The sequence below is a fragment of the Paraburkholderia sp. MM5384-R2 genome, assembly GCF_014201025.1.
GTDB classification, from domain to species: domain Bacteria; phylum Pseudomonadota; class Gammaproteobacteria; order Burkholderiales; family Burkholderiaceae; genus Paraburkholderia; species Paraburkholderia tuberum.
On record NZ_JACHDI010000040.1, the window covers coordinates 1 to 50859 of the forward strand.

Annotated in this window: 44 protein-coding genes and 4 pseudogenes; 28 read left to right on the plus strand and 20 right to left on the minus strand. The window is 61.9% G+C overall.

The genetic code is table 11. The annotated features are described in order from the left end of the window. Nucleotides 1–213: 213 nt before the first annotated feature. Together HDG37_RS35355 and HDG37_RS35360 are read left to right on the plus strand one after the other, a co-directional pair. Entirely contained in the window at nucleotides 214–1914 is a 1701-nt protein-coding gene (locus HDG37_RS35355) for a Na/Pi cotransporter family protein (protein ID WP_184055772.1), read from the plus strand. A gap of 328 nt (nucleotides 1915–2242) precedes the next feature. After that, nucleotides 2243–2515 (plus strand): hypothetical protein, encoded by a 273-nt coding sequence (locus HDG37_RS35360; RefSeq protein WP_084754487.1) that lies wholly within the window; start codon nucleotides 2243–2245, stop codon nucleotides 2513–2515. A gap of 250 nt (nucleotides 2516–2765) precedes the next feature. Here HDG37_RS35360 and HDG37_RS35365 read toward each other — a convergent pair whose 3' ends face one another. The 3 genes from HDG37_RS35365 to HDG37_RS35375 form a co-directional block, all read right to left on the minus strand. Then, nucleotides 2766–3167 (minus strand): DUF3597 domain-containing protein, encoded by a 402-nt coding sequence (locus tag HDG37_RS35365; RefSeq protein WP_090809158.1) that lies wholly within the window; start codon nucleotides 3165–3167, stop codon nucleotides 2766–2768. A 218-nt stretch (nucleotides 3168–3385) separates the two neighbouring features. Beyond that, nucleotides 3386–4180 carry a molybdopterin-dependent oxidoreductase gene (locus HDG37_RS35370; RefSeq protein WP_184055774.1) on the minus strand — a complete coding sequence of 265 codons (795 nt, stop codon included), beginning with the start codon at nucleotides 4178–4180 and terminating at the stop codon, nucleotides 3386–3388. A 3-nt stretch (nucleotides 4181–4183) separates the two neighbouring features. Then, nucleotides 4184–4765 carry a cytochrome b/b6 domain-containing protein gene (locus HDG37_RS35375; RefSeq protein WP_184055776.1) on the minus strand — a complete coding sequence of 194 codons (582 nt, stop codon included), beginning with the start codon at nucleotides 4763–4765 and terminating at the stop codon, nucleotides 4184–4186. Between the two features lie 219 nt (nucleotides 4766–4984). Here HDG37_RS35375 and HDG37_RS35380 point away from each other — a divergent pair, with 219 nt between their 5' ends. From HDG37_RS35380 to HDG37_RS35400, 5 genes are all read left to right on the plus strand, one after another. Then, on the plus strand, nucleotides 4985–5245 hold the full coding sequence (locus HDG37_RS35380; protein WP_184055778.1) for a hypothetical protein: 261 nt from the start codon (nucleotides 4985–4987) through the stop codon (nucleotides 5243–5245). A gap of 206 nt (nucleotides 5246–5451) precedes the next feature. Beyond that, on the plus strand, nucleotides 5452–6810 hold the full coding sequence (locus HDG37_RS35385; RefSeq protein ID WP_184055780.1) for an aromatic acid/H+ symport family MFS transporter: 1359 nt from the start codon (nucleotides 5452–5454) through the stop codon (nucleotides 6808–6810). Between the two features lie 71 nt (nucleotides 6811–6881). Beyond that, complete coding sequence (locus tag HDG37_RS35390) at nucleotides 6882–7907, plus strand: amidohydrolase family protein (RefSeq protein ID WP_184055782.1); 1026 nt, start codon at nucleotides 6882–6884, stop codon at nucleotides 7905–7907. Between the two features lie 2 nt (nucleotides 7908–7909). Further along, on the plus strand, nucleotides 7910–8593 hold the full coding sequence (gene ligK / locus HDG37_RS35395; RefSeq protein WP_184055784.1) for a 4-carboxy-4-hydroxy-2-oxoadipate aldolase/oxaloacetate decarboxylase: 684 nt from the start codon (nucleotides 7910–7912) through the stop codon (nucleotides 8591–8593). A gap of 14 nt (nucleotides 8594–8607) precedes the next feature. Continuing rightward, nucleotides 8608–9315, plus strand: coding sequence for a substrate-binding domain-containing protein (locus tag HDG37_RS35400; RefSeq protein ID WP_184055786.1), 708 nt, complete (start codon nucleotides 8608–8610; stop codon nucleotides 9313–9315). Nucleotides 9316–9467: 152 nt separating this feature from the next. Here HDG37_RS35400 and HDG37_RS35405 read toward each other — a convergent pair whose 3' ends face one another. Continuing rightward, the gene (locus HDG37_RS35405) at nucleotides 9468–10484 is read right to left on the minus strand and encodes an ATP-grasp fold amidoligase family protein (protein WP_184055788.1); all 1017 of its coding nucleotides are present in this window, start codon (nucleotides 10482–10484) and stop codon (nucleotides 9468–9470) included. A 58-nt stretch (nucleotides 10485–10542) separates the two neighbouring features. After that, a complete protein-coding gene (locus HDG37_RS35410) occupies nucleotides 10543–11475 on the minus strand; it encodes a GlxA family transcriptional regulator (protein ID WP_184055789.1) in 933 nt (310 codons plus the stop codon). Nucleotides 11476–12284: 809 nt separating this feature from the next. Between HDG37_RS35410 and HDG37_RS35415 the strand changes: the two genes are divergently transcribed. The 6 genes from HDG37_RS35415 to HDG37_RS35440 all read left to right on the plus strand — a co-directional run bounded on the left by HDG37_RS35415 (nucleotide 12285) and on the right by HDG37_RS35440 (nucleotide 20911). Next, on the plus strand, nucleotides 12285–14606 hold the full coding sequence (locus tag HDG37_RS35415; RefSeq protein ID WP_184055791.1) for a polysaccharide biosynthesis tyrosine autokinase: 2322 nt from the start codon (nucleotides 12285–12287) through the stop codon (nucleotides 14604–14606). Nucleotides 14607–14664: 58 nt separating this feature from the next. Beyond that, on the plus strand, nucleotides 14665–15780 hold the full coding sequence (locus HDG37_RS35420) for a glycosyltransferase family 1 protein (protein WP_184055793.1): 1116 nt from the start codon (nucleotides 14665–14667) through the stop codon (nucleotides 15778–15780). 18 nt (nucleotides 15781–15798) lie between these two features. Then, on the plus strand, nucleotides 15799–17256 hold the full coding sequence (locus HDG37_RS35425; protein ID WP_184055795.1) for a hypothetical protein: 1458 nt from the start codon (nucleotides 15799–15801) through the stop codon (nucleotides 17254–17256). 69 nt (nucleotides 17257–17325) lie between these two features. Then, nucleotides 17326–18336: a glycosyltransferase family A protein gene (locus HDG37_RS35430; RefSeq protein WP_184055797.1), complete on the plus strand. Its 1011-nt coding sequence runs from the start codon at nucleotides 17326–17328 to the stop codon at nucleotides 18334–18336. Between the two features lie 16 nt (nucleotides 18337–18352). Then, nucleotides 18353–19669: a lipopolysaccharide biosynthesis protein gene (locus HDG37_RS35435; RefSeq protein WP_184055799.1), complete on the plus strand. Its 1317-nt coding sequence runs from the start codon at nucleotides 18353–18355 to the stop codon at nucleotides 19667–19669. A gap of 51 nt (nucleotides 19670–19720) precedes the next feature. After that, a complete protein-coding gene (locus HDG37_RS35440) occupies nucleotides 19721–20911 on the plus strand; it encodes a glycosyltransferase family 4 protein (protein WP_184055801.1) in 1191 nt (396 codons plus the stop codon). On the opposite strand, the gene HDG37_RS35445 is transcribed toward HDG37_RS35440, so the two are convergent. Then, nucleotides 20887–22194: an O-antigen ligase gene (locus HDG37_RS35445; RefSeq protein ID WP_184055803.1), complete on the minus strand. Its 1308-nt coding sequence runs from the start codon at nucleotides 22192–22194 to the stop codon at nucleotides 20887–20889. The two genes, HDG37_RS35440 and HDG37_RS35445, sit on opposite strands and share 25 nt — an antisense overlap. A gap of 634 nt (nucleotides 22195–22828) precedes the next feature. On the opposite strand from HDG37_RS35445, the gene HDG37_RS35450 reads away from it, so the two are divergent. Genes HDG37_RS35450 through HDG37_RS35465 form a run of 4 tightly spaced genes read left to right on the plus strand, consistent with a single transcriptional unit; the run spans nucleotide 22829 to nucleotide 27234 of the window. Next, nucleotides 22829–24349 (plus strand): mannose-1-phosphate guanylyltransferase/mannose-6-phosphate isomerase, encoded by a 1521-nt coding sequence (locus HDG37_RS35450; RefSeq protein WP_184055805.1) that lies wholly within the window; start codon nucleotides 22829–22831, stop codon nucleotides 24347–24349. A 42-nt stretch (nucleotides 24350–24391) separates the two neighbouring features. After that, the gene (locus HDG37_RS35455; protein WP_184055808.1) at nucleotides 24392–25774 is read left to right on the plus strand and encodes an undecaprenyl-phosphate glucose phosphotransferase; all 1383 of its coding nucleotides are present in this window, start codon (nucleotides 24392–24394) and stop codon (nucleotides 25772–25774) included. Nucleotides 25775–25776: 2 nt separating this feature from the next. After that, nucleotides 25777–26862: a sugar-transfer associated ATP-grasp domain-containing protein gene (locus HDG37_RS35460; protein ID WP_184055810.1), complete on the plus strand. Its 1086-nt coding sequence runs from the start codon at nucleotides 25777–25779 to the stop codon at nucleotides 26860–26862. A gap of 36 nt (nucleotides 26863–26898) precedes the next feature. Continuing rightward, the gene (locus HDG37_RS35465) at nucleotides 26899–27234 is read left to right on the plus strand and encodes a hypothetical protein (RefSeq protein WP_184055812.1); all 336 of its coding nucleotides are present in this window, start codon (nucleotides 26899–26901) and stop codon (nucleotides 27232–27234) included. A gap of 22 nt (nucleotides 27235–27256) precedes the next feature. On the opposite strand, the pseudogene HDG37_RS35470 reads toward HDG37_RS35465, so the two are convergent. Both HDG37_RS35470 and HDG37_RS35475 read right to left on the minus strand, forming a co-directional pair. Then, nucleotides 27257–27574 (minus strand): annotated as a pseudogene (locus HDG37_RS35470) (hypothetical protein). A 19-nt stretch (nucleotides 27575–27593) separates the two neighbouring features. Next, nucleotides 27594–27744: pseudogene (locus tag HDG37_RS35475) on the minus strand (RraA family protein); the annotation flags it as partial. 209 nt (nucleotides 27745–27953) lie between these two features. Between HDG37_RS35475 and HDG37_RS35480 the strand changes: the two are divergent. Continuing rightward, a complete protein-coding gene (locus tag HDG37_RS35480) occupies nucleotides 27954–28484 on the plus strand; it encodes a hypothetical protein (protein WP_184055816.1) in 531 nt (176 codons plus the stop codon). Nucleotides 28485–28690: 206 nt separating this feature from the next. Here HDG37_RS35480 and HDG37_RS38910 read toward each other — a convergent pair. From HDG37_RS38910 to HDG37_RS35495, 3 genes and pseudogenes are all read right to left on the minus strand, one after another. Next, nucleotides 28691–28855 (minus strand): annotated as a pseudogene (locus HDG37_RS38910) (LysR family transcriptional regulator); the annotation flags it as partial. A gap of 94 nt (nucleotides 28856–28949) precedes the next feature. Continuing rightward, on the minus strand, nucleotides 28950–29276 hold the full coding sequence (locus tag HDG37_RS35490; protein ID WP_184055818.1) for a hypothetical protein: 327 nt from the start codon (nucleotides 29274–29276) through the stop codon (nucleotides 28950–28952). 28 nt (nucleotides 29277–29304) lie between these two features. Further along, complete coding sequence (locus HDG37_RS35495) at nucleotides 29305–29790, minus strand: glycoside hydrolase family 73 protein (RefSeq protein ID WP_184055820.1); 486 nt, start codon at nucleotides 29788–29790, stop codon at nucleotides 29305–29307. Nucleotides 29791–30012: 222 nt separating this feature from the next. Here HDG37_RS35495 and HDG37_RS35500 point away from each other — a divergent pair, with 222 nt between their 5' ends. Further along, entirely contained in the window at nucleotides 30013–31350 is a 1338-nt protein-coding gene (locus tag HDG37_RS35500) for an MFS transporter (RefSeq protein WP_184055822.1), read from the plus strand. On the opposite strand, the gene HDG37_RS35505 is transcribed toward HDG37_RS35500, so the two are convergent. After that, nucleotides 31325–32260, minus strand: a complete 936-nt coding sequence (locus HDG37_RS35505) for a LysR family transcriptional regulator (protein WP_184055824.1) — start codon at nucleotides 32258–32260, stop codon at nucleotides 31325–31327. The genes HDG37_RS35500 and HDG37_RS35505 overlap by 26 nt on opposite strands. 137 nt (nucleotides 32261–32397) lie before the next feature. Here HDG37_RS35505 and HDG37_RS35510 point away from each other — a divergent pair, with 137 nt between their 5' ends. From HDG37_RS35510 to HDG37_RS35520, 3 genes are read left to right on the plus strand one after another with little or no spacing between them, the layout of a single operon-like run. Next, entirely contained in the window at nucleotides 32398–33738 is a 1341-nt protein-coding gene (locus HDG37_RS35510; protein ID WP_184055826.1) for an MFS transporter, read from the plus strand. A gap of 31 nt (nucleotides 33739–33769) precedes the next feature. Further along, on the plus strand, nucleotides 33770–34945 hold the full coding sequence (locus tag HDG37_RS35515; RefSeq protein WP_184055828.1) for an L-rhamnonate dehydratase: 1176 nt from the start codon (nucleotides 33770–33772) through the stop codon (nucleotides 34943–34945). 23 nt (nucleotides 34946–34968) lie between these two features. Next, the gene (locus HDG37_RS35520) at nucleotides 34969–35970 is read left to right on the plus strand and encodes a 4-hydroxythreonine-4-phosphate dehydrogenase PdxA (RefSeq protein WP_184055830.1); all 1002 of its coding nucleotides are present in this window, start codon (nucleotides 34969–34971) and stop codon (nucleotides 35968–35970) included. 4 nt (nucleotides 35971–35974) lie between these two features. Here the strand turns inward: HDG37_RS35520 and HDG37_RS35525 are convergent, their stop codons facing one another. Continuing rightward, entirely contained in the window at nucleotides 35975–36991 is a 1017-nt protein-coding gene (locus HDG37_RS35525) for a LacI family DNA-binding transcriptional regulator (protein WP_090809209.1), read from the minus strand. 204 nt (nucleotides 36992–37195) lie between these two features. Here HDG37_RS35525 and HDG37_RS35530 point away from each other — a divergent pair, with 204 nt between their 5' ends. From HDG37_RS35530 to HDG37_RS35555, 6 genes are all read left to right on the plus strand, one after another. After that, nucleotides 37196–38335 carry an ABC transporter ATP-binding protein gene (locus tag HDG37_RS35530; RefSeq protein WP_184055832.1) on the plus strand — a complete coding sequence of 380 codons (1140 nt, stop codon included), beginning with the start codon at nucleotides 37196–37198 and terminating at the stop codon, nucleotides 38333–38335. A 171-nt stretch (nucleotides 38336–38506) separates the two neighbouring features. Next, a complete protein-coding gene (locus tag HDG37_RS35535) occupies nucleotides 38507–39706 on the plus strand; it encodes an ABC transporter substrate-binding protein (RefSeq protein WP_260335222.1) in 1200 nt (399 codons plus the stop codon). A 78-nt stretch (nucleotides 39707–39784) separates the two neighbouring features. Further along, entirely contained in the window at nucleotides 39785–40690 is a 906-nt protein-coding gene (locus HDG37_RS35540) for a carbohydrate ABC transporter permease (protein WP_090809213.1), read from the plus strand. A gap of 27 nt (nucleotides 40691–40717) precedes the next feature. Next, nucleotides 40718–41569 (plus strand): carbohydrate ABC transporter permease, encoded by an 852-nt coding sequence (locus tag HDG37_RS35545; RefSeq protein ID WP_184055836.1) that lies wholly within the window; start codon nucleotides 40718–40720, stop codon nucleotides 41567–41569. Nucleotides 41570–41629: 60 nt separating this feature from the next. Beyond that, nucleotides 41630–43594, plus strand: a complete 1965-nt coding sequence (locus HDG37_RS35550) for a beta-galactosidase (RefSeq protein WP_184055838.1) — start codon at nucleotides 41630–41632, stop codon at nucleotides 43592–43594. Between the two features lie 163 nt (nucleotides 43595–43757). Further along, a complete protein-coding gene (locus tag HDG37_RS35555) occupies nucleotides 43758–44948 on the plus strand; it encodes an arabinogalactan endo-1,4-beta-galactosidase (protein ID WP_184055840.1) in 1191 nt (396 codons plus the stop codon). A gap of 24 nt (nucleotides 44949–44972) precedes the next feature. Here HDG37_RS35555 and HDG37_RS35560 read toward each other — a convergent pair whose 3' ends face one another. The 7 genes and pseudogenes from HDG37_RS35560 to HDG37_RS35590 all read right to left on the minus strand — a co-directional run bounded on the left by HDG37_RS35560 (nucleotide 44973) and on the right by HDG37_RS35590 (nucleotide 50754). Beyond that, nucleotides 44973–45305: a hypothetical protein gene (locus HDG37_RS35560; RefSeq protein ID WP_184055842.1), complete on the minus strand. Its 333-nt coding sequence runs from the start codon at nucleotides 45303–45305 to the stop codon at nucleotides 44973–44975. Nucleotides 45306–45691: 386 nt separating this feature from the next. Next, nucleotides 45692–47050: an MFS transporter gene (locus HDG37_RS35570; protein ID WP_184055844.1), complete on the minus strand. Its 1359-nt coding sequence runs from the start codon at nucleotides 47048–47050 to the stop codon at nucleotides 45692–45694. Nucleotides 47051–47434: 384 nt separating this feature from the next. Beyond that, entirely contained in the window at nucleotides 47435–48421 is a 987-nt protein-coding gene (locus HDG37_RS35575; RefSeq protein ID WP_184055846.1) for a M14 family metallopeptidase, read from the minus strand. Between the two features lie 168 nt (nucleotides 48422–48589). Then, nucleotides 48590–48997: a GtrA family protein gene (locus HDG37_RS35580; RefSeq protein ID WP_184055848.1), complete on the minus strand. Its 408-nt coding sequence runs from the start codon at nucleotides 48995–48997 to the stop codon at nucleotides 48590–48592. 13 nt (nucleotides 48998–49010) lie between these two features. After that, nucleotides 49011–49550 carry a class I SAM-dependent methyltransferase gene (locus HDG37_RS35585; RefSeq protein ID WP_221312255.1) on the minus strand — a complete coding sequence of 180 codons (540 nt, stop codon included), beginning with the start codon at nucleotides 49548–49550 and terminating at the stop codon, nucleotides 49011–49013. Continuing rightward, entirely contained in the window at nucleotides 49526–49702 is a 177-nt protein-coding gene (locus HDG37_RS38915) for a hypothetical protein (RefSeq protein ID WP_221312256.1), read from the minus strand. Before HDG37_RS38915 ends, HDG37_RS35585 begins: the two co-directional genes overlap by 25 nt. 246 nt (nucleotides 49703–49948) lie before the next feature. Beyond that, a pseudogene (locus tag HDG37_RS35590) lies at nucleotides 49949–50754 on the minus strand (IS5 family transposase). Nucleotides 50755–50859: the final 105 nt, after the last annotated feature.

A 50859-nucleotide genomic window follows, 5' to 3' on the forward strand; every position in this document is an offset into this window, starting at 1 on the left:
AGTCCTTCACCTTCTCACACGACGTCGGCAAGGCAACATTGCGACAACAGAAAACCACATTTGTGCTTGCGCTCAATGGGGAAGCCCTTGTAGTTAGCCTTAAGTACCTGCCCCGGACACCGTGCGGCAGGCTGCCTGCACGGTCGTCGATGCGGGGCGCGAAGCCGTCCCTCGCTGCCGCTCTATTCGTGTGATCATCAGAGGCACATCAGGATGGCTGATTATCTTGCTGACATCGATCCCGACAGGTTGAACTTCCTTGGGATCTTCGGGCTGTTGATTGGCGGCCTCGCGCTGTTTCTTCTCGGTCTGGAGTTCTTGACCGGCGGCCTGAAGGCGATCGCGGGATCGAAACTGCAGTCGCTGATCGGCGTGCTGACCGCAAGCCGGTTTCGCGGCGTGGTGGCGGGCGCCGTCGTGACCGCGCTGCTGAATTCGTCGACCATCACGACGGTGCTGCTGGTCGGTTTCGTGTCCGCCGGCCTGATGACGTTGACCCAGGCGGTGCCGATGATCATGGGCGCGAACATCGGCTCGACCGTCACCGCGCAGATCATCGCCTTCGACGTTTCGCGTCTGACGCCGTACATGCTGTCGATCGGCTTCGTGCTGCACGCGTTTGCCCCGCGCGAGCTGCTGCGGCAGATCGGACGCGTCGTAATGGGGCTAGGGCTGCTGTTCATGGGCATCCAGCTGATGGGCGAGTCCACGCATCCGCTGCGCACCTATCAGCCGTTCATCGACGCGATGCAGGACATGCGCAATCCGCTCGTCGGCGTCATCGTGGGGGCGGTCTTCACCGCGGTTGTGCAAAGCTCGGCGGCGACGCTCGCGGTCGTGATTGCGTTGAGCGGCCAGGGCTTGATGCCGCTCGAAGCCGCCATCACGCTGATTCTCGGCGCGAATGTCGGCACCTGCGGCACGGCACTGCTCGCCTCGATCGGCAAGCCACCGGAAGCGTTGCAGGTCGGCGTCGTGCATCTGATCTTCAATGTGCTCGGCGTCGTGATTGCGCTCTTCCTGATTCCGCAGATGGCGGAGGTCGTGCGCTGGATATCGCCGTCGCATCCGGAACTGCAAGGGCTTGCACGCCTCGCGGCCGAGGCGCCGCGTCAGGTAGCCAATGTGCATACGCTGTTCAGCGTGGCGAACACGCTGCTGCTGATCTGGTTTGCCCGTCCGATCGCGCGGCTCGCGCAACTGGTCGTGCCGAAGCGCGCGAAGGCCGCCAAACCCGCGGGCGATCCGCAGTATCTCGACGAGACGTCGCTGGCGGTGCCGGCGCTTGCACTGCAACGCGTGCGTATCGAGCTGACCCGGCTCGGCGCGCAGGTGCTCGACGTTGTGCAACGCGGCTCGCAGATGGTGTCGACCGGCACGATGGAAGAGATCAATCAGATGCTCGATCAGGACAAGGAAAGCGACCGGCTGGCCTTCGAGATTCTTCAATATATCGGCCGCCTGTCGCAGCGGCAGCACTCGGAGGAAGAAGGTCAGCAGGTGGTCGGCTACACGCAGGTCACGAGTCATCTGGAGAGCATCAGCGGCATTGTCGGCATGACGCTGATGACGGTCGGACAACAACGAATGACGCAGCAGATCGATCTGCTGCGTCTGCGCGATGCGGCGACCACGCAGTTTTCCGAGGCGGTGATCCGCAATCTCGAGCAGGCGATCCGCACCATCGAGACGCGCGATCCGGAAGAGGTCGCGAAGGTCGTCGACGCGAAGGCCGGCATCGACAAGCTCGCCGCGACCGCGCGTCAGGTCGTGCTCGCGAAGCTTCAACTGGCGGACAAGGCGGACGTGGTCACGTTCCGGATCGCCATGGATCTGATCGAGCAGGGCCGGCAGATCGCGCAGTTCGCGCGGGCCATTGCGAAAAATGTGGCAGCGCTTCAAGAGCTGCAATAACGCGCGACGCATGATTGGAGATCGATATATTCGCGCAAAGTGATCGGCAGCACACGGACGTTGGGGTTGCGCGAGCTCTAAACTTGTGGCGTGTCATCCTCGTGACACGCTTTCAAAGAGAGTGGGATTGCCCGCCTTTGCTGTGCGGGTTTTTTCGCCTCGCGCGTGTTGTGGTATCAATAGTCAAGGCGTGGCGGTGAAGTCGATCGTGCGACGACCCGCGGTAGCTCGCACAATAAGCAACGCCTGAAGCGATTTAACACACGCCGCATCCATAATTTGATAGCCTTTGTCGCAGCAGAGCATTGAACTCAAGGAGGGCTTCACCATGATAAGGTGGCTTGCTAACTGGGCTTCACAACATGCTCCTACTCCCGAGAAACAGGCCGAACGCGCGCTGAACAACTTGCGCATGGAACTGTTTCAGGCCGAACAGCTCGTGCTCGACGCACAGCTGCGTGCCGATTACTATCGGGCTCGCCTGACCTTCCTCGAAGAAGTCACGAGAAAGGGCATCGAACAGGTATCGGACGAACGCAAGGCTCCTCTGGAGTCTCCCCAGCCGTTGCGGCCGGGACTCAAGCTCACCGCGGCGCAATAGCCGCGTCTATTCCATCGCAATGTGTTCCGTCACCCGCGTTTCGATACGTGGGCTGATGGCAATCGTGCTGTCGCGGGCGCGTGCAGTGCGCGCTCTCGATAGTCGATTGTGCGAGCATTGATTGCCGAGCGGAGAAGTTTCCGGTTGCCCGGTTTCGTGCTTCGACCGGGCAACCTTGACTGAGTGTTTGATTTTTACTGCGCGACTTTCACTGCGCTTCGCTTACTGCGAAACGCCTGCTTCGTCCTGCTTAACTTGCCAGATCGGGCGGCAGCTTGCCGCCGTTTGCCGCGAGCGCCTGCATCACCTGCTTGTGCAGCCAGATGTTCATGCTCGCGGAGTCGTTCATGTCCCCGCTGTACTTCAATTCTTGCGCAAGTTGCTTGCGGTGTTCGAGACTGCTGTCGACGCCGAGTGCCTTCATCGTGTCGACAATCGACGTACGCCAGTTCAACGTCTGTCCGCTTTCGCTGACGAGTTGATCCATCACGGCGGCCACGTCGACGTCGGTCAGCGGCGCGGGCGCGGCGGGAGCGCTGGGCGTCGCGGCTTGCGCGGCGGCCGGGTCGGGGGTGGGTTCCGTCGCGGGGGGAGGTTGGTCCGGCTTCGCTTTGCCGAACAGCTTGTGCACGATGTCACCAAAAATACTCATTTCCGAAATCTCCGCGGTTGAATGACGAATGCGAGTGGGGGCGCTCGCAGGACATACCCCGCTATGCTACGCGATCTGCCACGGTGAAAAACGTAATATTTTGTCAACCCGTCGACTGCTCGTATTGGTCCGCGCGCAATGATCCTGACACGACTTAGCCCGCGTCACGTCAACATGACGCTGTGCGTGGTTGATGGAAGGAGAAAAACATCATTGCGTCACGAGCCGCTGAACCAGTTGTAGCCCTGGTTCTCCCAATAGCCGCCCGGATACAGGTTCGTGATTTCGATAGCGACGACATGCTTGGGATTCTTGAAGCCGAGCTTGGTCGGCACACGCAGCCTCATCGGGAAACCATACTTCGGCGGCAGCACGTCGCCGTCGTAAGTCAGCGTGAGCAGCGTCTGCGGGTGGAGCGCCGTCGGCATGTCGATGCTCGTCCAGTAGTTGTAGTCCGCGCAATGAAGCGACACGTACTTTGCACTCGTGTCCGCGCCCGCGCGGCGCAGGAATTCGGAAAAGCGCACGCCGCCCCAGCGACCGATCGCGCTCCATCCTTCGACACAGATAAGACGCGTGATCTGGCTTTCCTGCGGCAGCGCGCGCAGTTCGTCGAGCGTCCACGTACGCTTGCCGTGCGCGAGGCCGCTGACCTGCAGACGGTAGGTCGCGGCATCGATCTCGGGCACCTCGTCGACGCCATAGAACGCATTGAACGGAAACGGCCGTGTGATCATCGATGCCGGGTACGTGGGCGCCAGCTTGTTCGGATCGAACAGCAGTGCCTGCACGTCGTCGTTGAAGAACGAGATGCGGCGCAGCACGGTATTCACCGCCTTGTCGTCGGTCAGATCGCAACCGGACAGCAGCGCGATGCCGCCTAACGTCAGCAGCCGCCGGCCGAACAGCCGGCGCGCAGGCGATTTGAGTTCGCGCTGAGCATCGCGAATGATCGATTCGCCATGCGTCGCGAGGAAGGTGCCTTGTTGCGCGGTTCGTTTTCGGATCGTCATGATTTACCGTCCGCGTAGCATCAACAGCAGCGAGCGGGGCACGAGCGCAACCATCGCGACGTGAATGACGAAAAACGCCACGAGGACGCTCATACACATGAAGTGCACCACGCGCGCGTTGTCATATCCGCCCATCAGCGTGCGCAGCAGCGGGAACTGCACCGACTTCCAAATGGCGAGCCCGGACAACACGATCAGCAGGATGTCGGCGATCACGACGAGATAGGCGAGCTTTTGCACCGAGTTGTAGTGCGCGAGGTCGTCGTGTTTCAGGTGCCCGCTCAGCGCAGCGAGCAGATCGGCGACCAACTGTTTCGGCCGGACAGGCAGCAGCTTGCGTCGAAAGCGTCCGGTCGCCAGATTCAGCGCCAGATAGACGATGAAATTGGCGACCAGCAGCCACATCACTGCGAAATGCCATTGCAGCGCTCCGGCGAGCCAGCCGCCAAGCGTGATCGAAGGTGGAAATTCAATTGCGGGAAAGATCGGCGACGCGTCGTAGATCTGCCAGCCGCTCATTACCATCAGCACGACCGCGACAGCATTGATCCAGTGCGTAATTCGCACCCATCCGGGTTGGACCATGTTGTGCCTCAAGACCACTCCATGCTCGTTGAGAATCATTCCGGTGCCGCGGAAGCCGTCAACGGGATGCCGTCGGCGCCGGTATGGGGGCGCAGGCAGGATCGGGCGACGAGGCACGCTGCGAGCGTCAGACTGGCATTGCGCCCGAAGCGGTAACGCGATCGATCGACGGTTATTCCGTCGTGTCTGAAATCTTTTCGTTCTTGCTATCGACTCTCAATGACGATGCATACCGCGCAGGAAGGCCGTCCCGCCGCATGGGAAATGCAGCATACGACATTCCTGACTACGGACGGACGCTGGCTCGAAGGTTGCAGCGCGGAAGGTTCGGTGGTTTCACGGGCGATGGGGCGCGTCGTCCCGCCGCAAAAAGGGGGCGTCTCACTGCCGTTCTATGCGAGTTCATTCCCGCTTCATCTGTTCTGTTTATCAGGGTGTGTACAAGCAGGCCTTCGAAAAGCCCGCTTCGAAGGGCCGTGACTCTGGTTTGAACGCTTGTCCAGCGGGGGCTTTGCGCGAATCTGACCGGCCTCGCCGATGCTGTGCGGAACCCTGAGAATGCGGATACTCGCATCGACCCCATGGTTAACCCGCGCTTTGGCCCGCGAAGGACGAAACGTACCTTCACGCCAGTTATTTCAGTAAGCCGTGTAGATGAGACCAATGAAGGAGACAGGAGAGTTTTGATGACGAGTACTACCAGCGGTAACAGAATTGATATCAAGAAGTTCATCGACGAACGGTCGATCTCGCCCTACCAGTGGCTATTGGTCGTGCTGTGTTTTCTGATCGTGACCGCCGACGGCATGGACGTCGCGATCATGGGTTTCGTCGCGCCTTCCATCATTCATGACTGGGCGATTTCGCGCCCCGAATTCGGTCTCGTGATGAGCGCGGCGCCGATCGGTCTCGTGATTGGCGCATTGTTCGCTGGTCCGGCATCGGACCGCATCGGCCGCAAGTGGGTGCTGATTACGTCAGTGTTTCTGTTCGGCGTGTTCACGATCGCGACTGCGTTCGCGCAATCGCCGTTTTCGATGGCAGCATTGCGTCTGCTCAGCGGTGTCGGCCTCGGTGCAGCGATGCCGAACTCGACGACGCTGCTGTCCGAGTACGCACCGCAACGCAAGCGCGCGCTGCTGATCACCGTGATGTTCACGGGCTTCAATCTTGGCTCGGCATTGATCGGCTTCGCGGCCGGCTGGCTGATTCCGGTTCACGGCTGGCGCGCGGTGCTGATTTTCGGCGGCGCACTGCCGCTCGTGCTGATCCCGTTCCAGATCTGGCTGCTGCCTGAGTCGGCCCGTCTGCTCGCGGTGCGCGGCGCGCCCGCGCAGCGTATCGGCAAGGTGCTTGGCCGGGTGTGCGGCGCGCACTTCGCGGGCAATGAAGTGTTCGTGTCGAACGAACCGCCGCTGCCCACGCGCAAGCCGATCGGCGTGCTGTTCTCGCAAGGCTATGGCTCGATGACGATCGCGCTGTGGGTCACGTATTTCCTGGGTCTGCTCGTCATCTATCTGCTGACCGGATGGCTGCCGACGCTGATGAAGGATGCGGGTCTGTCGGTCACGACCGCGGCCAACGTCACGGCGATGTTCCAGATCGGCGGCACGATCGGCGCGATCCTCGTCGGCTGGCTCATGGACAAGGCGCGTCCGGCGCCGGTCATCAGCGCCGCCTATCTCGGCGGCGCACTGTGCGTGCTCGGGCTCGGCTACATCGGCGCGCTGTCTTCGTCGCTTGCATTGCTGGTGTTTGCCGCGGGCTTCTGCATGAGCGGCGCGCAGACCGGTCTGAACGCATTTGCACCCGGCCGCTACCCGACCGTTGCGCGTGCGACTGGTGTGAGCTGGATGCTCGGCATGGGCCGCTTCGGCAGTATCTTCGGCTCGGCGATCGGCGGCGCGCTGCTCGGCTTCGGCTGGCAGTTCGGCGCGATCCTGGCGATGCTCGCGATCCCCGCCACACTCGCCGCTATCGCCATCCTGGTGAGCCAGCGTATGGGCGGCGCCGAAACGGTGGCGCAGCCGAATGTCGCGCATTGAGGCGTGAGGCAACGCGGCGCGCGTGCGTTTCGCGGGCGCCGCTGGATAAATTCATCTACTGAGGAATCACGGTGATCATCGACATTCACGGACACTACACCACCGCGCCGAAAGCGTTGGAGACGTGGCGTAACCGCCAGATCGCAGGCATCAAGAGGCCTTCCGCGATGCCGAAGGTGTCGGAATTGCAGATCAGCGACGACGAGCTGCGCGAGTCGATCGAAAACAACCAGTTGAAACTGATGCGCGAGCGCGGCCTCGATCTGACGATCTTCAGTCCGCGCGCGAGCTTCATGGCGCACCACATCGGCGACTTCGAAATCTCGAGCACGTGGGCCGCGATCTGCAACGAACTGTGCTATCGCGTGAGCCGGCTGTTTCCCGAGAACTTCGTGCCGGCCGCGATGCTGCCGCAAAGTCCGGGTGTCGATCCGGCCACCTGTATTCCTGAACTCGTCAAATGCGTCGAGCAGTACGGCAATGTCGCGATCAACCTGAATCCCGATCCGTCGGGCGGCCACTGGACCAGCCCGCCGTTGTCGGACCGTTCCTGGTATCCGATCTACGAGAAGATGGTCGAGTACGACATTCCCGCGATGATTCACGTGAGCACGAGCTGCAACGCGTGCTTCCACACCACCGGGTCGCACTACCTGAATGCGGATACCACCGCGTTCATGCAATGCCTGACCTCGGACCTGTTTCGCGATTTCCCGACGCTGCGTTTCGTGATTCCGCACGGCGGCGGTGCGGTGCCGTATCACTGGGGTCGTTTCCGCGGCCTCGCGCAGGAACTGAAAAAGCCCTTGCTGAAAGACCATCTGCTGAACAACGTGTTCTTCGACACTTGTGTCTATCATCAGCCGGGTATCGACCTGCTCACGCGCGTGATTCCCGTGGACAACATCCTGTTCGCGAGCGAAATGATCGGCGCGGTGCGCGGCGTCGATCCGGAAACCGGTCACTATTTCGACGACACGAAGCGCTACGTCGAAGCCGCGGATATGAATCCGGAGCAACGCTACAAGATCTACGAAGGTAACGCGCGGCGCGTCTATCCGCGTCTCGACGCGTTGCTGAAAACGAAGGGGCTGTGATCATGTATGAAATCGGAGTCGTCTATCGCAACATCCAGCGCGCGGATGCGGAGGTGGCAGCGAAACTCGGCGCGCTCGGTTCGGCCACCGTGCATGAAGCGATGGGCCGCACGGGCCTGCTCCAACCGTATATGCGCCCGATCTACACCGGCGCGCGCGCGAGCGGCACGGCCGTCACGGTGCTGCTGCAACCGGGCGATAACTGGATGCTGCACGTCGCGGCCGAACAGATCCGGCCGGGCGACGTCGTCGTCGCCGGCGTCACCGCACAGAGCACCGACGGTTACTTCGGCGATCTGCTGGCCACGAGCTTCAAGGCGCGCGGCGCTCATGCGTTGATCATCGACGCCGGCGTGCGCGACGTCAGCGTGCTGAGCGAAATGAACTTCCCGGTCTGGAGCAAGGCGATTTCCGCGAAAGGCACGGTCAAGGCGACGCTCGGCTCGGTGAACATTCCGGTCGTGTGCGCGGGTGCGTTGGTCACACCGGGCGACGTCGTCGTTGCCGATGAGGACGGCGTGGTCGTGGTGCCGGCGGCCGCCGCGCAAGCCGTGCTCGACAAGGCTGCGGCGCGCGAGGCCAATGAAGCCGGGAAGCGCGCGAAACTCGCCTCCGGGGTGCTCGGTCTCGACATGTACGACATGCGCGGGCCGCTCGAGCAGGCCGGACTGCGTTACAAGGACTGACAGGCGTGGTCGCAATGACCAACGATCCAGCCACGCGCGCGCCGATCACCGGCATTTCGTCGATGGCCATGCGCCAGGTGCTGGCCGGACTCGCCCCGTTCTACGAGCGGCGCACGGGGCAGGGCGTCGCCATCGAATCGGTCGGCGGCGTCGATGCGGCGCGCCGGGTCGAGGATGGCGAAGTCTTCGACATCGTCGTGCTTGCCGCCGACGCGATCGAGCGGCTCGTGGTGACGGGTTGTGTCGAGGCGGCGAGCCGCGTCGGGCTCGCGCGCTCGGGCATCGCGGTCGCGGTCGCGGCCGGAGAAACGCACCCGGACATCGCCTCCGAAGCAGCGTTGCGCGACGCGATTCTCGGTGCGCGCAGTATCGGTTACTCGACGGGGCCGAGCGGCACGCATCTACTGAAGCTGTTCGAACGCTGGGGCATTGCCGGGCAGATCGCTTCGCGTATCGTGAAGGCGCCGCCGGGTGTGCCGGTCGGCACGCTCGTCGCGCGCGGAGAAGTCGCGCTCGGCTTTCAGCAGGTGAGCGAATTGATTCACGTGGCGGGCATCGACGTGCTCGGCGAGCTTCCGGCCGCCACCCAGTCCACCACCACTTTCACCGCCGCGATCTGCACGGCGGCGCGCCAGCGTGAAGCAGCCCAGGCGTTGCTGGCGTTTCTGGCCTCGCGCGAGGCCGACGGCGCAAAGCTGCAAAACGGCATGTCGCCGGCTTGATGGCGGGCGGCGCTCGCCGCCCAGGCTTGTGTCCTTGCCTTTTCCGCCTCCATCTCTTTGCGCGAGCGCATGCTCGGCTTCGAAACGCTGAAAGCGCTGAGCGGCACGCCCGCTCGGATGGCGGACGCAAAACGCTACGAATGAAAGCGGATTCAAGCCAGCAGCTTGCCCCACTCGTAATCGATACCGTCCGGAGTGAAGGGCAGCACGCCCGCGCCGGGCGTAAATGTAAGTTCGCCGAAATAAACGAGGTCGTCCGGCGCATACAGGTCGACGCGCACATAGTCGAAGTCTTCGCACAGACGGGCCGCGACATCGAGCACGGCCTGTAGATGCGGCGGGCGCGGAGCGGGCAACGCGCTGCGCTTGTAGTCGCCGATTGCGATATCGAGGTGATTCCAGTCGGCGTCGTACACGTCGCCGTGCGTCGCGTTGCCGAATCGATCCGAGATCATGAGGATATAGATGATCGGCCCGCCAGGACGGCCGCCAAAGCAGTGCATTTTGAAATCCGCCGGAATCTGGCCGCGCCGATCGAGCAGCAACTGCTCGAAGAAAACGCGCGGCTCGATCGTCCGATAGTGCCGCTCGCGCCCAACGTAATAGAATTCGGTGCGCAACCATTGGTCGGCGAGCGTCTTCAGCTTCTCGAACGAGGTCTCTGATTTGTTTCTCACCACTTCGACGTAGCTGCTGCCGTGATTGGCTTTCATTACGAAAGCATCCGGCAGTGCGTCGAACATTTCGGGCGTGAATGCATCGGGCACTGCGATCAGCGGTATCAAATGCTTGTGGCCAATTTTTCGGGCAATATATTCCCGCACCCGAAGCTTGTCGGTCAGGTCGATATAGCGCGGATCAGGATGAAGATTGCGCTGCAGGATCTTCTCATTGAACGTCACCGGACGAATCAGGTTCGGATAGCGGCCAATGCATTTGTGATGTAACAGGCTTAGGAAAAGGGCGTCCGGCAATAGCGTTTTCGCCGCTTCCTTGATTTTTCTCGCGGTAGATGGCGATGGCCCGTGCGCCGCATGCGCACCGGTGTGCAAGCCCGGCTGCCCGCAGGGCGCGGCCAGAGCACTGTCGCCGGAGTGTAGGGAGGCCATGTTTTTCGGCGCGACGGCCGCGTCCTGCGCGGCCAGTTCGGCGGATTTGATGATCGTCATGTTCTAATCCCTTTGCGGTCGAGTCGACGAGTCGTCCTCGGAGTAACGGGAATTGAAATCAAAGCGTCAGCGGCGCTTGCCGCAACATCTCGGTCGCGGCACTCCAGCTTTCCTCAGGCGTCAGCCAGCGTTCCTCCGCATCCACATGCTGTTGCGCGCGGAATTGCGTCGGCGACATACCATAGCGCTCCTTGAATAGCCGCCCAAGCCGATTACCGTCGCCCATTCCGCAGCGGCGCGCAATCTTGTCGACCGGCAGATCGGTGTTCTTCAGCATCGAGCGAACGATCTCGAAGCGTGTGCGCAGCAGATATTCGAGCGGCGTCATGCCGAACTCGCATTTGAAGCGGCGCTGGAAATTGCGCTTGCTCATCGCCACCGATTCGGCCGCCTGCGCAACCGAAATAGCCTTGCTGTAGTTTTCCTTGATCCAGCGCGCCGATTCGCGAATCTTCTCCGTCGTCGTCGTGATGTTGACGTCGTCGAACTCGGAGCGGCTTTTCTCGGCGTAGCCGGTTTGCAGGATGCGGCCTATCTTGCGGGCAGTGTCGGTATTGATGTCGCGTTCGATCTGCGCGAGCGCGAGATCGGTCGGCGTCACATTGCTTTGCGTGCGCGCGGCGTCACCGCTGTCGTCGAACAGAAAAATCGGCACGATCGATTGCAGCGGATCGTTGCAGACGACCGCGAGATTCGCACCCTGTTGCATGCCGAAAGATGCAATCGATCCTTGCAGCGAGATCCACGACAGAAAGCGGTCGTTGGATTCCGCGACTTCGGTGACGTCGCGGCAGGCCACGAAGAGCGCGTGGAAATCAGCGAGGCAGTAGCGTTCGAGGCCTTGCGTCCAGATCGATATGCCGGACGAACTGGTCACCAGACCGCCGCCGTCGGATACCACGGTAAGCCGGTATGGCGCCTCTTCGCCAGCCGTTCTCTTGAACTCATTGGCAAGCCGGAACGCGTCGCCGATCGCGCCGGTACTTGCCATCGAACAATCCTGAAAGACGAATAGACCAATGTGCTTCATCACGCGAGCTTCTCCAGTCAGGAAAATCTACGCATTGAGATTAGCGCATCGATCTGGGCGAGACGAGCTTGGCCGGTATGCGTGGGTGTTTTGGCGTAATCGTCAGGATTCAAGAAATTCTTACCTCGCTATTCGCAGAAATGCGTGCTACTAATTAACGTTGCACGGAATTTTTTTCCAGATCAGTTAGCGTGATTCTTGCAAGCGAAATGCTGGGGCATCGGCGGAATGCGCCGAGTGGCTTGGATTCGGCGCGATTTGCGGGATAACAAGGGCATTCCTGGCACTTGAGCCGTGCAATTGGCGTTCTGTCGCGATGTACGATGCCTGTCGTATTACTCTGTTACAGCAATTGCAGATCGCAACAAGCCTTTCCGGCTTCTGTTTCATTTGTAAAAGGCTCCGCATTATCGGCCAATAGCACCCTACTTTGGGCCGCCGGCGAATGCCTCGATCCTTTGCGGACTATGCTTCAGCGCAACATCGAGAGAGAAATTGTCAATCGCGGATTACGTGAATGGCGGGCTTCGCATTTGCTGATTCGTGAGAAGCACAATCGGCAATGCCGCGGTGGATAAGCAATAGCTGTGTAGCCTTCCGTGGTTCGAGAGGTCCCGAACACGGCTCCCCGACCTAACCCGACACAGCACGTCGCTTCGCCGTGCTGCCAGCCAATCGAGGGTCTATCCGGCCGGCGGCATAAATAGCGACGTGGCGACGCAAAGCGATCGCCGATCGTTTTGTTTCATCAACCTGCAAGGATCAGACCGGTGGATTACTATCCGCAAAACTCGCTCTATCCCGCTGTTGATACCGAGCGTAGACAACTCAGCGCCCGCGCGATGCTCTCGCTAATGCGCGATCACATCTGGGAGATCGTGGTGACGACGGTCGTCGTCCTCACGCTCGCGGTCGCGTATCTTCTGATTGCCACGCCTATCTATTCCGCTGACGTAATCATTCGCGTGGACCCACCCGAGCCAAATGCCCTCGGACTCGCGTTGCAGAACCAGGAACTGTTGCCGCCACCGACGCCTTCGTCGGTAACCGAAATGGCGGTCATGGAAAGCCGTGCAGTTTTGCAGCCGGTGATGGACCAGTTCCGTTTCGACATTTCGGTGAAGCCGCACAAGCTTCCGGTTCTCGGCGACATCGCCGAAAAATTCGCTACACCGGGACAGCCCGCGGCGCCGTGGCTCGGGCTGAAATCGTTTGCATGGGGTGGCGAGCGTGTGCAGATCGCCGAGCTCGACGTGCCGCGCGAACTCGAGGAAGAGAAGCTGACCTTGACCGCGCTCGACAATGGCGCCTTCGAATTGCACGGCCCGTCCGGCGAGTTGCTGGCGAGAGGCACGGTCGGCATGCCGCTCAAGCAGAACGGCGTGTCGATGCTCGTGAAGGAACTCGCTGCGCGGCCGGGTACGAAGTTCGAGGTGATCCGCTGGAATGAGCTCGATGCCATCAAGCGCTTCACCAATCTCGTCAAGGTTGGCGACAAGGTGAAAGACTCTGGGCTGCTGCAAATCCAGTACCGCGACAAGAGTCCGGACAAAGCCGCGGCCGTCGCCAATGCATTGGGAGAGCAATACCTCGCATCCGCGGTGGCGAGCCGGCAATCGAACGACACGCAGACGCTCGCTTTTATTAACGGCGAACTCCCGCGTCTACTCGGCGATCTGCGAAAGGCCGAGGAAGCGCTGAAGAATTTCCGCTCGAGCTCGCAATCGATGCAGCCGACCAACGAGGCGCAAGCCTATTTGCAGGGCGGCCTCGATCTCGACAAGCAGATCGCGGCGCTGCAATTGCAGCGCACGCAAATGCTCGAGCGCTATACGGAACAGAGCCGCTGGGTGCAGAACGTCGACGAGCAACTGGCGCAATTGAAAGAAGCGAGAGCGAAATTCTCCGGCCATTTCAACGGCATGCCCGCGTCGGAACGCGCAAGCGTCGATCTGATCCGCGCGCAGAAGGTCGCGGAAACGGTGTATCTCGGCATGGTGCAGAAGGCCGAGCAATTGCAGGTGCGCCGCGCCAGCACGACGGGCGGCGCGCATATTCTCGATCGCGCGATCAGACCGCATATGCCGGTCATGCCACAGCCGATTCTCGTGCTCGGCGGCGGATTGGTGCTCGGTATCGTGTCCGGCGTCGTGTTGGTCTTCATGCGCCGCCACGTGATGATCGGCGTGACCGACCCGCGCTACGTCGAGCGCCAGATGAGCGTGCCGGTGTTTGGCGAGATTCTGTTCAGCCATCAGCAACTGCTGCTCGACCGCGATGCGAGCGCGGGGCGCAAATCGCTGCCGGCAGCAGCCGGGCGCGCCCATCCGCCGATGCAGAAGAGTCTGCACGAGATTCAGTTCGATTCCGGCGTCCAGAACAGGATTCTCGCCGCGCGCTTTCCGCACGACACGTCGGTCGAAGCGCTGCGCAGCGTACGGACCGCCGTCACGCGCGATCTCGCGCATGCACGCAACAACATCGTGATGATCATCGGGCCCACGCCATCGGCGGGCAAGAGCTTCGTCGCCGCGAATCTGGCGATCCTGCACGCTGAAATCGGCTCACGGGTGGTGCTGATCGATGCCGACATGCGACGCGGTCATCTCGCCTCGCTATTCAACGAGAGCAATCGTGGAGGCCTTTCCGAAGTACTGTCCGACCGCCTGCCGCTCCGCAATGCGCTGCGCTCGACCCGCATCGACGGATTGACGTTCCTGTCATGCGGCGTGCGCCCGGAGAACCCCGCCGCGCTGCTGATGAGGCCTCGCCTGAAGGATGTGCTCGAGCGGCTGTCGAGCCAGTTCGATCTGGTGATCATCGATACGCCGCCTTTCCTCGCGGTCACCGACGCCTCGATCGTCGCGAACGAGGCGGGCGCGTCCCTGCTCGTGCTGCGCTCGGGCATGCAAAGCGAGGAGGAGATCGCCGACACGCTCAGAAAGGTGGAACGCGCGGAAGGGCGCATCGCGGGCGCAGTGTTCAACGGCATTCCGCTGCGTCGAAGCACGAAGAACTATGGCTACGAAACGAACTATGCCAGCGATTTCGGCGAAAACGACGTCGGGCAGCAAGCGCCGCGAGGCGCCTGAGCGTGTGGAGACCCAACGCGGTAAAGCGCGATCGCGATGGCGTAAAACGGAGAACCAGATGGCCTTTGCAATCAACGGAAAGTTTACTTCTCAGTCCATCACGGGGGTTCAACGCGTTGCGTATGAGCTGACGCGGGCCATGCAGATGCGCGCCGCGCCCGGTGACGAACCGGAAGTGTTCGTGCCGCAAAACGCCGTCGAGCCGGGGGCGCTGCTCAAACCGCAACGGCGCTTTCCGTGGCTGCGCGGCACGCTGTGGGAGCAGATCACGCTGCCAGTCGCCGCACGCGGCATCACGCTGCTGAGTCTGTGCAATACGAACCCGCTGTTCAAGCACAGTCAGGTCGTGATGGTTCACGACATGGCCGTCCTTGACATGCCGCAAGGCTTTTCGAGGAAATTCCGGCTCTGGTATCGCATCTGTTTCGCGCTCTTGCCGCGCACGCATCCGATCGTTCTGACGGTCTCGACGTTTTCGAAAATGCGTATCTGCCATCACCTGAAAATCGACGAATCGCGTGTGAAAGTGGTAGCGCCCGGCGCGGATCATTTCGACCGGATCGTTGCCGACCCATCGGTGCTGCAACGGCTCGAATTGAACAAGGACGCCTATTGCGTGATCGTCGGCAGTCTCGATCCGCGCAAGAATCTGCGCGGCGTGCTCGATGCGATCGTGCGGCTCGGGCATCTGCGCGACGTCAAATTCGTCATCGTGGGAAAACAGTATCCGCGCATCTTCAGCGGTGCAGGCGTCGAGCATCCTGTGCATTCGCGGCAGGTCGTGTGGGCAGGTTTCGTGTCGGACGCGGAGCTGAAGGCACTGTACGAGAGCGCTGGCTGCCTCGTGTTTCCGTCGCTGTACGAAGGTTTCGGCCTGCCGCCTCTGGAAGCGATGTATTGCGGCTGTCCGGTGATCGCGTCGGCGCGCACGTCGATACCGGAAGCATGCGGCGATGCCGCAATGTACTGCGACGCGACCTCCGCGGACGACATCGCAGCAAAGATCGCGCAGATGATGAGCGACGCCGATCTTCGCCAACGTTATCGCAGCGCGGGGCTGCTGCATGCGCGCGAGTTTCGCTGGGAGCGCGCGGCGCAAACGGTGCTCGAAATCCTCGATGTCAAGACTGGCGAGCGGCTGCCCGAACTGACGCCGCGCGCGTCCGCGAGCTAGCGATGGGTGGGCACGAACATGAATCGCATGAAGACCCGTGCTGGCAGAAGACGTGCATTGCGCACACTCGCCGCGTTGGCGGCGGGTGCGGCCGCGCCGTTGTCGACTCTGCGGCCCGCTCTCGCATTGGTACCGGACCCGGCGCCCGCGAACGCGCGCGCCCGCATGATGACCGATCTGATCGGCACGAACGGCTGGGCCGGATCAAAAGCCGACATCGAGATGTGGCGAGCGATGGGCATTAGCTGGGGCCGTGACACGGTCGGCCCTGGTCAACCTGATCGGCCCGGCGAGGCGATGCGCATCGACAAAACGAGCTCGGCGTTCGATGTCGATCTACCGTCGGCACTGTTGCGAAACGAACGCAATGGAATCGGTTCGCTGTTGATGCTCGGCTATACGCCGAGATGGAATGCGACTGTGCCCGGCGACAGCAATTCGGCCCCCGTCGACGTGGATGTGTGGAAGCAGTATGTCGACGCGGTGGTCCGCAAGTATTCGGCGCCGCCTTATAACCTGCGCTATTTCCAGATCTGGAACGAGGCGGCCGGCAAGTTGTCCGGCGGCTTGCCGCAGTCCGTGTTCTGGCACGGCCCGGAGTTCAGCAAGGACGAAAAACGCTCGAAACCGTATGAGCGCGCGATGCAGGATTACGTGGAGCGGATTCATATTCCGGCGGCCCGCATCATTCGCAGTTATCGCGCATATGTTGTGTATGGCGGCTGGCCGGACCAGGGCGGCCTCGATAACTTCCACCGCTGGCTCGAATATCGCAGTCCGGTCTTGAAAGAGCGCATGCTCGATTGGGTCGACTACGTCGACACGCACTATTTGCCGGTTGCCGATATGGAATCGCTGTACCAGCGATATGTGAAGAACGGTCCCGCTCGCGGCATCTGGCAAACGGAGATCGGCAACGAGTACATGAAAGACCCGCACTATTTGCCGCGTTATTTCTTCGACTTCGCGGTGTGGGCGCTCGGCAGGAATTGGGACGACCCGAACAAGTACCTGTCGATGATCTATCACTGGGACGGCTATGAACCTTTTCGTCTCACGCATCCCGGTCCGCCTGAACGAACCTACAACGTTTCCGGTCGAAGCTTGGTCGTGTTGCATCGAACAGCGGGTGAGCATCTGGCGAGTTTTTCGAAGCCGCTGCAATGCGGTCCGGGTGTTGCTGCAAATGCCTTGCTTTCCGGCAACGACCTTGTGATGCAGGTGAGCAGCAGCGCGGGCTGGCAGAACATTGCCATCGGCGGGCTGCAGCCGCTGCGCTCGCACGCGGTGCAGGTCGATTTCATCGATGCGCTGAGCGGCGAGGCGAGCGCACCGGACAAGGTTGCATTGAGTTGGGACAACGATTTGATGAACGTACGATTCAAGGTACCCGACCAGGTGAACGGCGCTGGTAATAAGCCGCCCAAACATCTGGCTTATCTCGTGGTGCGTCGTGTGACGCAGGCAGTGGCATAGCGATATTTCGCGAGCATGACGAGCGCCGGGAGCCGGCGGATCGAACCTGACGGATAGCGTTGACACATCATGAAGCAGGTCACCATTGCGATTTGCAATTACAACTACGAGCACTATCTGGCCGCGGCGATCGACTCGGCGCTCGCGCAGGATTATCCGGCGACCACCGTCATGGTCGTCGACGATGGCTCGACCGACGGTTCGCGCGCGATCATCGAAAGCTATGGCGATCGCGTACTGACGTTGTGCAAGAAAAACGGCGGGCAAGTATCCGCCTACAACTATGCAATCGCGTCGCTCACCACCGAGTATGTGATCCTTCTCGATTCCGATGACGTGCTGTACCCATCCGCGGTTACCGAAGTCATGCGCTTTTTCGAGGGCGGCGAGTGGGCCAAGGTGCAATTCCGCCTCGACGTGATGGACAACGAAGGCGCATTGACGGGTGCCTACGTGCCGAATAGCGAGCCGCCACACGACTGCGGCAGGCTGCTGCGCGGCGGCTGGCTCTATCCGTCCCCGCCCGCGTCTGGCAATGCTTACCGGGTGAGCGCGCTCAAGCAGATCTTCCCGGTTCCCGAAGAGGGCGTGAATCGCTATGGCGCGGACTTTTATGCGATCTATGGCGTCGCGCTGGCTGGACCGATCGCGACGGTGTCGAAGTCGCTAGGCCGCTACCGGGTGCACAACGCGGGCAGTGAAACGATGTCGTTCGCGAACTCGCAACAACTGACGAAAGCGCCGCGCGCGTTCAACGTCCGCTGGGCAATTCTGCGCAATATTGCAAAAGATCGGCTCGACATAGAACTGCCGGCAGCATTTCTCGACTTCTCACACGAGAAAGCGACATTCTGCTCTTCCGTTTATCGCGCGACCCTGCTCAGGCGTTGGCATTGGATAATCCGCGATTCGCGCAACTATCTGCACACGATCATTGCAAATCCGTTCTGGAGCCTGAAGAAGAAGCTCGGCACGCTCGTACTGTCGAGCCTGTGTCTCGTGCCTTACTCGCCGCTGTCGGATTTCGCGGTGCGTTATATCGCGAACCCGCTCGCGCGCCGTCGCGTCGCAGGACGCTGAGGCGAAGGAGGACGGCATGGATAGACGAACGAGCGCCAACCTGATCGTATTTGTTTACGCCGGCTATTTCATGAGGTACGTGTACCTCCTGATCGTCGTGCCGTTCTATGGCCGAGTGCTCGGCGTGGCCGAATACGGCCGGGTACTCGCGTCGATGTCGCTGATGAACGTGATATGGATGCTCGTCGGCTTCGGCTTTAACTTCGTCGGCATGCGCGAGGTGGCGAAAGCGCAGTCGACCCGGGAATGCAATGCGATCTATTCGCTGCATGTCAGCGCGCGGCTGACACTCGCCGTGATCGGCGCGGGCATCGGCATCATTGCGACGTTCTATTCACCGTTATTGTCGGAGCGGCCGCTGATCGGCCTGCTCGCGACCTTGCTAGGTATCGTGTCGGCATGCAATCTCAGCTGGCTGTTTCAGGGGCGGCAACTGATTCGCACGCCGATCATGATCGAAGTGTTCGGTTTCGCGCTGAGTCTCGTGCTGGTGCTCACTCTCGTCAAAGGACCGAACGATGCCGTATGGGTGTTGGCGAGTCTGCTGATTGCGGGTATCGCGTCCTTGATCATTGCCTACGGTTTGACGACGTGGCAACTCGGCTGGCCGCGTCTGGCGTTTGCCGGCGTCCTGCCGCTCGTGCGCAGGTCGACGATGCTGTTCTGCTATTCGTCCGGCTCCGTCGTGCTGACGGCATCGTCGACGTATTTGCTGACCTTGTTCTCGACGCCTGCGGAGGTCGGCTATTTCGGCGCGGCCGAGCGTTTCGCGACGATCGGACTCAGCCTGATGGCCCCCGCGGCGCAAGTCTTTATTCCGACGATAACCCGGCAACTCGCGCAGGGCGACAAGGCGGGCGCGCATGTCACGACGCGGCGCGGCGCCATCTTGCTGCTCGGCTATGGCGTGCTCGTGCTGTGCGGCGCGTTGACGCTGTCGCCATTCGTGTTGCCGCTGATTCTCGGCGCTGCGTTCGAGCCGAGTGTGCACGTGTTGCAGGTATTTGCATGGATGTTCCCGTTCGCGGCTTTCAATGAGTTCGTCGCGTTCTATGTATTCATGCCGCGCAGGAAAGACCGGGTGCTCGCGATTGCCGGCGTCGCCTCGGCGCTGGTGAATCTAGCAGCGGCGCTCGTTCTCGCGCCGCGTTTCGGCGCGATTGGCATGGCCTCTGCTCGGGTGATCGGCGAAGCGGCGCTGTCCGTGACGCTGCTCAGCGTGTTGATTCGCCTCGAACTGGTCGGGCTGTTGCCCGGCGCCGAGCGGGCGCTCGAGCGGGTGCGGGTGGTGTGCGGGCTTCGTACGCAGGCGGGCGGCGCAAAGGACGATTGAAGTGGCGCGTGGGTGCGTGGGAGTTTGGGTGGATTGTCACAGGAGGTCGAAGTGAAAGTCGCTATTGTTCACGATTGGCTGGTAGTGTCCGGCGGCGCCGAGAAAGTATTGAAGAACATCATCGAGTGCTTCCCGGATGCGGACGTCTTTTCGATTGTCGATTTTCTCGAAGACCGCGATTGCGTGAAGGGGAAGTCCGTCAACACGTCATTCATCCAGAAGATGCCGTTTGCGCGAAGACGATACCGCGCCTATCTACCGTTGATGCCGATTGCGATCGAGCAGGTGGATCTGTCAGGCTACGACCTCGTCATTTCGAGCTCGCACGCGGTCGCGAAAGGCGTGTTGACCGGGCCGAACCAGGTGCATATCAGCTACATTCATTCGCCGATCCGCTATGCGTGGGATCTGCAACATCAGTACCTGCGTGAATCCCATCTCGACACAGGGCTGCGCTCCGCGTTGGCGCGCGTGCTGCTTCATTACATTCGAGGCTGGGATTCGCGCTCCGCGAACGGCGTCGATCATCTCGTCGCGAATTCTCAGTTCATTGCGCGGCGTATCAGAAAGGCCTATCAGCGCGAAGCGACCGTGATCTATCCGCCGGTCGATCTGGTGAACATGCCTATTGGTACGGAGAAACAGGATTTCTACGTGACGGCGTCGCGGATGGTGCCTTATAAGCGTATCGATCTGATCGTTCAGGCCTTTTCGCAAACGCCTGAACGCAAGCTGGTCGTGATCGGCGACGGTCCCGAGATGAAGAAGATCAAATCGGTGGCCGGCGACAACGTCCAGATTCTCGGGCATCAGCCGTCCGATGTGCTGGTCGATCATTTGCGGCGCGCGCGCGCGTTCGTGTTCGCGGCGGAAGAAGACTTCGGCATTTCGGTGGTCGAAGCGCAGGCATGCGGCACGCCGGTGATCGCCTTCGGCCGCGGTGGCGCGCTTGAATCGGTGGTGGGATTGCCGCTCGAGCGACCCACCGGGGTTTTCTTCGGTGAGCAAAGCACCGCGTCGTTGCTCGAAGCCGTTACCCGGTTCGAGAGCAACGCAGCCCTATTCGACGCACGCGTGTGCCGAAAGAATGCCGAGCGGTTTTCGTCGGAGAACTTCAAGAAGGCCCTGATGGGCTTCGTCGACGCGCGGCTCCCGTATGCGTGCGTCGAACAGTTTCTTCCCTACGCGCCGAGTCAGTCGCTGCCGGCCGAAGAACGTCATCTTGCCGACGTTACGCCCTGAGTCGGGCGCTGGGGCACGGGCTGTGCAGCTCGCGTGCCCACGTTGCCCGCCTTGCGCGCTCCGCGCGGGCCGGGCCTGAATGCGGTGGCCGCCAGCGGACGCGCGGCTAGCAGCAACGAGATCACCAGAGAAAGAATCAATACATTCGACGGCGAAACGAGCCGATGCTCGGTTGCCGACATCACCAGCAGGCAAACCGACGAAATCTCCACGAAGCGGAACGCCGCGAACTGGCGGCCGCCCTCGACCAACGCGGCATACGCCGCCCCCTGCCTGCTCCACTCGATCAGTCTCCAGAAGAACGCGAGGATCAGCGTCAAGCCCACCACGCCGAGCTCGGCGAGGATATTCAGATACGAGTTGTGAGCGTGCGAGTCGCTGTGCTCGATCACTATGTCGGACGGCACCGCGAACAGATGGAAGTACGAGGTGAGGCTGCCGATGTGGTCGTCGAAGGAGCCGAAGCCGAGACCGACGAGCGGGCTTTGCACGAAATACGCGAGCGCTCGCGGCCACAACCACTCGTAGCGAATGTTGAGATTGTTGACCTTGGCGTTATTGGCGTGAATCGCGAAGGTATAGCCCATGTAGTCGACGTTCGGCTGGGTATGGTAGATCGCGACGGCGACCGAGGCTAGCAGCAGCACGGCTATCAGCGTGCCGAGAATCCAGCGCTTGCGGCCAAAGTACAGATAGGGCAGAACGGCCGCCGCGCCAAGCAGCGAGCCACGGCTGTAGGTCGAAAACAGCATCAGCACATTGCAGGCGAGCAGCGCGATCAGCAGCTTGCTGCGTTGTTGCAGGTAGCACGCTATGCCGAGACAGAACAGCATCGCCAGGAAGCCGCCGGCTGCGTTGCGCGCAATGAAGTAGCTGCCGAAACTGTCGGCCGGATTAACGAAGATGCTGAACAGCCCGTTCGTGGCGATGTAGTAGACGTACATCGGCAGATTGATGATGACCGCGAAAATGAACAGCGCACGCAGTACCTTGTGCAGATCCCAGCGGTGCGCATACACGAAACCGGCAAAAATGGGCGCATAGGAAATGAAAAAATTGCCGTCGCGCCGATAAAAGTCGAAGTCGAGGAACGACTGCGGATCATAGAGCAGCGTCGAGATCGTCGCGAGCACCGAGAAAGCGGTAAGTGGCGCGATGAACGCGGGATAACTGCGGCCGTAAAAGCGCCATGCCAGCAATAGCAACGGGACAAAGCCGATCGCACTGATCGGCACGAAATTCGTGACCGTCATGAAGAGTGCGACTAGCGAAATATAGGCCATTGCAACTCCAGAAAAACGAATGGCGCGCCGGTTGGGGTTGTGCCCATGCGCTGGATGATGGCGAGATTGGGAACAGCGGAAAACTCACAGTGTGGCCCGCGCGGGGGCACACCGCTGTTTATCTCTGACATGAATGCCACGAGACGTTCATTGAACGGTAGCACGTGTCGCTGCTTATTTCCAATCGCGCGCCCTGCAATAGAAGTGCAAGCTCGTTCGCAAGCTTGTTAAATCCAGCCCGCGAGCACCGCCAAAACTTCCGCGCTTCGCGCCAGATGGGCTGCGTCGCAATGCGGTCTCACTATGATGAATTCATCGGGGCACGATGCCGACTAGATCCGATGCAGGTCGTTTGCCGCATTCGATCTTTTGTTTCAATCGTTTTCCGGTCGTCGTTGCCGAGCAGACCATTGCGATTCGGCCAGTCAGTTTCCGTACTTCCCGATCGAGCCGGATTCGCCGTAGGCGCATGCATCTTTCACTGCGAACTGAACTACTGGTCTGGTCCGTTTGACGCGCACGCTCTGTCATAAATCACATCAGACGGTATTTGCGTGGATCGCGGCACACCGCGTTATGCGGTGTCCTCGAGGGAAACGCGTTCCCGGCCGGTTTCAATGCGAAGGAGTGAGCGATGGGCAAGGTTACCGCGGCAGCAGCCGCAGCGGATGTCGAAACGATACGACAGGATTCTGCCGAGGCGGAGTTTCCGACGCTGGTGCAGGTGATTCTCGCCGGTGGCTCCGGCACCCGGTTGTGGCCGGTGTCGCGCGAACAGTTTCCAAAGCAACTGATCGACGTGATCGGCAATCAGACTTTGCTGCAAGCAACCATGGGGCGCATGGCGGGTTTTGATGGCGCATGGAACGTCGCGGCCGATCCCGTGATCGTCTGCGGAACCGAGCATTATTTCGCCACTTACGAACAGGCGCGCGAGATTGGCGTGAACGCGCGGATCGTGGTCGAACCCGCGCGTCGCGATACGGCGCCGGCATTGACGCTTGCCGCGTTGACGGCATGCGCGGAAGACGCAGACGCCATTCTGGTCGCAATGCCCGCCGACCATGCGATCGCGAATCTCGAAGCGCTTCACCACGCGCTCGACATCGCCGCGAGGCAGGCGCGCGACGGCGCGATCGTCACGCTAGGCGTACCGCCCGAACGGCCCGACACGGGCTTCGGTTATATCCGGCTCGGCGACGCGTTGCCAGACGGCGCGCGCCGCATCGAGCGCTTCGTCGAGAAGCCCGCGACGGAACTCGCGGCCCAGTACGTCGCGTCGGGCAATTACTGGTGGAACAGCGGCATCTTCGTCGTGCGAGCGTCGGTTTGGCTCTCCATCATCGAGCAGTTTCAGCCGGACATGCACGCGGCCTGCGTTCAGGCATACCGCGACGCGAAGAAGACTGAAGAATGCATCATGCCGGACGCCGAGGGGTTCCTGGGTTCGCCGTCCGACTCGATCGACTATGCGGTGATGGAACAGCTTGGCAAACCGGAGTCGGCGTTTTCCGGCGTGGTGGTGCCGCTCGAAGCAGGCTGGTCCGATCTCGGCTCGTGGGATGCCGTATGGCAAGCGATGGAGAAGGACGACTGCGGTAACGCGGCCAGCGGCCGCGTGCTGTTCGAAGGGGCCACCGCGACCTACGCACGCTCGCAAGGAGGCAGGCTTCTCGCCTGCGTCGGCACCGACAACATGATCGTGATCGAAACCGACGACGCGGTGCTCGTCGCGGATCGCTCGCATGTGCAGGACATCAAGGGACTCGTGTCGCGGATCAGGGCCGAGAAGTCGCCGGAGGCCGATGCGCACAGAAAAGTGCGTCGCCCCTGGGGCTTTTACGATTCGATCGATCATGGCGAGCGCTTTCAGGTGAAGCGCCTCGTCGTGATGCCCGGCGGCCGTCTGTCGTTGCAGATGCATCATCATCGCGCCGAGCATTGGGTCGTGGTGTGTGGAACCGCACACGTCACGCGTGGGGAAGAGCAGTTTCTTCTTGGCGAAAACGAATCGACCTATATCCCGTTGGGTGTTCGCCATCGGCTCGAAAATCCGGGCCGCGTGCCGCTGCAGATCATCGAGGTGCAGTCGGGTACTTATCTCGGCGAAGACGACATCGTTCGTTTCGACGACAAGTACGGGCGTTGCGGCTGATGCGACGGAGTCGACCTGCTACGTCCTATGAGGGGGGCTGTGATGCGATTGCTGACTGGTCTACTGGCGAGAGCGTTCGACGTCGCGATGATCGTGGCTGGGGCATTTGCGGCCTCCCAGATCCGCTTCGACGGCGGCTCGCAACGGAGCTTTTATTTCGCCTTCGTCGCTTTTGCAGCGGCGTTTGCTCTCGCGGTCTTTCCGGCGCTCGGCGTCTACCAATCGTGGCGTGGCCGCTCGAAGAGAGTGCTGGCGAGCCAGGTGGCGCTCGGCTGGCTCGTCGTGCAGGCCTGCGCGATGGTGCTGATGTTCTCGCTGCACCGGATCGATTTCGTGTCGCGACTCTGGTTCGTGTACTGGACCGGCATTTCGGGCGCGACAATGATTGCCGGCCGGCTGGTCACGCATGCGTTGCTTGGGCGCATGCGTCATGCGGGGATGAACTTGCAGCAGGTCGCGGTGGCGGCGTGCGGCGAACATTGCGACGAGATCATCCATAAGATCGAGACGTCGCCCGCGGCCGGCTTTCGCGCGAATGCGCTGTATAACCTGCACCCCGGCTGCTGCATTGCGCCGCGCTCGTCGGTGCAGGTTTTCGAAGAACAGGGTGCGTTCGCTCGCTACGTGCGCGAACAGCAGATCGGCGAAGTGTGGCTGGCGCTGCCGCTCACCGAGGAGCGCATGATTCTCAAGCTGGTGGCGGAGTTTCGCAACGACCTGATCAACGTGCGCTTCATGCCCGACGTGCGCACGCTTGCGCTGTTCGAAGGCAGCATGACCGAGTTGCTCGGCTTGCCGACGATCAATCTTGCCGCGTCGCCGCTGCCGCCGAAGGCGTTGGTGCAAAAAGACCTGTTCGATCGTCTGTTCGCGCTCGTCGCGTTGATCGCGATCTCGCCGATACTGGTGGGCTGCGCGATCGCCGTCAAACTGAGTTCGCGCGGGCCGGTGTTCTTTACGCAGCGTCGCAAAGGCGCCGACGGCCGCGTATTTACGATCTACAAGTTCCGCACGATGCGCCTGCACGAGCAGAAGCCGGGCATTCTCGAACAGGCCAAGCGCGACGATCCACGCATCACGACCGTCGGCGCGTTCCTGCGCCGCACGAGTCTCGACGAACTACCGCAGTTCTTCAACGTGCTGCGCGGCGATATGTCGGTGGTGGGGCCGCGCCCGCATGCGCTCGAACACGACGATCTCTATCAGAACATCGTATCGGGCTATATCCACCGTTATCGGATCAAACCCGGCATTACCGGCTGGGCGCAGATCAACGGCTATCGCGGCGAAACCGATCGCCTGGAAAAGATGGAGGGGCGCGTCGCACACGATCTGTACTACCTGCGCAACTGGTCGTTCTGGCTCGACATGAAGATCATTCTGGCCACGATTTTCAAGGGGCTTCATCATCCAAACGCGTACTGAGCATGATGCTATCCGGAGTTGAAAATATAGTAAGACGATCTGCGAAGCGGGTCTCGCTTTACCGCTTTCACCACGATCACGAATTGCAGGCGAGAAAAATATTGGAGCGACTCGAAAGCAGGTATGGCAAGACCGATCCGAACAAGCTGCGGCTCGCGGACACCTATGCGCGAGACGTGTTCGGCGACTCGGTCTACGCACCCTGGCTGCGCGTTTATACCGCGTTTTGCGGCACCTTCAAGGAAGGCTGGATTCCGGACAACTACTACGGCATCGTCGTCGTGCCGCATATGCAAGGCTGGTACGGCAAGATTTCGAGCCTCAAGCCGATTTCACGGCTGATCTTCGACGGCGACGAATTGCCGGACGTCGCGTACTTTGCCAATGGGCTGTTCTTTACCGACAAGGGCGTCGTGGTGCCCGAGCGCGATCTGACAGACGTCGTGTTCGAGCATACCGAACGCGTCGTATTCAAGCTCGACGGTTCCGGACAGGGCAACGGTGTCTACTTCTTCGACCGTGCCAACTTCGACCCCGCGGTCATTAGGTCGCTCGGCAATGGCGTGATTCAGACGTTCATCAACCAGCACAGTCTGTTCGCTACGTTTGCTGCGAAGCCGGTGGCGACATTGCGCTTCACGACCGTGGTGGACGAGGCCGGTCGCATTTCCATTCGGGCCTGCTACTTGCGGCTCGGCAGAGCGGACGATACGCATGTGCTGAGCGATCGCGAGATATGCGTGCCGGTCGAACTCGAAACGGGTGAACTGTGCGACGAGGGGTATATGAGCGACTGGGCCGCGGTGGATGCGCATCCAGACTCGGGCGCGCGCTTTGCGGGCCTGAAGATCCCATGTTTCGAGAAATGCATGGCCACCGTGCTACGCCTGCACAGGAAGATTCCGTTTGCGCGCTGCATCGGCTGGGATCTCACGGTCGACGCGAACGGCCAGGTCAAGGTGATGGAGTGGAACGGCAAGCACAATGACGTCAAATTCAGCGAGGCGACGCAAGGCCCGTGCTTCGCTGATCTGAACTGGGAACGGCTGAGGGCCGAACCTGAGTTTGCACGGCTGTCACTGGGCTGATCGGGCAGGCCAAAAAAACGTAGTAGGAGACGCGACGTGAGCGAACAGTTATGGTGCGTCCATATCGAAGGACTGAACGACTTCATTGCCGTGGATTCGGAGGAATCGGCGCGGGACGAGGCGTCGCAGATCAATGCGTATATCGATCGCGCCGACAGAAGCTCGCGCGCCGCCCGCTTGCGCGCGGTGGTGGTCGAATGGCCGTATGGCGCCGACGCTCACGCAAGAGCGCTCGATGACGACTGGCACGATCTGCAACGTATGCCACACAGACAGCAGGCCGTCGCGCGGTCCGGCGGCGCGTTGTCGAATCTCGCGCGACGCGTTAGAGAACTGCTGAGCGTCGCGCGCACGGGGAAGGACGATGCGTGAAGCGCGGCTATGGCAACCCGCGTTATGCGGGCAGTGGCACGTCCTCGATCAGATCAGCATTTACCGCGCGAATCCTGCGATCGACAAAATAACCGCCGCCTTCGACATAGCGCATGTACAAGTCGCCCGCAGGTCGAGCACTGCCATACGCCGCAGCGGTTGTACGGGAAAATAGCGCGGCGCGACCGGCGCATCGGCCGATCAGTAGCGGTTGCGATTGCCAGCCGTCGAGGGGAGTGCCCGTGCATTCGCAAGGCGCGGCGGCGCGTTGTTGCACCGGGCGCCGCTGCGCCGCGCGCGCGAGATCGAGAAGGCTTGCAGCGTTCAGGTAGTGCGCCATGTGGCTGGTGGCAAGGCGCTCATAAGCTGTTCAGCATCCGGGTCGCGCTGCACGTTGACCCAGCCGCGCTCGAACGTGCTGCTGGCAATCGACGCGAGCACCGCCGCTTTCTTGACCCGCTGACGCCGCGCGCCTTCGATGACCGCGTCGACATCGGCCGGCGCAATGGCGGGCAGAGCGGCCGAGTGGCTTCCCAACCGACGACTGACACCGGCGGGCGCGGCAGCGGTTCTCGCTGGCACTGACCGGCGTAGATCACTGACGGAGAAGGCGGCTCAATGCCGTCTTATCTTGTTGAGCGGCGATACCGGAAAGATGGACCCGAAAATCAGATACCCGCAACGGTTGTGAATATCTGTAAAAACGGTTTTATCTCAGATTGAAGTCGTTGACTGTGATTTGTTTTGGATGGTTAATTCGTCGGGTGTGTTCTGGAAAACCAGCAGAGGTCAAATGGTCGATATTTGCCGATGAGGTGATCAACGATTCAAATTGCATGCGGTACCTGGGCGGTGGCGGATTTGGAGATTTTGATTGCTATGAACATCATGCAAAATTCCTTGAAATCGACAACAAGAAACTGGCAAATTCAATTAAATCGGCACGCGGCATCAAAAGGGCGAGCAAGGCTGAACTTGACCGGTGCATGCGCGCACAAGATGAATCGGCAAAGGCTCGCGGTCTAGCCCCTAAACTTGCCTATGATTGGAATATTGAAGAGCCGCCGAAAACACATGTGGATATGTACGACGTCATGGAGGCGCGCTGTCATTATTCGATCCGAAAACAACAAAACGAATTCCTGCGCGATCTAAAAAGGGTTGAACGACCCAGTTCGGCTGGGCTCCGCAAGACCAGGGCACGCAAACCGGCACCACCCCGACTGAGCATAGGCGACATCGTCGATTAACTCGATGCCGTGAGCAAAAAGCCATTTGGCCCTGTCCAGCTAGTTTCAACATCGTGCAGCGGGGGCAGTGGTGGCATGTCCGTCGCACCCGACTGGTGAAAAGCCGTAATCTTCGTCACTCGTCCGTACGGTTCCGACTGGCTGTGCGCCGCCGTGACCGCCTCCGCCTGTCCGCTGCGCCTTCACGAAGATGAATTCAATGACGCCATCGAACGCCGCGCACGATCGACCAGTAGCGTGCCGCGTCGTTCTTCCAGCGAGCAGATTTGCTGGATCAGCGCGGGTTGCGCGATATGCAGGCGCTCCGCGGCGCGGCAGAAGTTCAGTTCCTCCGCGAGAACGACGAAGCGCTGTGGAGCCCTGAGGTTTATGTCGGTGGTCCTGGCTGGGGAAGATCGAGCATAACCTGTGCGGGGAGGGCGGCAGCACAGGACGAACCCGCCGTGGTAGTGGCGGGTGCGGAGATCATGGTTTCGGTGCGAGCGGCGCGAAATGTTCCCCGTCACGTTGATTGGTGACGACGTAGCCATCTCGCTTGCGTATCTTCAGGAAGAAGAGTACCGGGGCGGTAGCCGGATCGCCACCGCATTCGGGCGTATGTTTCTCGTGAACCCCGACCACGAAATAGCGCTTCTCATCGGATACGTCGAACATAAGGCATTGGGTGCGGTTGGAGGATAGATGGTGGCTCTGGGTAACTTCCGCTGCCCGGTCCGCTGCCTGATCCGCTGTGGCGATCGTCTGCCCCGATGCCATTGCGTGCGCGCTGACGAGGAGCAGAGCGAAGGTCACCAATCGTGTCCTCAAGGTTTTGTCTGTTTTACCGAACATCATATTGATCGAGATGGCGTGAGCGAATGATGCTGATCAGTTTTGCGCCGTACTGCGGGTCGGTCGCATATTGGTTGCGGGCTATTTCCGTCGCGAATCCGACGCTGTCAATGTGCAGGAAAGCGGAGCGGTAACGCGCGCTATGCTTGAGCATATGGGCGTAGTCGTCCGCGGCATCGTCATAACTGCTATAGGCCCTGAAGGTGCCTTTAGTCGCGACAGATACGCCTTGTACGGTTTCGTGCGTATCAAATGTTGTACTTTGTCCACTCGGGGATCGGCCTTTGATACCGAAGTATGCGTTGCCTTTCACCGTCCTTCCCCAGTTACTTTCCAGCGCGGATTGTGCCAAGACTACACCGGCTGGCACTCCGTATTTGCGCTGGATGGCCTGCGCAGTGGCGAGATGGTTGTGAATAAAGTGAGGAACATAGGCAGCGTCTACATTCACGTGGTGCTGATGGCGTTTTGGCATGAATTGCTCCGGAAGCCACAAAGGAGCCCCAAATCTATACCTGACAGTCAACGCTCGGCTATGGGCGAAGGATGAAAGCGATAACCCCCAGTGATCGCTGTATCCAAACAATTCATTGGTCAACTATCACCCGGCTTCTGATAATGTGCGCACAAAACAGGCCATAGCGGACGCCACCGTCGAAGCATCGGCGCGGCCTCACGCGACAATCCGGAGGAGACGATGCTGCGACCCAAGGTCAGCCGGGCGGTTCTCGCGCTCATGTGCGCGATGTCGTTCATCTTGTATCTCGATCGCGTCAACCTGTCGGCGGCGGCCGGGCTGATCCGCGACGATCTGCATCTGAGCAATACCAACGTCGGCCTCGTGTTCGCCGCGTTCGCATACACGTACGCGCTGTGCCAGGTGATCGGCGGCTGGGTCAGCGACCGCTTCGGCGCGAAGCTCACGCTCGTGACCTGCGCAAGCATCTGGATCGTCGCGACGGTCGCGACCGGTCTCGCGGGCGGGCTCGCGTCGCTGTTCGGCGCGCGGCTTTTGCTCGGCATCGGCGAAGGCGCGGCGCTGCCCGCGCAGGCGCGGGCGCTGACCAACTGGTTCCCGTCGAACCGGCGCGGCTTCGTGCAAGGCCTCACGCATTCGTTCTCGCGGCTCGGCAATGCGATCACGCCGCCGCTGATCGCGCTGCTGGTCGCGTATTCGTCGTGGCGTGTGTCGTTTCTCGCGGTCGGCGCGCTGACGTTCGTGTGGGTCGTGGTCTACGCATGGTATTTCACGGACGATCCGCGCAAGCATCGCCATATGACCGCGGAGCAGGAAACGCAATTGCCGCCGGTCCGTCAATCCGCGGTCGAAGCGACGCGCGAGCCCACGCCGTGGCGGCGTCTGCTCAAACGCATCGCACCAACGATGCTCGTCTACTTCTGCTACGGCTGGACCGGCTGGCTGTTCTTCACCTGGCTGCCCACGTTCTTCATGCACGGTCGCGGCCTCGATCTGAAAAGCTCGGCGATGTTCTCCGCGGGCGTGTTTCTGTCCGGCGTGGTCGGCAATACCGCGGGCGGCGTGCTCAGCGACCGCGTGTTGAAGCGTACGCGCAACGTCGTCGCGGCGCGCCGCAACGTGATCATCTGCGCGTTTCTCGGCGCTTTGGTGTTCCTCGCGCCGGTGATGGTCGTGAAGTCGCTGCCGGTCATGGCAGCGTGCATGAGCCTGTCGTTCTTCTTCCTCGAAATGACGATCGGGCCGATCTGGGCCGTGCCGATGGACATCTGCCCGCGGCACGTCGGTGTCGCGAGCGGGCTCGTGAATGCGGGCTCGGCGGTTGCGGGGATTTTCACGCCGATCGTGTTCGGCCTGATCGTGGACCGCACGGGTAGCTGGACGCTGCCGTTCGCGGGCTCGCTCGGACTGCTCGCGCTCGGCATTGTCGCGACCTTCTTCATGCGGCCGGATATTCCGCTCGACGCGGCTCGCGCTCACCCGGATCTCGCGGACATCAATGCGGGCGGCGAATTGCGCTTCGCAGAAAACCTCACGCCGCGCGAATCGAATCGATGACCAGTTGCATCGCTGGCGTGATGCGCCGGTTTCTGCGCAGAATCAGCCCATACGGTGCGAGCCGGCCGCGTAGCGGCGTCGCGATCGCGGCGATCGCATCGAGCGCGACGTAGTACTGCGCGACCGAACTCGGCAGCACGGCGAGCATGTCCGAGTCGCGCAGCAACGACAGCGTGGTCAGAATCGACGACGTCTCGACCGTGCTGACCGGCGGCGCAACGCGCGACTCGCGAAACGTTTGATCGATGACCTGGCGCATCGGGCTCGGATGCGGCTGGATGATCCACGGATAACGCGCGAGGTCCGCGAGCTTCGGCCGCGTGCCCGTTTGTTTGCCTGTTTTCACGGCCGGATGATCGGGCCGCACGACGATCGACAGCGCCTCTTCCGCCAACGTCTCGAAGCTCAGATCGAGCGCCGGAAAACCATCGGGAATCCGGCCAATCACGATATCGAGCTGATCCTGTTGCAGCGACTGCACGAGCACGTCGCTGGTGTCGATCGTGACCGCCATCTGCAGGCGCGGGTGCGCTTCCTTCAGCTTGACGATCGTGTGCGTCAGCAATTCGGGCGACGGCGCCATCACCGCGCCGATGCGCACCTTGCCGATGTCGCCGGCCTCGATGCCGGCCAACTCCTCGCGCAGCTCGTCGAGATCCTGGAACACGACGCGCGCATAGCGCATCACGGCCTCGCCGAAGATCGTCGGCTCCATGCCGCGCGCATGGCGTACGAACAGCGATACGCCGAGCGTGTCCTCCAGTTCCTGCAAGGCCTTGGTCGCGGCGGGCTGGGTCATCGCGAGATCGTCGGCGGCACGCCGCAGCGACTCCGTTTCCGACAGCGCGACCATCAGTTGCAGATGACGCAGGCGCAAGCGTTTGCGAATGGTGGAGGCGGGCTGGATCATGAGCGATAACTTTAGCGAATCGGCCGATTCGAATTATTCAGTGGTCAGTTATCGGATAGTTTCGCACACTAGCGGTTATCGCAGGACGGCCAATCGCAACGCCGTTCGCGTTGACAAGACAAAACCGGAGACGACGCATGACGATGACCGCGAGCCCCGCGCTCGACAGCGCGATTACCAAAGCGCGCACGAGGCTGCTGCCTTTTCTGATCCTGATGTACGTACTGGCGTTCATCGACCGAGCGAACGTCGGTTTCGCGAAGAACGTGCTGCAGGCCGACACGGGCTTGAGCGACGCGGCGTTCGCGTTCGGCGCCGGCATTTTCTTCGTCGGCTATGCGATGTTCGAAGTACCGAGCAACCTGCTGATGTACCGCTTCGGCGCGCGCATCTGGATGAGCCGCATCATGGTCACGTGGGGCATCGTGTCCGCGTGCACCGCCTTCGTCGACAGCGCCACGAGCTTCTATCTGCTGCGCACGCTGCTCGGCATTGCCGAAGCCGGTTTCTTTCCCGGCATCATCCTGTTCCTGTCGAACTGGTTTCCCGCCAAAACGCGCTCGCAGACGATGGGCATGTTCTATTTCGGCTTCCCGCTGGCGCTTCTGCTCGGCAGCCCGATCTCGGGTCTGCTGCTCGATGCGGGCAATCCGTTCGGCATGCATCCGTGGCAATGGCTGTTCGTCGTCGAGGGGCTGGCGGCGTCGGTGGTGGGTGTCGTCGCTTACTTCTATCTGACCGACCGGCCCGTGCAGGCGCACTGGCTCGATGCCGAAGAGCGTGACGCGCTCGATCACGCGTTGCGCGAGGAAGACAGCCAGAAGCTCGCGCATGGTCCGGCTTCGGTGCTAGCGGCGCTGCGCGATTCGCGCGTACTGTTCTGCGGCCTGATCTACTTCGCGGTGCAGATGAGCGTGTATGGCGTCGTGTTCTATCTGCCAACCCGCATCGCCGGGCTCGCGAGCGGCGGCCATGTCGGCGTCGAGGTCGGAATGCTGACAGCGATTCCGTGGATCGCCGCGATCATCGGCACGTTCTGGGTGACGCGCTACGCCGACCGCCACGGTCATCACCGTACCTGGGCCGCGGCGATGCTCGCGCTCGCGGCGTTCGGCATTGCCGCGTCGGCGATGACGTCGTCGGTCACGCTTGCGATTGCCGCCTTCTGTTTCGCCGCCATCGGTTTCGTCTGCGTGCAGCCATTGTTCTGGACGCTGCCCACCGGTTACCTGGGCGGCGCCGCGGCCGCGGGCGGCATCGCGTTGATCAATTCGATCGGCAATCTGGGCGGCTTCGTCGCGCCGAATCTGAAGGGGCTGGCCGAGCGCGCGTTCGGCTCTTCGCAGGCGGGTATGTTCTCGCTCGCGCTGGTCGGCCTGATCGGCGCATTGCTGCTGCTGACGTTCCGCTTCGCCCCTGCCGCCTCCCATTCCGTCTCTCATCGCAGCGGCCCGCTCGGCGAACGCCCGGGCCACTGACTCTCTGATTCTCTGAAGGAAATCGTCGAACATGAAAATCAAGCACATCCGAACGCGTGTTTTCGAGTGGAAAGGCAAAGTCGTGCCGCCGCAAGCGCATTTCTGCACGAACGCGGTCGATATTCTGTACGAGCGTGGCGATGCGATGGGGTCGTTCCGCTTTCACGGCTGGCTCGTCGTCGAAGTCGAATGCGACGACGGCACCGTGGGCATCGGCAATTGCGCGCTCGCGCCGCGCATCGCGAAGCAGATCATCGACGAATACCTCGCGCCGATCGCGATCGGCGAAGACCCGTTCGACAACGAATACATCTGGCAGAAGATGTATCGCCGCACGCTCGCGTGGGGCCGCAAAGGAATCGGCATGGCGGCGATCTCCGCGATCGATATCGCGCTGTGGGACATCATGGGCAAGGCCGTGAAAAAGCCGGTGTTCAAGCTGCTCGGCGGACGCACCAAAGAAAAGATCTGGTGCTATGCATCGAAGCTTTACAACAACGATGATCGCGACGCTTTCCTCGGCGAAGCGGAAAGCTATCTGGACAGCGGCTTCACCGCGATGAAGATGCGCTTCGGCTACGGTCCGAAAGACGGCCCGAAAGGCATGGCGAAGAACATCGAACAGGTGCGTCTGTTGCGTGAACTGGTCGGCGACGAAGTCGACATCATGCTCGAATGCTATATGGGCTGGACGCTCGAATACGCGCGCAGAATGCTGCCGCGCCTCGCCGAATTCAATCCACGCTGGATCGAGGAGCCCGTGATCGGCGACGACGTCGAAGGCTATCAGGAGTTGAAGAAGATGAACCTGATGCCGGTGTCGGGTGGCGAGCATGAGTTCACGAGCTATGGCTTCAAGGATCTGCTCGAACGCCGCGCGATCGACGTGATCCAGTACGACACGAATCGCGTGGGCGGGATCACGGCGGCGCGCAAGATCAACGCGATGGCCGAAGCGTGGTCGGTGCCGGTGATTCCGCATGCGGGACAGATGCACAACTATCATCTGACGATGTCGAGCACCGCGAGCCCGATGTCGGAGTTCTTCCCGGTGTTCGATGTCGAAGTTGGCAACGAATTGTTCTACTACATCTTCGAAGGCGAGCCGCAGCCGGAACATGGCTATCTGCAACTGTCGGACGACGTGCCGGGTCTTGGCATCAAGTTGAGCGACAAGTATCTTGCCGACTTCAACATCGTCGAATGAATGGACCGATCCGAGGAAAGCACATGAAGCCACGCATCGCAGTCCTCCTTGGCGACCCCGCCGGTATCGGTCCCGAGCTGATCGCGCGTCTGTTCGCGCAGCGGGTGAACCGGGCGCGCGCGGAGCTGCTGATCATCGGCGACCGGCGCGAGCTCGAAACCGGCATGAAGATCGCGCAGCAGCGCTTCGATTACGACGTGGTCGAAGATGCGCATGCCGCGTTTCAACGCGACGGCGTGCCGTCGCTGATCGATTTCCGTCTGCCCGGCGATCAAGCTTTCGAGCGTGCGGTGGCGACCGAACGCGGCGGCCGCTATAGTCTCGCCGCATTCAGGCACGCGCTCGCGCTGACGCAAAGCAACGTCACCCAAGGCATGCTGTTCGCGCCGGTCAACAAGACCTCGCTGCATCTGGCCGGCATGCAAACCGGCGACGAGATGGAGTGGTTCGCGAAGCAGCTCGGCTACACGGGCAGCTTCTGCGAGTTCAACGTGCTCGACGAGCTATGGACTTCGCGCGTGACCTCGCATATGGCGTTGAAGGACGTCAGCGCGAAGTTGTCGGAGGAGCGCATCGTCGGCGCGGTGCGGCTGATTCACGAAGGCCTGAAGCGAGCCGGCCATCCGCAGCCGCGTATCGCGGTATGCGGTTTCAATCCGCACAACGGCGACAACGGCGCGTTCGGCCGCGAGGAGATCGACGTGATCGCGCCGGCCGTCGAGGCCGCGCGAGAGCTCGGCTACGACGCGCAGGGACCGTTTCCCGCCGACACGATCTTCGTGCGCGCGCGCGACCAGAACGCCTTCGACGGCGTCGTCACGATGTACCACGATCAAGGCCAGATCGCGATGAAGCTGATGGGTTTCTGGCGCGGCGTAACCGTGCACGGCGGCTTGCCGATTCCGATCGCGACGCCCGCGCACGGCACCGCGTTCGACATCCACGGCCAGGGCAAGGCCGACGTCGGCGCGACGCAGAAGGCGTTCGACATCGTCACGCGGATGGCGACCGAGCGCGTGAACTAACGCGTCAGCGTTTCCTGCGCGGCCCGGTCGAGGCGCGCACCACGAGCTCGGGCGGTGGCCCGAGCACCATCGACGGCTGCCGCTCCGGCGTCTGGATCAAACGGATCAGGCTCTTGATCGACAACTCCGCGACGGCCGCGGTTTGAATCGCGACCGTGGTCAGCGCCGGATGCACCTGATGCGCGAGCTGAATGTCGGTGATGCCGATCACCGACACGTCGTCGGGCACCGAGCGGCCGAGCGTGATCAACGCCTGGATCGCGCCGATCGCGAGCAGGTCGTTGGTCGCGAAGATCGCGCTCAGTTGCGGGCGGTTCGCCATCAGTTCCATGCAGGCGGCGAAGCCGGCGTCGATCGAGTCGCGAATCTGCAGCACGGCGGCCGCATCGGCTTCGATGCCGGCCATGCGCATCGCGGCGCGAAAGCCGTTCGAGCGCGCGTCCTGCAGACCGCCGCAACCGTCGCCGATCAGCAAGCCGATCTCGCGATGGCCGAGTCCGAGCAGATGCCCCGCGGCCAGCTCGCCGGCACGCGCGAAGTCGACTGCGATGCACGGTAGCTCGGGCGGCGACTCGGGGTGCTCCCACATGGCGAGCAGAATCGGCGCGCTATGCGTCGCCGACGCGCACAGGTCGTTGATCGTGATGTCCGTGTTCATCACGAGCACGCCGTCGGCGAGCGTGCCGGCGATCTGATTCAGATACGCGCGGCCGATTTCGGCATCGTCGTCGGTATTGCAGACCATCAGGAAGTGGCCGGTCTTGCGCGCCGCGCGCTCGGCGGCGAGCACGAACTCCGGGTAAAACGGGTTCGAGATGTTCGACAGCATGAGCGCGAGCGTCGACGAACGGCCTTCGGCGAGCGCGCGCGCATTCAGGTTCGGCCGGTAGCCGAGCTCGGCGATCGCCTGCAGCACGCGCTCAGCCGTTTCAGGGCGGACTTTCTCGCGATTGCGCAGCACGTTGGAGACCGTGGCGGCGGTAACCTGCGCGCGTTTCGCGACTTCGGACAACGTGACCATGTCGGCTTATCCCATATTTAGGGAGGTCAATTCAAATGTTGCAAACGGCGTGCGACATTGCTAACTTTCTCAAAAACGTAACGGAGACACCCACCATGACTTTACCCGTCGAACTCGAATTTAAGCGATTAAATGCCGTCGGCACAAGGCTAGGGCGTTTTGTTTTGGCGAAAATTTAAGCGGTTAAATCAAGGCGGAGACAGCATGGCAACGATTCGTTTGAGCGATGTGCAAAAGGCCTACGGCGACCATCCGCCGGTGATCCGGCGCGTGAATCTCGAGATCGCGCAGCATGAATTCTGCGTGTTTCTCGGCCCGTCGGGCTGCGGCAAGTCGACCTTATTGCGGATGATCGCCGGTCTCGAAGACCTCAGCGAAGGCGAGCTGCATATCGGCGGCCGCCTCGTCAACGACGTGCCGGCCGCCGAGCGCGGCGTCGCGATGGTGTTCCAAAGCTACGCGCTGTTTCCGCACATGACCGTGTTCGACAACATGGCGTTCGGATTGAAGCTCGCGAAGCAGCCGAAGGACGTGATCGAGCGCAAGGTGCGCGAAGCCGCGCGGATTCTGCAACTGGAAAGCTTGCTCGAACGACATCCGAAAGCGCTGTCGGGCGGCCAGCGGCAGCGCGTCGCGATCGGCCGCGCGATCGTGCGCGAGCCGGGCGTGTTTCTGTTCGACGAGCCGCTATCGAATCTCGATGCCGCGCTGCGCGGCCAGACGCGCGTCGAGATCGCGCGTCTGCATCAGCGCTTCGCGAATGCGAGCGTCGTGTACGTCACGCACGATCAGGTCGAAGCGATGACGCTTGCCGATCGCATCGTGCTGCTGCATGCGGGCGCGGATGCCGAGCGCTTCGGCAGCATCGCGCAGAGCGGTGCGCCACTCGAGCTGTATCACCACCCGAAGTCGCGCTTCGTCGCGGGCTTTATCGGCTCGCCGCGTATGAACTTCGTCGATGCGACCGTCGAGTCGATCGAACCGGGGCGTGTGACGGTGGCGCTCGTGGCCGGCGCGGAAAAGCTGGTCGCGCACGTCGACGGTAAGCGGCTGCAACGCGGCCAGCGCGTCACGCTCGGCGTGCGCCCCGAGCATCTGCGGCTCGATGGCGACGAACAGTTCATTCAGTGCGCGACCGTGCTATCGGAACGGCTCGGCGAGCACAGCTATATCCACGCGGACTACGCGGGAGGCACGCTGATCGCGAAGGCGCCCGGCGATACGCCGCTCGGCGCGGGCGAGCGCATCCGCGTTCATGTTCCGCCCGCTGCCTGTCATCTGTTCGACGAGCAGGGACTCGCGCTGCGGCGTAGCACGTTCGAGCCGGAACGCGCGGCCGCCTGAACGATCGTCGACGGCGGACCTGCTTGAACGGTTCGTCAGACTGAATTCCGCCATAGAGCGGGTTACATCGCCGGCCACGCTGCGTAGCCGGTCAACAAGGTAGACAAGGAGACATAGATGATTGCTCTTCGCCTTCGCCGTTTCGCACAGGTGTCGATCGCCGCCGCCGTGATGGCTGGCGCGCTCGGCAGCGCCGCGGTCGACGCGGCCACGCTGAACGTCAACGTATCGGCGCGCGGTAATCAGCGCTCGACCTGGCAGGATGCGTTCGACCAGTTCAAGAAAGCCAATCCCGACATCGACCTGAAAATCACCTACGTGACCGAGGAAGCCTACAAGGTGCAGATGGGCGGCTGGCTCGCCACCGATCCACCCGACGTCGTCTCGTGGCACGACGGCGAGCGGATGGCCTATTACGCGCAACGTGGTCTGCTCGAAGATCTGAGCTCGGACTGGGCGAAAAACGGCTGGTCGCAGCAGTATGCGTCGGTCAAGGACGCGTCGACGTACAAGGGCAAGCAGTATGCGGCACCGCTCGGCTATGACGCATACGGCTTCTTCTATCGCAAGGATCTGTTCGAGAAGGCCGGCATCAGGAGCGAGCCGAAAACGTGGGACGAACTGCTCGAAGCCAACAGGAAGCTGAAGGCGATCGGCGTCGCGCCGATCGCGGTGGCCGCACGCGACAGCTGGACGCTGGCCGCCTGGTTCGACTATCTCGATCTGCGCATCAACGGCAACGAGTTCCATCAGAAGCTGATGGCCGGCGAAATTCCGTACACCGATCCGCGCGTGAAGAAGGTCTACACGACGTGGAAGACGCTGCTCGACAATCACGACTTTATCGACAATGCGCTGTCGTACGACGTCGATTCGATCGGCCCGATCCTCAACAATGGCAAAGCCGCGATGATGCTGATGGGCACGTTCTTCTCGGCGAGCTTCCCGCCGTCGATCAAGGACCAGATCGGCTTCTTCCGCTTTCCGGTGCTCGACGCGAACGTGCCGATGGCCGAGGACGGCCCCGTCAACGTGCTGCTGATTCCGGCGAAGGCGAAGAACAAGGCCGACGCGCGCAAGCTGCTCGCGTTCATGGAGACGCCGAAGATCAACGCCGAACTCGCGAAGGGCTGGGGACAGTTGCCGTCGAACAGCCAGGCGGCGCCGCCTGAGGACGCGATATCGAAGGTCGGCTTCCAGACGCTCGCGAACACGAAGGGCGGCATCGCGCAGTTCTACGATCGCGATATGCAGAAGGAAATGGCCGACGAAGGCATGAAGGCCATGCAGCAGTTCTACAGCGATCCGTCGCAACTCGACAGCGTGCTCGCTCATCTCGAAGCGACGCGCAAGCGCATCTACCAGAAGTAAGTCCCGCCGCGCCGGCCGCCTGAGCGCGGCCGGCTTGCGGGTCCCCATTCCGCCTTCGATTTCCGACGAGGCCGTTCCATGTCACATACCGCAGCGCGCCGCCTGCCCGCGGCGCGGCACCGTCGCGTCTCGACGACGCGCCGTCATCAGCATCGCGCCGCGTTTTTCTTTCTGCTGCCGGGCTGCGCGTTGTTCGCGCTGTGCGTGATCTATCCGATCATCAGCAGCATTTCGCTGAGCTTCTACCACTGGGACGGCATGACGCCGAAGACCTTCGCCGGTCTCGCCAATTACGTCGAGCTGTTTCAGTCCGATACGTTCTATACGGCGCTGAAGAACAACCTGATCTGGCTCGCGCTGTTTCTGCTCGCGCCGCCTCTCGGTCTGCTGTTCGCGCTGTATCTGAACCAGCAGGTGCGCGGCATGCGCGTCGTGAAGTCGCTGTTTTTCGCGCCGTTCGTGCTGTCGGGCGTCGTGGTCGGTCTCGTATTCAGCTGGTTCTACGATCCGACGTTCGGGCTGCTGCGGCTGATCGTCGGCCGTGGCATCCCGGTGCTCGGCGATCCGCACACGGTCACGTTCGGCATCATCTTCGCCGCGCTGTGGCCGCAGGCGCCGTTCTGCATGATCCTGTATCTGACCGGGCTCACCGGCATCAATCCCGAGGTGGTCGAGGCTGCGCGCATGGAAGGCGCGCAGGGGCTGCGACTGCTGTGGCACGTGATCCTGCCGCAATTGCGGCCCGCCACCTTCATGGCGGTGGTGCTGACCGTGATCGGCGCACTGCGCAGCTTCGATCTGATCGCGGTGATGAGTGGCGGCGGTCCGTTCGACAGTTCCACCGTGCTCGCCTATTTCATGTACGACCAGGCGATCAAGTACTACCGCGAAGGCTATTCCGCCGCGATTGCGGTCGTGCTGTTCGCGATCATGCTCGTCTATATCGTGTTCCATCTGCGCCGCATGTTGCGCGAGGAACGCTGATTCTCTGAACCTCAGGAGTACCCGGTCATGTATCCGCTTCCCGTCGAACGCTGGAAACCGCTGAATCGCATGCTTTACAAGGCCTCGCTGCCGCTGGCGCTGTTTATCTGGCTGCTGCCGATGCTCGCCGTGCTGCTGACCTCGATCCGCTCGACGGATGAATTGTCGCAAGGCGACTACTGGACGTGGCCAAAACACTTCGCGTTGCTGGAGAACTACGGCACCGCGCTCACGCAAACGCCGATGCTGCATTACTTCGCCAATAGCGTGCTGATCACGGTGCCGTCGGTGATCGGCGCGATCGTGCTCGCGTCGATGGCGGGCTTCGCGTTGGCGACGTATCGCTTTCCGGGCAACACGGCCGTGCTGTTCGCGTTCGTCGCCGGCAATTTCGTGCCGATCCAGATCCTCATGATTCCAGTGCGCGACATGGCGCTGAAGTTCGGCCTGTTCAACACCGTGTGGGCGCTGGTGATCTTTCATGTGTCGTTTCAGACCGGCTTCTGCACCTTGTTTCTGCGCAACTTCATCAAGCAACTGCCGTTCGAGATGATCGAGGCCGCGCGCGTCGAAGGCGCGGGCGAGTGGACGATCTATCTGCGCATCGTGCTGCCGCTGATCCGCCCCGCGCTCGCCGCGCTCGCGATCCTCGTGTTCACGTTCGTGTGGAACGACTACTTCTGGGCGCTGTGCCTCACGCAAGGCGACGACGCCGCGCCGATCACGGTGGGCGTCGCCGCGCTGAAAGGGCAGTGGACGACCGCGTGGAACCTCGTCGCGGCGGGCTCGGTGCTGGCCGCGTTGCCTTCGGTGCTGATGTTCTTCGGCATGCAAAGGCACTTCGTCGCCGGACTGACCTTCGGGGCGAGCAAGGGATAAACGGCGCCTGAAACACGATTGAAACGACGGCTCGACGTCAACTCACCACGAGACTTTCACATGCAACTTGGTGTCTGCTACTACCCGGAACAATGGCCGCGCGCGATGTGGGCCGACGACGCGCAACGTATGGTCGAACTCGGCATCACGCATGTGCGGATCGCCGAATTCGCGTGGAGCCGTATGGAGCCGCGCGCCGGCGAATTTGACTGGCAATGGCTCGACGAAGCGGTCGAAACGCTCGCGAAGGCGGGCCTGAAACTCGTGCTCGGCACGCCGAGCGCTTCGCCGCCGAAGTGGCTCGTCGACGCGCATCCGGACGTGTTGCCGGTGCGCGCGGACGGCGCGCGCTGGAATTTCGGCTCGCGGCGTCACTACGATATTTCGAGCGACACGTACCGGCGCGAATGCGTGCGCATCGTCACCGCGATGGCGAAGCGCTATGGCCGGCATCCGTCGATCGTCGCATGGCAGACCGATAACGAACTCGGCTGCCACGACACGGTGCCGAGCTATTCGGACGCCGCGTTGCAGCGCTTTCACGCGTGGCTGCAGCGGCGCTACGCAACGATCGGCGCGTTGAACGACGCGTGGGGCAACGTGTTCTGGAGCATGGAGTACCCGTCGTTCGACGCGATCGGGCTGCCGACGCTGACACCCACCGACGCCAATCCGATCCATCTGCTCGACTTTCGCCGCTTCATGTCCGACGAGGTGGCGAGCTTCCATCGCGAGCAGATCGAGGTGTTGCGCGAGCATGCGCCGAACGCGGATCTGCTGCACAACTTCATGGGCTTTTTCACGACCTTCGATCACTATCGCTTCGCCGCCGACAACGCGATCGACGTCGCCGCATGGGACAGCTATCCGATTGCGCGCACTGAGTCGATCGCGTTGCCGGAGGAGCAGAAGGCGCGCTTCGCGCGTACCGGACATCCCGACGTGTCCGCGTTCGATCACGACCGCTACCGGGGCATTGGCGGCGGGCGCTTCTGGGTGATGGAGCAGCAGGCCGGTCCGGTGAACTGGGCGTCGTGCAATCCGATTCCGGCGCCGGGCATGGTGCGGCTATGGGCGTACGAGGCGTTCGCGCATGGCGCGGAGCTGGTGTCGTATTTCCGTTGGCGTCAGTGCCCGTATGCGCAGGAGCAGATGCATTCCGGGCTCAATCTGCCGAACGACGAACTGTCGCCGGGCGGTCTCGAGGTGCAACGGGCCGCGCGTGAGATCGCGGGCAGTACGGCGCTGTCGACGCTCGCCGCGCCCGCGCGCGCAACCACCGCGCTGGTATTCGACTACGAGACGCAGTGGATGTTCGAAATCCAGCGTCACGGCAAGGGCTTCGACTACCAGACGCTCGCGTTCGACTACTACGAGTCGCTGCGCGAACTCGGGCTCGATGTCGATATCGTGTCGAGCCGGGCAGATCTTTCGCGCTACCAGCTAGTCGTGGTGCCGAGTCTCGCGGTGATCGACGCCGCGCTCGTCGAGCAGATCGCGCGTTCGAACGCGCAATGGCTGTTCGGCCCACGCAGCGGCTCGAAAACCGACGCGTTCGCGATTCCCGGCAATCTGCCGCCCGGCGCGTTGCAGCGCGCGCTGCCGATCCAGGTGCTCGAAGTCGAAACGCTGCGCTCGACGCTCGCGCCCGCGCTGTCGATCGACGGCACCGAGGGTTACGCGCTGCACTGGCGCGAGCATGTGCGCGCCAAGGGCGAGACACGCATTGCCGCGCGCTTCGACGATGCCTGGCCCGCGCTGCTGACGCACGGCAACGTGCGCTATGTGGCCGGCTGGCTGTCGCATGAACTGCATCGCACGCTGTTGCGGCAGGCGGCGCGCGATGCGGGCCTCGATACGCAGGTACTCGCCGATGGACTGAGGCTGCGCCGCCGCGGCGGCTTGACCTTCGCATTCAATTTCGGCGCGCAACCGGTGCAGGCGCCAGCACCGCGCAATGCGACGTTCGTGCTCGGCGAGCCGCGCCTGAATACCGGCGACGTCTGCGCGTGGAAAGACGCGTGACGTGGTGTGGTTGTCACGTCACGGCAGGAAGTCAACCAGGGAGGAAGCGGTAGGAGCAGCCTGAAAACTCGCAGTTCAAAACTCGTAGGTTGCAACACGGACGCATCAAACCAGGACCAGGCGGCCCGCAAAGAGCCGCCATTTAATCGATGGAGGATGACGGATGAACCGAAGAGAAATGCTGGGATGGCTGGCGGGCGCCGCTGCGGCGGCGGGTGTCGGCGCGACGCTCGGCGCGCCCGCTGTTGCGGCGGAGCAGGGTGGGGCGCCCGGCAACGCCACGGCGCAGGACGCCGCCGCGCTTGCAAACCGCTTCGCGATGGGCGCGGACGTCTCGACGTTGCTCGAACTCGAAGCGAACGGCGCTAAGTACTACGAGCATGGCGAGGCGCACGACTGCCTGGATATTCTGAAGCGTCACGGCGTCGATTCGATCCGTATCAAGGTGTGGAACGATCCCGGCAATCCTGACTTCTTTCCGGCCAATCAGAGCCCCGCGGCCGGCTGGAACAATGCCGGGCACGTGCGCATTCTCGCGCGCCGCGCCGCCGCGCTCGGCCTGCGTATTCTGATCGACTTCCACTACAGCGACTGGTGGGCCGACCCGGGCAAGCAGTACCCGCCGCACGACTGGGCCGGCAAGGACATCACCGAGACCTGCGCGCTGCTGTCCGCGTATACGTCGAACGTGTTGCGGATGCTCGAGCGCGACGGCGTGCATCCCGAGTGGGTGCAGATCGGCAATGAGATCACCGGTGGCATGCTGTGGCCGCTCGGCAAGTACGATCAGCTCGATAACCTCGCGGCGCTGCTGAAGGCCGGGCACGACGCGGTCAAATCCGTCGACGGGCGCATCAAGGTGATGCTGCATATCGACAGCGGCGGCAACAACGCGACGAGCCGCTGGTGGTTCGACAACATGACGCAGCGTGGCGTCACGTTCGACGTGATCGGCCTGTCGTATTACCCGCAATGGCAGGGCTCGTTCAGCGACCTGCAGGGCAATGTGAACGATCTTGCGACGCGCTACGACAAAGACGTGATCGTCGTCGAGACCGCGTATCCGTGGACGACCAGCGACGGCGATCCGGAACCGGACTCGATGACCAACGTCGGCACCTCGCCGTACCCGCAGACGCCCGCCGGCCAGGCGCAGTTTCTCGGCGCGGTGACCGATATCGTGAAGGGGATCCCCGACGGACACGGCAAGGGCGTGTTCTGGTGGGAGCCCGAGTGGATTCCGACGCCGAACGTCGGGTGGAAAGTCGGCGCCGGCGACCAGTGGGACAACAACACGCTGTTCGATTTCCACGGCAACGCACTGTCGTCGCTGGATGCGTTCCGGCGGCGCTAGCGCATCGCGGGTGACACGCCGGCATCACTGTGCCGGCGATGCCTGCCCCTTGTGCTGGTTCACGCACTCCGACGTGATCGCCATGCTCGCCTGATCGGGCGTCATGTGTGGCGCGTCGGGGCTGTAGATCTTTTCGATGATCGCGTCGACGGCCGCGCGGTCGGACGGGTCTTTGTAGTAGTGGGCGGCCTGCTCGAGCGCCTGAGCTTTGGTCTTTTTGTGTGCGCGCCACGACGCGACCTGGCCGGCGATATCGCCGAGCGCGAAACATTGATCGCTGACGGTCTGCGCGACGGCCTGAGCGGCCGGCTGCGCGATGCACAGCGCGACGAGCGCGGATATGACTACGCGTTTCATTACCGGAGTCCTGACATGAGACGGCGGCGGCGCGGCAGCGGCGGTGATCGCCGCGCCTGGCCGCGCGCGGAAAAATTGTTGCGTAGTGTATCGGGAAGTAGGCCGGGGCGCTTTTCGCCGCCGTGGATCACAATGCCGCAGGCGAACGGGCGTGACGTCGATGCATCACAGCGGCAGCGGCCGATCCTTTAGCCAGGTTTCACGCGCGGCGATGGTTCTGATTGCCGTGCTGCTGTGTGTCGAGCAACTGCTCGCGTTCAGGTAAGCGACAGATTCCAGGCGTTCAGCGAAACAAAAAGCCGCCCTGCGATTCGCAGGGCGGCTTCTGGGTCACCACTCGATCGAACCGTCACCGGTCCCGCTGGCGCGCACATTTCATTGCAGGCTCAATGGCCGAACGACTCCGTCTTCGACGCACCCGCTTCCGCCGCCTGCGGCCGTGCCGCCTGCTTGATCAGCAGCGCGACGCACGATAGCAGACCCGCCACCGCGATCGTCGCGAAGATGCCGCCGAACGAGAAGTGGCGGCGCGCCAGTTCGGCTACGAGGAACGAACCCGCAATGCCGCCGAAGCGGCCGACGCCAAGCATCCACGCGACGCCGGTGCCGCGGCCCACGGTCGGGTAGAACGCGGCGGCGAGCGCCGGCATCGACGATTGCGCGGTGTTCATCAGCACGCCGGCGATGAACACGATCAGCACGAGCGCGCCGACGTTGCCGGCCGCCTGACCGATGAAGTACACGCTGACGGCGGTCAGTGCATAGCACACCGCAATGACGCGGTTCGCGTTGAAGCGGTCCATCAGCACGCCGGCCAGTACCGCGCCGACGCCGCCGAGCGGGAACAGCGCGGAGATCAGCGTCGCGCGTTGCGGCGTGAGGCCGGCGTCCTTCAGCAGGATCGGCATCCAGTTGATCGATGCGTAGAAGATCACGAGGCCCATGAAGTACGCGACCCATAGCATCACCGAACCGACGATGTACGAGCGCGACAGCACGACGCCGAGCCCCTTGCCGCCGGTTTGCGGCGCGGTTTCGGTCATCGTGAAACCGGCGGCCTGCACCGCGTCGCCGGAAATGCGCGCGAGAGCGGCGCGAATCCGCTCGGCCGGCTTGTTATTCGCGACCATGTAGCGGACCGACTCCGGCATCTTTGCGAGCAACAGCAGCAACAGCAGCAGCGGCGTGACGCCGCCGAGGATCAGCACGCTGCGCCAGCCCAGATGCGGAATCATCCACGCGGCGAGAAAGCCGCCGAACGCGGCGCCGAGCGGGAAGCCGCAGAACATCAGGTTGATCACGGTGGCGCGGCGCTTGTCCGGGCAGTACTCGCCCATCATCGTGACCGCGTTCGGCATCGCGGCGCCGAGGCCGACGCCGGTGACGAAGCGCAGCACGGTCAGTTGGTCGATGCCGGTCGAAAACGCCGACGCGAGGCAGGCGACGCCGAACAGCAGCACCGAGCCGACCAGCATCGAGCGACGCCCGAGGCGGTCGGACAACGGACCCGAGCCGAGCGCGCCGCACGCGAGGCCGAACAGCGCGGCGCTCAGCACCGGCGCGAGCGCGGGCTTGCTGATACCCCATTCGGTGATCAGTGAAGGCGCGATGAAGCCGATCGCAGCAGTGTCAAAACCGTCCAGCAGGACGATGACGAAGCACATGAAAAAGATCAGCCACTGGAACGGCGAAAACGGATGCTCGTTGATGAAGGTTTGAACGTTCACAGCGGGGCTGCGGTTCATGATGGTCTCCTGGCAGCGAAAGGCCCGACACGACGAGCTATTCTTCTCTAAGACTGTACGCCGTCTGGCAACGGCGTACGATGCCTGCGGCGGGCCAACTGGCCGTTCATCGGCAATGAATCATCCCGGACGGATCGGTTTGACGGAATCGCACCGGGCGAGGGAATTTGTTCGAATAAAGAACTGTGATTCTCTATGCGAACGCGCGCCACTGTAAGGAATGAAATCGATGCGGTCAACGGGGGAATACCCGAGCTTCGCAGTGGCGGACGTGCCCGCCGATGCGTGGGAGGCAGCGCGCTGCAATAGGGCCGCAGAAAGGACGAGGCGCGCCAGGCTCAACGCGCCAAAGCAACCCGCGAACGGCGTCGAGACATCTGCCCGTCAGGCCGTCACCCCGGGACTGGCCACCGTCCGCTCGATTCGCCCTAGCCGGACCACCGTCACACCGGGGCGTAACTGCCGCAGCGACGGCATCACGAGCATGCAGTTGTCGTAGGGGGTGCGCACCTCTTCGCCGTTCGACCAGCCGATCACGGCGCCCGCCTCGGCGAAAACCTCGAGGCCGGTGTACGCCGCGGCGAAGCTGAAGTCCATGCTGGTCGCGACGACCGGCTGTGTCACGCGCACGATGTACTGCTCGGGCGGCAATGGCGCGAGCCATCCAGGCGGCAGATCCGCTTCGTCGATCACGCCGGCCAGGCGCAGGAAGCGCGCGGTCGTATCGCGCGCGACCGCCACCGCACGGCGCTCCCAGTGCTGGCCGCATTCGATCAGCAGAGCGTTCTTCGGGCTCGCGGCATCGCCGAAGCCTTCGTAGTCGCGCATGCGGCGGCCTTCGGGATGCCCTTCGTCGCAGATCACCGTGGCGGGCGTACCGAGCCGCACCGCGAGGTCGATGCCTTTTTGCAGCGGTCCCGCGACGATCAGCGGCTTGCACCGCTCGTGCATCGAATGCAGGTCGAGCAGCGCGTCGACCGTATCGATCACCGGGCGCATCGCACGCGCGCGCTGCAGTTCGCTCGACCTGCGCGACGTGTCGTCGAGCACCGCCGCCGTCCACACGCGATTGAAGTCCTGATCGACGAAGCGCGCGGCGTCCGGATTCGCCGGATCGAAGCGCCGGTACGCGGCGACGTTCGCGAACGACAGCGTGAGCTGTCCGCGTCGCGGCCGCAACGCGCGACGCAGCAGTTCGTCGACGACGATCGCGCCGCACACTTCGTTGCCGTGCGTGAGCGCGTTGATCATCACGTGCGGGCCGGGCACGCCCGAATCGAACGTGTGGACGTACGCAACGCCCGACGACGATTGCTCGTGCGGCGCGATATCGGGGAATTCGACTTCGATCGGATAGGCTTCCCGGCTCATGGCGGCGTCCTCGGTGAATGGCATTGGTAATCTTTTCGTAAGACGTTGTTATTCCTGGCGCCTTCCGCAAAAGATAGTAAATGTTCTTCAGACATGTGCTTACCGTATCCCGCCACGTCGACAAAATCGTGAACGGATATCAATGACGTGTGGATACGAGGCGCATCTTCAGCGTGCGCGCCCGCGCATCGCCCAATATCGGTTGCCGAGAAAGCCCACGATCACGTAGACGGGAATGCCGCACAGTTGCGCGAGATAGGGCGCGTGCGTGAGATGCAACACCGAAACCATCGTCGCGAGATTGGCCAGGTACGAGATCAGCACGACGATCAGAAAGCGGATGGCGGTGTGCCGCGTGGCCTCCGTCCTGAACGTGAACCTGCTGTTGAGCGCGAAGCTCAGTCCCACGCCTATCGCGTAGCCGACTATGTTGGCAACTACAGGAATCGCGCCCGCCGCTTGCACGATAAAGATGATGGCGGCCGAGATCACCGTATTGAGGCCGCCAACCAGAAGATACTTGATGAACTGGCGAAGAGGTTCGGTACGCGATGCTGTCGTGCGTAGACTGTTCATCGAATGGCCGCCTTCATGCGGCGCTCGCGTATACGGCGTATTGGGCGCCGAGCGGAACATGGCTCAGATATTTTTCGAGTGGACGCAGTTTGGCCAGCATGTGAGGAAAGAAAATCCGGAAGCGCACGACAACGTCGGAGAAGCCTGCATCGAGGCACGCCCGCTTCATGTTGCGCGCGGTGATCAGTTTGGCGTTCACATCGAACTCGCAGGTGTTGACCGCCCTGACGGTCAGCGGGTTCAGCGGATTATGCTCGAAGATGACGACCGTACCCCGCGGACCCACGACGCGTTTCAGTTCGCCCAACAAATGAACGTGCTCGGCGTGATCGATATGATGGAACACGCACATCGCATAGGCGAGATTGAATTCGCCCTGCTCGAAAGGCAGCGTGTGGCCGTCGAAGTGGACGAAGCGCGAGGAATCGGGAAAGCGGCTTTGCGCGACTTCCAGTGAACGCTCCGATACATCCGCGCAGGTGAGCTGTGCGTTTGGCAAATAGCGCTTCACCCAGGGAATCGACGTGCCTACGCCCGATCCGAGATCGAGCATGCGCGGGCAGCGCATCGCGTCGCGTCATCTCCGGCGATGTCGCGAATCTTGTACTCGGCGAAAAACTCCGGCGCTTCTCCGGACGCCGCAATGTTACGGGCGTGCAGCGAAAGATACTCGTCAGCAAAGCTGTCGAACTCGGCTTTGCCCATGCTATTCATCCTCACCGTAAAACATCGGTTCCAAAGGCCACTGGAAAACGATCGAACGTGACGGTTCATCTATTGCCTATTGTCGCCACGACCCAATCATACGGGACCGCGAGAACAATCGCATTCCCTTGCATATCGACCGTCCTCATGTTGACGGTATATCAGTAAAAAGTGGTTGTTCGTATTCCGATCTGGTAATTCCGTTGCGGCTCTAATTCGACATTTATCCCGATGGTTTAGAGGGTGTTAGACATTTTTGTTAAGGGCCGCAAAGTGGACAGGCATAAGCACGGCCAATACGACGAAGTGCAAACCGGCCAGGGTTTCAGGCAATCGCTCGTAGTCTCTGGCCAGTCGGTGGAAGCGGTCGAGCCAGCCGAAGCTGCGCTCGACCACCCAGCGGCGCGGCAACAGCACGAAGCCCTTTTTCGCCTCAGGCAGCTTGATTACCTGAAGCTCGATGCTTCGTCCAGTGCCGCCTGCGCAGGCTCTTCGCCGGTATATCCCTGATCGGCGAACGCCAGCTTGACCGTCTGGCCCGTCGCCTGCTGAACCTGACGTGCCAATTCTCCGACCTGCGCGCGCTCCTTTTCGTTGCCCGGCGTAACATGCACGGCAAGCAACTGCCCCAAGGTATCAACCGCCATGTGGACTTTGCTGCCGCGCTTGCGTTTGTAGCCGTCGTAACCAGCGCGAGGCCCACTCTCGCAGGTCGACTACCGCGTCCGCCCGTCGAAAATGACCGCGCTGGGTTGGTCACGGCGGTCCTGTGCGATCCGGATGATCGAACGCAGGTCATTCACAATGGCCTCGAAACAGCCTGCCTGAATCCAACATTGCGTCTGCTGATAGACCAGTTCCCACCGTGGAAAGTCATTGGGCAACAAACGCCACGGTGCACCCGCGCGTACGATCCAGCGCAGCGCGTTGAACATCTCGCGCAGTTCGTGGCGGCGCTACGGTGCATCTTTGTTCATCAAGGTCAGGTACGATGCGGCGAAATACCACCCTGCATCCGATACATCCGTTGGGTATGGCCTGCGTTTTCTCATCCCGCCAGGATGATATGACTTCTCGTGTCAATATGATCGGTTCTGTGTTTTCGATGTTTGAATTTCCTGAGGGCGACGTAGCAGTAAATCTCGACGGTGGATCAA

Bases quoted from the DNA above. Each gene is read 5' to 3' on its own strand.
- HDG37_RS35555 (WP_184055840.1), top strand. From the start codon at position 43,758: ATGAACCGAAGAGAAATGCTGGGATGGCTGGCGGGCGCCGCTGCGGCG.
- HDG37_RS35530 (WP_184055832.1), top strand. From the start codon at position 37,196: ATGGCAACGATTCGTTTGAGCGATGTGCAAAAGGCCTACGGCGACCAT.
- HDG37_RS35365 (WP_090809158.1), bottom strand. From the start codon at position 3,167: ATGAGTATTTTTGGTGACATCGTGCACAAGCTGTTCGGCAAAGCGAAG.
- HDG37_RS35430 (WP_184055797.1), top strand. From the start codon at position 17,326: ATGAAGCAGGTCACCATTGCGATTTGCAATTACAACTACGAGCACTAT.
- HDG37_RS35505 (WP_184055824.1), bottom strand. From the start codon at position 32,260: ATGATCCAGCCCGCCTCCACCATTCGCAAACGCTTGCGCCTGCGTCAT.
- HDG37_RS35510 (WP_184055826.1), top strand. From the start codon at position 32,398: ATGACGATGACCGCGAGCCCCGCGCTCGACAGCGCGATTACCAAAGCG.
- HDG37_RS38915 (WP_221312256.1), bottom strand. From the start codon at position 49,702: ATGGGCAAAGCCGAGTTCGACAGCTTTGCTGACGAGTATCTTTCGCTG.
- HDG37_RS35445 (WP_184055803.1), bottom strand. From the start codon at position 22,194: ATGGCCTATATTTCGCTAGTCGCACTCTTCATGACGGTCACGAATTTC.
- HDG37_RS35580 (WP_184055848.1), bottom strand. From the start codon at position 48,997: ATGAACAGTCTACGCACGACAGCATCGCGTACCGAACCTCTTCGCCAG.
- HDG37_RS35520 (WP_184055830.1), top strand. From the start codon at position 34,969: ATGAAGCCACGCATCGCAGTCCTCCTTGGCGACCCCGCCGGTATCGGT.
- HDG37_RS35545 (WP_184055836.1), top strand. From the start codon at position 40,718: ATGTATCCGCTTCCCGTCGAACGCTGGAAACCGCTGAATCGCATGCTT.
- HDG37_RS35540 (WP_090809213.1), top strand. From the start codon at position 39,785: ATGTCACATACCGCAGCGCGCCGCCTGCCCGCGGCGCGGCACCGTCGC.
- HDG37_RS35405 (WP_184055788.1), bottom strand. From the start codon at position 10,484: ATGACGATCATCAAATCCGCCGAACTGGCCGCGCAGGACGCGGCCGTC.
- HDG37_RS35375 (WP_184055776.1), bottom strand. From the start codon at position 4,765: ATGGTCCAACCCGGATGGGTGCGAATTACGCACTGGATCAATGCTGTC.
- HDG37_RS35435 (WP_184055799.1), top strand. From the start codon at position 18,353: ATGGATAGACGAACGAGCGCCAACCTGATCGTATTTGTTTACGCCGGC.
- HDG37_RS35495 (WP_184055820.1), bottom strand. From the start codon at position 29,790: ATGCCAAAACGCCATCAGCACCACGTGAATGTAGACGCTGCCTATGTT.
- HDG37_RS35500 (WP_184055822.1), top strand. From the start codon at position 30,013: ATGCTGCGACCCAAGGTCAGCCGGGCGGTTCTCGCGCTCATGTGCGCG.
- HDG37_RS35380 (WP_184055778.1), top strand. From the start codon at position 4,985: ATGACGATGCATACCGCGCAGGAAGGCCGTCCCGCCGCATGGGAAATG.
- HDG37_RS35575 (WP_184055846.1), bottom strand. From the start codon at position 48,421: ATGAGCCGGGAAGCCTATCCGATCGAAGTCGAATTCCCCGATATCGCG.
- HDG37_RS35560 (WP_184055842.1), bottom strand. From the start codon at position 45,305: ATGAAACGCGTAGTCATATCCGCGCTCGTCGCGCTGTGCATCGCGCAG.
- HDG37_RS35355 (WP_184055772.1), top strand. From the start codon at position 214: ATGGCTGATTATCTTGCTGACATCGATCCCGACAGGTTGAACTTCCTT.
- HDG37_RS35550 (WP_184055838.1), top strand. From the start codon at position 41,630: ATGCAACTTGGTGTCTGCTACTACCCGGAACAATGGCCGCGCGCGATG.
- HDG37_RS35425 (WP_184055795.1), top strand. From the start codon at position 15,799: ATGAATCGCATGAAGACCCGTGCTGGCAGAAGACGTGCATTGCGCACA.
- HDG37_RS35525 (WP_090809209.1), bottom strand. From the start codon at position 36,991: ATGGTCACGTTGTCCGAAGTCGCGAAACGCGCGCAGGTTACCGCCGCC.
- HDG37_RS35570 (WP_184055844.1), bottom strand. From the start codon at position 47,050: ATGAACCGCAGCCCCGCTGTGAACGTTCAAACCTTCATCAACGAGCAT.
- HDG37_RS35370 (WP_184055774.1), bottom strand. From the start codon at position 4,180: ATGACGATCCGAAAACGAACCGCGCAACAAGGCACCTTCCTCGCGACG.
- ligK (WP_184055784.1), top strand. From the start codon at position 7,910: ATGTATGAAATCGGAGTCGTCTATCGCAACATCCAGCGCGCGGATGCG.
- HDG37_RS35455 (WP_184055808.1), top strand. From the start codon at position 24,392: ATGCGATTGCTGACTGGTCTACTGGCGAGAGCGTTCGACGTCGCGATG.
- HDG37_RS35400 (WP_184055786.1), top strand. From the start codon at position 8,608: ATGACCAACGATCCAGCCACGCGCGCGCCGATCACCGGCATTTCGTCG.
- HDG37_RS35460 (WP_184055810.1), top strand. From the start codon at position 25,777: ATGATGCTATCCGGAGTTGAAAATATAGTAAGACGATCTGCGAAGCGG.
- HDG37_RS35385 (WP_184055780.1), top strand. From the start codon at position 5,452: ATGACGAGTACTACCAGCGGTAACAGAATTGATATCAAGAAGTTCATC.
- HDG37_RS35420 (WP_184055793.1), top strand. From the start codon at position 14,665: ATGGCCTTTGCAATCAACGGAAAGTTTACTTCTCAGTCCATCACGGGG.
- HDG37_RS35585 (WP_221312255.1), bottom strand. From the start codon at position 49,550: ATGCTCGATCTCGGATCGGGCGTAGGCACGTCGATTCCCTGGGTGAAG.
- HDG37_RS35410 (WP_184055789.1), bottom strand. From the start codon at position 11,475: ATGGCAAGTACCGGCGCGATCGGCGACGCGTTCCGGCTTGCCAATGAG.
- HDG37_RS35450 (WP_184055805.1), top strand. From the start codon at position 22,829: ATGGGCAAGGTTACCGCGGCAGCAGCCGCAGCGGATGTCGAAACGATA.
- HDG37_RS35360 (WP_084754487.1), top strand. From the start codon at position 2,243: ATGATAAGGTGGCTTGCTAACTGGGCTTCACAACATGCTCCTACTCCC.
- HDG37_RS35535 (WP_260335222.1), top strand. From the start codon at position 38,507: ATGGCTGGCGCGCTCGGCAGCGCCGCGGTCGACGCGGCCACGCTGAAC.
- HDG37_RS35515 (WP_184055828.1), top strand. From the start codon at position 33,770: ATGAAAATCAAGCACATCCGAACGCGTGTTTTCGAGTGGAAAGGCAAA.